General features: G+C 33.3%; 47 protein-coding genes and 1 pseudogene (2 of these 48 cut by a window edge). 25 read left to right on the top strand and 23 right to left on the bottom strand.

The window, feature by feature from the left end; translation table 11 throughout:
• The 4 genes from AAGD26_RS00515 to AAGD26_RS00500 form a co-directional block, all read left to right on the top strand.
• A protein-coding gene (locus tag AAGD26_RS00515; protein ID WP_341751775.1) for an acyl-CoA carboxylase subunit beta crosses the window boundary here: on the top strand, positions 1-604 show its 3' portion. Its footprint begins 941 nt before the window's first position; the window shows 604 of its 1,545 coding nt (coding positions 942-1,545); the start codon falls outside the window, past its left edge; it ends in the stop codon at positions 602-604.
• Positions 605-625: 21 nt separating this feature from the next.
• Positions 626-2,623, top strand: coding sequence for an acetyl/propionyl/methylcrotonyl-CoA carboxylase subunit alpha (locus AAGD26_RS00510; RefSeq protein ID WP_341751774.1), 1,998 nt, complete (start codon positions 626-628; stop codon positions 2,621-2,623).
• 73 nt (positions 2,624-2,696) lie between these two features.
• Positions 2,697-4,544, top strand: coding sequence for a PAS domain-containing sensor histidine kinase (locus AAGD26_RS00505; RefSeq protein WP_341751773.1), 1,848 nt, complete (start codon positions 2,697-2,699; stop codon positions 4,542-4,544).
• A 218-nt stretch (positions 4,545-4,762) separates the two neighbouring features.
• Positions 4,763-8,737 (top strand): autotransporter domain-containing protein, encoded by a 3,975-nt coding sequence (locus AAGD26_RS00500; RefSeq protein ID WP_341751772.1) that lies wholly within the window; start codon positions 4,763-4,765, stop codon positions 8,735-8,737.
• A gap of 37 nt (positions 8,738-8,774) precedes the next feature.
• Here the strand turns inward: AAGD26_RS00500 and AAGD26_RS00495 are convergent, their stop codons facing one another.
• The 3 genes from AAGD26_RS00495 to rpsU form a co-directional block, all read right to left on the bottom strand.
• Positions 8,775-13,775 (bottom strand): hypothetical protein, encoded by a 5,001-nt coding sequence (locus tag AAGD26_RS00495; RefSeq protein ID WP_341751771.1) that lies wholly within the window; start codon positions 13,773-13,775, stop codon positions 8,775-8,777.
• A gap of 372 nt (positions 13,776-14,147) precedes the next feature.
• Positions 14,148-15,395 carry a hypothetical protein gene (locus tag AAGD26_RS00490; RefSeq protein WP_341751770.1) on the bottom strand — a complete coding sequence of 416 codons (1,248 nt, stop codon included), beginning with the start codon at positions 15,393-15,395 and terminating at the stop codon, positions 14,148-14,150.
• A 132-nt stretch (positions 15,396-15,527) separates the two neighbouring features.
• Positions 15,528-15,728, bottom strand: coding sequence for a 30S ribosomal protein S21 (rpsU, locus tag AAGD26_RS00485; RefSeq protein WP_341748434.1), 201 nt, complete (start codon positions 15,726-15,728; stop codon positions 15,528-15,530).
• A 106-nt stretch (positions 15,729-15,834) separates the two neighbouring features.
• Here rpsU and AAGD26_RS00480 point away from each other — a divergent pair, with 106 nt between their 5' ends.
• The 4 genes from AAGD26_RS00480 to AAGD26_RS00465 are packed head-to-tail and all read left to right on the top strand — an operon-like array spanning position 15,835 to position 20,999.
• Positions 15,835-16,464: a COQ9 family protein gene (locus AAGD26_RS00480; protein WP_341751769.1), complete on the top strand. Its 630-nt coding sequence runs from the start codon at positions 15,835-15,837 to the stop codon at positions 16,462-16,464.
• A gap of 17 nt (positions 16,465-16,481) precedes the next feature.
• A complete protein-coding gene (ileS, locus tag AAGD26_RS00475; RefSeq protein ID WP_341751768.1) occupies positions 16,482-19,952 on the top strand; it encodes an isoleucine--tRNA ligase in 3,471 nt (1,156 codons plus the stop codon).
• A gap of 26 nt (positions 19,953-19,978) precedes the next feature.
• Positions 19,979-20,125: a hypothetical protein gene (locus tag AAGD26_RS00470; RefSeq protein WP_341751767.1), complete on the top strand. Its 147-nt coding sequence runs from the start codon at positions 19,979-19,981 to the stop codon at positions 20,123-20,125.
• Entirely contained in the window at positions 20,103-20,999 is an 897-nt protein-coding gene (locus AAGD26_RS00465; RefSeq protein ID WP_341751766.1) for an Rpn family recombination-promoting nuclease/putative transposase, read from the top strand. The genes AAGD26_RS00470 and AAGD26_RS00465 overlap by 23 nt, the downstream gene beginning before the upstream one ends.
• A 214-nt stretch (positions 21,000-21,213) precedes the next feature.
• On the opposite strand, the gene AAGD26_RS00460 is transcribed toward AAGD26_RS00465, so the two are convergent.
• From AAGD26_RS00460 to AAGD26_RS00450, 3 genes are all read right to left on the bottom strand, one after another.
• A complete protein-coding gene (locus tag AAGD26_RS00460) occupies positions 21,214-22,944 on the bottom strand; it encodes a class I poly(R)-hydroxyalkanoic acid synthase (protein WP_341752351.1) in 1,731 nt (576 codons plus the stop codon).
• A 240-nt stretch (positions 22,945-23,184) separates the two neighbouring features.
• Complete coding sequence (locus AAGD26_RS00455) at positions 23,185-24,675, bottom strand: UbiD family decarboxylase (RefSeq protein WP_341751765.1); 1,491 nt, start codon at positions 24,673-24,675, stop codon at positions 23,185-23,187.
• Positions 24,672-25,754 (bottom strand): LptF/LptG family permease, encoded by a 1,083-nt coding sequence (locus AAGD26_RS00450; RefSeq protein ID WP_341751764.1) that lies wholly within the window; start codon positions 25,752-25,754, stop codon positions 24,672-24,674. The genes AAGD26_RS00455 and AAGD26_RS00450 overlap by 4 nt, the downstream gene beginning before the upstream one ends.
• Before the next feature lie 388 nt (positions 25,755-26,142).
• Here AAGD26_RS00450 and AAGD26_RS00445 point away from each other — a divergent pair, with 388 nt between their 5' ends.
• The 3 genes from AAGD26_RS00445 (at position 26,143) to AAGD26_RS00435 (ending at position 27,346) form a co-directional block, all read left to right on the top strand.
• Entirely contained in the window at positions 26,143-26,400 is a 258-nt protein-coding gene (locus AAGD26_RS00445; protein ID WP_341751763.1) for a hypothetical protein, read from the top strand.
• 174 nt (positions 26,401-26,574) lie between these two features.
• Positions 26,575-26,949: a tetratricopeptide repeat protein gene (locus AAGD26_RS00440; RefSeq protein WP_341751762.1), complete on the top strand. Its 375-nt coding sequence runs from the start codon at positions 26,575-26,577 to the stop codon at positions 26,947-26,949.
• A gap of 43 nt (positions 26,950-26,992) precedes the next feature.
• Positions 26,993-27,346 carry a hypothetical protein gene (locus AAGD26_RS00435; RefSeq protein ID WP_341751761.1) on the top strand — a complete coding sequence of 118 codons (354 nt, stop codon included), beginning with the start codon at positions 26,993-26,995 and terminating at the stop codon, positions 27,344-27,346.
• Between the two features lie 317 nt (positions 27,347-27,663).
• Here the strand turns inward: AAGD26_RS00435 and tgt are convergent, their stop codons facing one another.
• The 4 genes from tgt to AAGD26_RS00415 are packed head-to-tail and all read right to left on the bottom strand — an operon-like array spanning position 27,664 to position 31,658.
• Positions 27,664-28,749: a tRNA guanosine(34) transglycosylase Tgt gene (tgt, locus tag AAGD26_RS00430; protein WP_341751760.1), complete on the bottom strand. Its 1,086-nt coding sequence runs from the start codon at positions 28,747-28,749 to the stop codon at positions 27,664-27,666.
• Between the two features lie 2 nt (positions 28,750-28,751).
• Complete coding sequence (locus AAGD26_RS00425) at positions 28,752-29,936, bottom strand: acetyl-CoA C-acetyltransferase (protein WP_341751759.1); 1,185 nt, start codon at positions 29,934-29,936, stop codon at positions 28,752-28,754.
• Entirely contained in the window at positions 29,933-30,922 is a 990-nt protein-coding gene (locus AAGD26_RS00420; RefSeq protein ID WP_341751758.1) for an alpha/beta fold hydrolase, read from the bottom strand. The genes AAGD26_RS00425 and AAGD26_RS00420 overlap by 4 nt, the downstream gene beginning before the upstream one ends.
• A complete protein-coding gene (locus AAGD26_RS00415) occupies positions 30,912-31,658 on the bottom strand; it encodes an outer membrane protein (protein ID WP_341751757.1) in 747 nt (248 codons plus the stop codon). The genes AAGD26_RS00420 and AAGD26_RS00415 overlap by 11 nt, the downstream gene beginning before the upstream one ends.
• A gap of 209 nt (positions 31,659-31,867) precedes the next feature.
• Here AAGD26_RS00415 and AAGD26_RS00410 point away from each other — a divergent pair, with 209 nt between their 5' ends.
• From AAGD26_RS00410 to AAGD26_RS00385, 6 genes are all read left to right on the top strand, one after another.
• On the top strand, positions 31,868-33,367 hold the full coding sequence (locus AAGD26_RS00410; RefSeq protein ID WP_410520619.1) for an Npt1/Npt2 family nucleotide transporter: 1,500 nt from the start codon (positions 31,868-31,870) through the stop codon (positions 33,365-33,367).
• 254 nt (positions 33,368-33,621) lie between these two features.
• A complete protein-coding gene (locus AAGD26_RS00405; RefSeq protein ID WP_341751756.1) occupies positions 33,622-33,873 on the top strand; it encodes a CopG family antitoxin in 252 nt (83 codons plus the stop codon).
• 17 nt (positions 33,874-33,890) lie between these two features.
• The gene (locus AAGD26_RS00400; protein WP_341751755.1) at positions 33,891-34,163 is read left to right on the top strand and encodes a hypothetical protein; all 273 of its coding nucleotides are present in this window, start codon (positions 33,891-33,893) and stop codon (positions 34,161-34,163) included.
• A gap of 360 nt (positions 34,164-34,523) precedes the next feature.
• Positions 34,524-36,035 (top strand): leucyl aminopeptidase, encoded by a 1,512-nt coding sequence (locus tag AAGD26_RS00395; RefSeq protein ID WP_341751754.1) that lies wholly within the window; start codon positions 34,524-34,526, stop codon positions 36,033-36,035.
• A complete protein-coding gene (locus AAGD26_RS00390; RefSeq protein WP_341751753.1) occupies positions 36,025-36,834 on the top strand; it encodes a division plane positioning ATPase MipZ in 810 nt (269 codons plus the stop codon). Before AAGD26_RS00395 ends, AAGD26_RS00390 begins: the two co-directional genes overlap by 11 nt.
• Before the next feature lie 64 nt (positions 36,835-36,898).
• Positions 36,899-39,184: a Sca4 family protein gene (locus AAGD26_RS00385; protein ID WP_341751752.1), complete on the top strand. Its 2,286-nt coding sequence runs from the start codon at positions 36,899-36,901 to the stop codon at positions 39,182-39,184.
• Here AAGD26_RS00385 and AAGD26_RS00380 read toward each other — a convergent pair.
• The gene (locus AAGD26_RS00380) at positions 39,181-40,425 is read right to left on the bottom strand and encodes an AmpG family muropeptide MFS transporter (protein ID WP_341751751.1); all 1,245 of its coding nucleotides are present in this window, start codon (positions 40,423-40,425) and stop codon (positions 39,181-39,183) included. The two genes, AAGD26_RS00385 and AAGD26_RS00380, sit on opposite strands and share 4 nt — an antisense overlap.
• A gap of 333 nt (positions 40,426-40,758) precedes the next feature.
• Here AAGD26_RS00380 and ykgO point away from each other — a divergent pair, with 333 nt between their 5' ends.
• Positions 40,759-40,884 (top strand): type B 50S ribosomal protein L36, encoded by a 126-nt coding sequence (gene ykgO / locus AAGD26_RS00375; protein WP_094648811.1) that lies wholly within the window; start codon positions 40,759-40,761, stop codon positions 40,882-40,884.
• Positions 40,885-40,956: 72 nt separating this feature from the next.
• Here the strand turns inward: ykgO and AAGD26_RS00370 are convergent, their stop codons facing one another.
• The gene (locus tag AAGD26_RS00370; RefSeq protein ID WP_341751750.1) at positions 40,957-41,634 is read right to left on the bottom strand and encodes a hypothetical protein; all 678 of its coding nucleotides are present in this window, start codon (positions 41,632-41,634) and stop codon (positions 40,957-40,959) included.
• Positions 41,635-41,654: 20 nt separating this feature from the next.
• Positions 41,655-42,380, bottom strand: a complete 726-nt coding sequence (rph, locus tag AAGD26_RS00365; protein WP_341751749.1) for a ribonuclease PH — start codon at positions 42,378-42,380, stop codon at positions 41,655-41,657.
• Positions 42,381-42,472: 92 nt separating this feature from the next.
• Between rph and grpE the strand changes: the two genes are divergently transcribed.
• The 7 genes from grpE (at position 42,473) to AAGD26_RS00330 (ending at position 50,092) form a co-directional block, all read left to right on the top strand.
• Entirely contained in the window at positions 42,473-43,054 is a 582-nt protein-coding gene (gene grpE / locus AAGD26_RS00360) for a nucleotide exchange factor GrpE (RefSeq protein WP_341751748.1), read from the top strand.
• Positions 43,055-43,073: 19 nt separating this feature from the next.
• On the top strand, positions 43,074-44,120 hold the full coding sequence (locus tag AAGD26_RS00355; protein WP_375331866.1) for an AI-2E family transporter: 1,047 nt from the start codon (positions 43,074-43,076) through the stop codon (positions 44,118-44,120).
• A 9-nt stretch (positions 44,121-44,129) separates the two neighbouring features.
• Positions 44,130-44,792 carry an HdaA/DnaA family protein gene (locus AAGD26_RS00350; protein ID WP_341751747.1) on the top strand — a complete coding sequence of 221 codons (663 nt, stop codon included), beginning with the start codon at positions 44,130-44,132 and terminating at the stop codon, positions 44,790-44,792.
• Between the two features lie 147 nt (positions 44,793-44,939).
• Positions 44,940-46,355 carry a sigma-54-dependent transcriptional regulator gene (locus tag AAGD26_RS00345; RefSeq protein ID WP_341748227.1) on the top strand — a complete coding sequence of 472 codons (1,416 nt, stop codon included), beginning with the start codon at positions 44,940-44,942 and terminating at the stop codon, positions 46,353-46,355.
• Entirely contained in the window at positions 46,339-46,917 is a 579-nt protein-coding gene (locus AAGD26_RS00340) for a biotin transporter BioY (RefSeq protein ID WP_341748228.1), read from the top strand. Before AAGD26_RS00345 ends, AAGD26_RS00340 begins: the two co-directional genes overlap by 17 nt.
• Positions 46,907-48,769, top strand: a complete 1,863-nt coding sequence (locus tag AAGD26_RS00335) for a pentapeptide repeat-containing protein (RefSeq protein ID WP_341751746.1) — start codon at positions 46,907-46,909, stop codon at positions 48,767-48,769. Before AAGD26_RS00340 ends, AAGD26_RS00335 begins: the two co-directional genes overlap by 11 nt.
• Before the next feature lie 195 nt (positions 48,770-48,964).
• A complete protein-coding gene (locus AAGD26_RS00330) occupies positions 48,965-50,092 on the top strand; it encodes a patatin-like phospholipase family protein (RefSeq protein ID WP_341751745.1) in 1,128 nt (375 codons plus the stop codon).
• Positions 50,093-50,256: 164 nt separating this feature from the next.
• On the opposite strand, the gene AAGD26_RS00325 is transcribed toward AAGD26_RS00330, so the two are convergent.
• The 10 genes and pseudogenes from AAGD26_RS00325 to AAGD26_RS00280 form a co-directional block, all read right to left on the bottom strand.
• Positions 50,257-51,237: a pyruvate dehydrogenase complex E1 component subunit beta gene (locus AAGD26_RS00325; RefSeq protein ID WP_341751744.1), complete on the bottom strand. Its 981-nt coding sequence runs from the start codon at positions 51,235-51,237 to the stop codon at positions 50,257-50,259.
• A gap of 8 nt (positions 51,238-51,245) precedes the next feature.
• On the bottom strand, positions 51,246-52,226 hold the full coding sequence (pdhA, locus tag AAGD26_RS00320) for a pyruvate dehydrogenase (acetyl-transferring) E1 component subunit alpha (protein WP_341751743.1): 981 nt from the start codon (positions 52,224-52,226) through the stop codon (positions 51,246-51,248).
• Between the two features lie 67 nt (positions 52,227-52,293).
• Positions 52,294-52,908 (bottom strand): annotated as a pseudogene (locus AAGD26_RS00315) (septal ring lytic transglycosylase RlpA family protein); the annotation flags it as partial.
• Between the two features lie 72 nt (positions 52,909-52,980).
• Complete coding sequence (locus AAGD26_RS00310; RefSeq protein WP_341748215.1) at positions 52,981-53,583, bottom strand: BON domain-containing protein; 603 nt, start codon at positions 53,581-53,583, stop codon at positions 52,981-52,983.
• A 595-nt stretch (positions 53,584-54,178) separates the two neighbouring features.
• Positions 54,179-54,502, bottom strand: coding sequence for a GNAT family N-acetyltransferase (locus AAGD26_RS00305; RefSeq protein ID WP_341751741.1), 324 nt, complete (start codon positions 54,500-54,502; stop codon positions 54,179-54,181).
• 207 nt (positions 54,503-54,709) lie between these two features.
• Positions 54,710-55,261 carry a GNAT family N-acetyltransferase gene (locus AAGD26_RS00300; protein ID WP_341751740.1) on the bottom strand — a complete coding sequence of 184 codons (552 nt, stop codon included), beginning with the start codon at positions 55,259-55,261 and terminating at the stop codon, positions 54,710-54,712.
• 164 nt (positions 55,262-55,425) lie between these two features.
• Positions 55,426-56,064: a hypothetical protein gene (locus AAGD26_RS00295; protein ID WP_341751739.1), complete on the bottom strand. Its 639-nt coding sequence runs from the start codon at positions 56,062-56,064 to the stop codon at positions 55,426-55,428.
• Positions 56,061-56,513, bottom strand: a complete 453-nt coding sequence (locus AAGD26_RS00290) for a GNAT family N-acetyltransferase (RefSeq protein WP_341751738.1) — start codon at positions 56,511-56,513, stop codon at positions 56,061-56,063. The genes AAGD26_RS00295 and AAGD26_RS00290 overlap by 4 nt, the downstream gene beginning before the upstream one ends.
• A 28-nt stretch (positions 56,514-56,541) precedes the next feature.
• Entirely contained in the window at positions 56,542-57,099 is a 558-nt protein-coding gene (locus AAGD26_RS00285) for a histidine phosphatase family protein (RefSeq protein WP_341751737.1), read from the bottom strand.
• On the bottom strand, positions 57,096-57,671 hold the 3' portion of the coding sequence (locus tag AAGD26_RS00280; protein WP_341751736.1) for a phosphotransferase-like protein. 42 nt of this gene lie beyond the right edge of the window; 576 of the gene's 618 nt are visible here — the last part of the coding sequence; the start codon falls outside the window, past its right edge — the gene reads right to left on this strand; the stop codon is at positions 57,096-57,098. The genes AAGD26_RS00285 and AAGD26_RS00280 overlap by 4 nt, the downstream gene beginning before the upstream one ends.

Genomic DNA, 57,671 nt, shown 5'->3' with positions numbered 1-57,671 from the left:
CTTTGGTTATATGGAAGGAAGACCTATAGGATTTGTTGCGAATCAACCATTACATTTAGCTGGCTGTTTGGATATTAACGCATCAAGAAAGGCAGCAAGGTTTGTTCGTTTTTGTGATGCGTTTAATATCCCAATAGTAACTCTAGTTGATGTACCAGGTTTTTTACCTGGCACTGATCAAGAGCATAACGGAATTATTAAACATGGAGCAAAATTGTTATATGCGTACGCTGAAGCAACTGTACCAAAAATTACCATAATTACTAGGAAAGCTTATGGTGGAGCTTATATAGTTATGAACTCAAAACATCTTCGTGGTGATGTGAATTACGCGTGGTTCAACTCAGAAATTGCAGTACTTGGAGCTGAAGGAGCTGCTGAAATAATATTTAAAGAAGAATGCAAAGATACAGAATCAAAAAAACGAAAAATCCAAGAGTATAAAGATACTGTTACTTCTCCTTTCACTGCAGCATCTAGAGGATACCTAGACGATATTATAAAGCCTCAAAATACTAGATGGCGTATATGTAAAGCACTAAACTTTCTTCAAAACAAAAAAATACAATTACCATGGAAGAAGCATGATAACTTACCACTTTAGTATACTTAAGCACGAGATTTTATGACTAAACCATTATTTGATAAAATTTTAATCGCCAATCGTGGTGAAATAGCTTTGAGAATAATGCAAACCCTAAAGAAGATGAGTATTAAATCAGTTGCCGTATATTCTGAAGCAGATACACATTCAATGCATGTACAATATGCTGATGAAGCTTATTATATCGGCAATTCTCCTGCCACTGAAAGCTATTTGTCAATTAAAAATATTGTAAATGCTATTAGAGCAAGTGGTGCTTCAGCAGTACATCCAGGATATGGATTTTTATCAGAAAATTCAAATTTTGCAAATATCTTAAAAAGGGAAGGAGTTGCCTTAATAGGTCCCAATGCTTCTGCTATTAAGAAAATGGGTGATAAAATTGAAGCAAAAAAAATCGCTATGGAAGCAGGAGTCAGCACTGTCCCTGGCTATATTGGTACTATCAGCAACATAAATCAGGCTATAGAAATTGCAGAAAAAATAGGTTTCCCTGTTATAGTTAAGGCAACAGCTGGCGGTGGTGGTCGTGGAATGAGAGTAGTAAAAAACTCCGAAGAAATGGCTAATGCCTTTGAATCAGCTAAGCTTGAGGCAGTAAATAATTTTAGCGATGGTAGATTATTCATTGAAAAATTGATTCAGTCCCCTAGGCATATTGAAATACAATTATTAGCTGATCAGTATGGTAACAGTGTTTGTCTTGGTGAGCGAGAATGTTCAATTCAACGTTATCATCAAAAAGTGATTGAAGAAGCCCCAAGCTCCTTTATTACCGAGGAAATACGGCAAAAAATGTATAAAGAGACCATAGCTTTATCTAGCAAGGTAGGTTATTACTCAGCCGGGACAGTTGAATTTATAGTTGATTTAGATAAGAATTTTTATTTCCTTGAGATGAATACTAGGCTACAAGTTGAGCATCCAGTAACTGAACTGATCACTGGTATTGACATAGTAGAAGAGATGATAAAAATTGCTGCTGGTGAAAAATTATCATTTTCTCAAGAAGATATAAAATTAAAAGGGCATGCGTTTGAATCTAGAATTTGTGCAGAAAACCCCATGCGTGGATTTCTGTCGTCTAGCGGTAGAATTACTGAATATTCAGAACCACCAAAAAATGCTAACATACGTGTGGATACAGGTCTTGGACTTGGTGGAGAAGTCAGTATGTTTTATGATTCAATGATTGCAAAGCTTTGTACTTACGGAGAGACTAGAGAACAAGCTATTGAGGTTATGCGTTCTGCTTTAAGTGCTTACATAATACAAGGTATTTCTCATAATATTAGTTTCTTAGAAGCAGTAATATCACATCCTCGTTTTATAGCAGGTGATATAAATACCGCGTTTATAGAAGAAGAATATCCAGATGGTTTTTCTGGAGCAAGCTTAACTTCTGAAATCACTAAAATATTCCTAGCTACAGCCATTTTTGTTTATATTGCGGAGCAAAAACGTGCTTCGTTAATTTCTGGTCAAATAGTCGATCAAACTAATAAAATCGGTACTAGATGGGTTGTATCAATTGATGATAAACTATTTCCAGTTTTAATTAAATCAGTAGATTATGGTTATAATATAAGACAAGAAAATGATAGAATTTATATCCGTAGTAACTGGAACTTAGGTAGTAGACTCTTTTCCTGTATTGTAAATGGTAGAAAAGCCAATGTAAAAATTGGTAATATCTTAACAGGTTATATGTTATCACATTCAGGTATTACTGTTAAAGCTTATGTCCGTTCTCCACGGATGTCTGAACTAGAAGCGTTGATGATTACAAAAAATATCCAAGAAGAGCAAACAGAGCTGCATGCCCCGCTTGCAGGACAAATTATTGCAATTAAGGTTCAAGAAGGTTGTAAGGTAGTTATTGGTCAAGAGATTATGGTTTTAACTGCTATGAAAATGGAAAATATACTTGTTGCTGAGCGTAACGGGAAAATTGCTAAAATCTTAGTTAATGAGAAAGATCAGGTGGTTAGTGGGCAGGTGTTACTTGAATTTGCTTAGGTTTAAACTAGATATAATAATAGCTTGAAAATTAATTGTAACTAGCATACTCAAATGATTTTGAATAATAAAAATGTTGAATTACTTTTATCGAGATCTTAAAAAATATTGTAGTAGCGGTAAATTAATATTTGTTCTAATAATTGTAGCCATTATATTGGCTTGCTCGACTTATTATGTGATTTCAATTGAGTCGAAATCTCTTGGTCCAGACCCAAGTAGAGTTATAGGGCTTATATTAGTAGATCTTGCTGTATTCTTACTTTTAGGCATTTTATTAGCTCGTAAATTTTTACGAGATTTTATTGATAAAGGTGAAAGGGAGACGTCTTCGAAATTACAAAATCGTATCATTATTGCCTTTAGCTTAATTGCTACAATCCCAACCATTATTGTTTCAGTCTTTTCAGCATATTTTTTTAATTTTGGCATTCAATCTTGGTTCGATAAAAAGATTTCTGCTGTGCTTGATCAGTCGATAATAGTCGCAGAATCTTATATAGACGAACATAAACTACAGTTACGAGAAACAGCATTATCTGTCGCTGATGATTTAACTGAGATGTATTATAATCTAATACATAATCCCCTTTCATTTAATGAAGCATTAAATACTGAAGTTGAGATGCGTTCTCTTGATGAAGCTATAGTTTTTCATAGACCTACTAATACTGTTATTGCTAATACATTCTTAAGTTTCGCAATTTCATTTGCTACTATTCCAGCTCATTTAATGAAAAGAGCTGAGCTAGGAGAAATTGTTGAGATAAAATCTGATCCTAAAAAGATTCGAATGCTTACAAAACTTAAAGATCATAATGATATATATTTGTTGGTAGGTAGATTGATTGATGCTAAAATTATTGATCATATTGATAAAACTAACGGTGCAGCTGAAGAATATTATCGTCTTAAAAAACATATATCCAGTATGCAGATCAAATTTTCTATAGTATTTATTTTTATTGCTTTATTACTGCTATTAGCTGCAATAAGCTGGGGGATGATTTTTGCTACAAAGATAGTAAAGCCTATTCGGAAATTAGTGATTGCTACTGAAAAGGTTAAAAATGGTGACTTAACTATTCAAGTACCAGAAGACCTTGTTAATAAAGATGAAATAAGCGTTTTATCCTCAGCTTTTAATAGGATGATTAAACAAATTGACCATCAACAAAGAGATCTAGTTATAGCTCAGCGTGCACTTGCTTGGTCTGACGTAGCAAGGAAAGTAGCTCACGAGATTAAGAATCCTTTGACACCTATTCATCTTGCCTCCGAAAGATTACTTAGGAAATTTAGTAATCAAGTTGAAGATAAGACAGAGTTCAACAAATACATACAGATGATTGTACGTCATACTGACGATATTAAGAAAATTGTCTCTGAATTCGTTAATTTTGCAAGACTACCAGCCCCAATATTTATGGATTGCGATCTAGTAATTCTTATAAAGAATATGGTTGAATCACGAAAATTAATTAATGATAAAATATTATATAAATTCATCACAACTGATCAACACATAGATTTTATCTGTGATACAACTCAAATTAATCAGATTATGGTTAATTTATTAAAAAATGCCGAAGAATCTATAGGACTTACTAGATTTCAACAAGGTGTTATTGCTGTTTCTATAACCAAGTCTAACCATCAGATCACTATTACAGTAAATGACAATGGAGTAGGATTCCAAGCAAATTTAATTGATAGGGCTACAGAACCCTATATAACAACTAGATCTAAAGGAACTGGTTTAGGACTAGCCATTATCAAAAAAATAGCACAAGATCATTGTGCAACACTAGAGTTAGCAAACAAGTACGAGGGGGGAGCGATTGTCAACATAACATTCAACCTTGATGAATTAAAATTAAAGATCAATAATTCGAAGTCGATAAATCACATTCTCACTTAATATTCTTTCCTTACTTTACCTCTTTCTTGGCGACTCTCTTATATTTAAAGTCATGCTTTATAACAATATACTTAATCTGTAATCGTGATTTTTATCACATATTAGCAAATCTCTCTTTAAAAATAAAATTATAAATACAGTTTTTACTTTCCCTCTCTATGACAATTGCGTTAACATTAATTAATCTTTAATAAATAAATTAACTGATAGGTAATAAAATGGTTTTATTTAACAAGTTACAAAATAATTCTCTTATTAATAGATCTAATAGATATATATCTAATAGATCTTTAGTAACAAGGTGCATAATTTTTCTTTTTTTGTTTATTCTGTTTTTTTTATTACAAGGATTTGGTACATCTAATGTTTTGGCAGCAGGATTAAGAAATGAGCAAATAAATTTATATCATCCAAACCCAACTATTAATAGAGAATACTTTGAAAATGAAATAGAAACAACTTGGCAACTTATTGATGAAGCTCGTGATGAGTTGAAAAGACTAGAACAAACACGTAATTCACAAATAATAGACAGATTTGGGGATTATGACAATGAGTTGAAAAAAGAATTTGGTTCACAAAACAATTATTATCTAGGAACACTTAAGTTACTAGAAGCAAATTATTTAACATTACTTGATTTACATAGAAACTATAGTTTCAAGAAAGAAATGATCGAAGAAAAAATATTAAATAACGAAACACGGAAAGGTATAAAGGAGAAAGGTTTAACCGCAATAAAGCAACTAATAAAGAGAAATTCTAAAGAATATGATAAAGCTCAATCAGACGCTGAACGAAAGGCTTTGGTAGAAAAGGAAGAATCTTTATCAAAAATAAAAAAAGAATTAGAAGAAGCCTCATATCAAGATGCTGTATATTTGAAGAATGAGAATAACAAACAAGGAGGGAGCGAATATAACGTAGTAAACACAAACCCCGAAAGTATTTACGAAGACAATTTTTCAGATCATTCAAGTATAGTTAAAATTTTAAAAGAAATAGACATATCTCCACAAGACCTAAGGTACGATGATAACACAAAAGAAACTCTTTATATTAATCTTAAGGAAGTAAATCAAAAGTTAGAAGATTTGGCACAGGATATGAGTAACATAGAACAGCAAGAGTCAATACTCAACCAAGAAAAAGATCATTACGACAAACTATCAAGTGCTATCAATATAAAAGAAGATAAAATCCGCAAGTTAGAAGAAACAAAACAATACTTTGAATCTAAGTTAGATTGTAAAGAGGCTAATAATTCATTACCTACTTTACCAAAGAAGAAATTTAAGAATGTGGCAGCATACATTATTTCTATTATCAAAGCACAACCTCAAGCTTCTAATAGTTTGATGTCAGTAAAATCACCTTATATATCTCTTAATGACCCACCTCCAAATCCAAGCTTAAGTATGCAAACAGAGATATTACCATACCAAGTAGAGGATTCTGTTGTTATGCCTCTAATATCAGATACCACTCAGCCTAATAATCAAACGCTAACCGATAAAGCTATACCACTAGTAAACACTAAAAGTTTACACAACGAATTTCAAGAATTTGCAACAGAAGATGACGGTAATAATCAACGTAAGGAGATTATTACTCGCAGACATAGCATCGAAACAGAACAACCTAAACATTATCAAGATAATAAAACTATTACTCGTACGTTTAGCCTCGAACTCCCCCGACCCCAATCACTAGACGAAGGATTTTTCTCTCATCACAGCAGCATACCAGAATCTGAAGAGGAAGAGTGGAGCGACTCTGAAGATGAACCACTCATAGATACTCCCAAAAGGTTTTCACGGTCATCTTCATTAGCACCACTCGATCCACAATATTATTCAAGAAGATCATCAGATACCTCAAATCTTGATTCTAGTGATGAATCCTTAGATAGTAAACTAGATGACGAAGAATCTAAACCGCCAAGATTATATAGAAGATATTCTCCAACTCTTCCTATATTGCAATCTCAAGCTCCAAAAATAGATAGAACTCAAAATGTTGCATCCTTTCAAAATAGTACTGAAGCAGCAGTAGTAACATTTCCCCCACCAATAACTCAAGAACAATCTTCAACAATGCACGCAGTAGTTGAGCAAGTTGTAGTATACAATGCGGACAATAAACAAGGGGTAAACGAAAACAACTTAGAGCTACATGAATATTATAATCCACCGAAACTTTATAAAACTAAAAGGCAGAAAAGGAGTATAGCTGTACATGATATATTCGATGAAAATAATCTTGGATTAGAAGAATTATTTAAAGAAGAGGCTGTGCCAATAGTAGCTTATGAGCAACTTCTTGAGGCTGAACATGATGCAGATGAACATCTTGTAGCTGATCATCAACCTCTCGTAGCTGCACCTCAACCTCCTGCAAATGTAGTCCATGTAGAAAATAATCCTCCTGCAGTTCAACCTCTTGCAGCTGCACCTCAACCTCCTGCAGATGTAGTCCATGTAGAAAATAATCCTCCTGCAGTTCAACCTCTTGCAGCTGCACCTCAACCTCCTGCAAATGTAGTCCATGTAGAAAATAATCCTCCTGCAGTTCAACCTCTTGCAGCTGCACCTCAACCTCCTGCAAATGTAGTCCTCGTAGAAAATAATTCTCCTGCAGTTCAACCTCTTGAGGCTGTACCTCAACCTCCTGCAAATGTAGTCCATGTAGAAAATAATCCTCCTGCAGTTCAACCTCTTGCAGCTGCACCTCAACCTCCTGCAAATGTAGTCCATGTAGAAAATAATCCTCCTGCAGTTCAACCTCTTGAGGCTGTACCTCAACCTCCTGCAAATGTAGTCCATGTAGAAAATAATCCTCCTGCAGTTCAACCTCTTGCAGCTAATGAGCAGCATCTTATAACTAATGATCAACCTCAGAAGGATGAACATGATATATTTGATGAAGATAATCTTGGGTTAGAAGAATTGTTTAAAGAAGAGGATGTACCAATAGTAACTAATGATCAAGCCCAAGAGGCTGAACATGATGCAGATAAACGTCTTGTAGCTAATGATCAACCTCAGAAGGATGAACATCTTGTAGCTAATGAGCAACTTCCTGAGCCTGAACATCCTGCAGATGAACAGCTTATATCTGATGTTCAACCTATTGCAACTGCAACTGAACCCCAAATTTCTGCAGAAACTACAATATTAGCTGAAAAAGAATCTTATATCTCACCTATTAATTTTGATATCGAACAAAATATAGCAAAATATACTACATATATAGAATTTGATTACTTGGATTTAACTTCAAACGCTTTAAGTACTCGAAATAATCTATTAAAACCTAATAGGGTAAATATGGTAGCGGCAGGGGATAATGATTATTATATTAAAAAAGGAGGGTGGATTCAAGTTATGAACTCTACTAGCAAACAAAAAGGAAATACTTTACCCTTTAAAAATAATCAGCAAGGCTTCGTTCTAGGTTTTGATGCACAGCCTCTTGATGAACTTATTATAGGAATCGCATATGCTAATGCAAATTCATATACTAAATTTCAAAGCATCTTTAATGACAAGCAAAATATTATTTTACATGTAGCTGCAGTTTACAGCAAATATACATTATCACAAAATATGTATCTGAGTTCTTATCTTAAATATGGTAAAGCCTTTATTAAAAATCTAGGGAAAAGAGATACTATATCAATTAATAGCAAGACTAACGGTTATGTAGGACGTGCGAAGCTTGAAACTCACTATAAAGTTGATTTAGATAAATTTTTGTTCAAACCAATGGTAGGAATAATATTTGATCATTTTCTAATCAAAAATTTTACAGAATATAGGAAAGATTTTAATATTAATGTACCAACTAGGAAAGGAAAAAGAGTATCATTTGAAACTGGAATTGATTTCAGTAAACGCATTTTAGTAAGAAATATTTCAATTATTCCTAAGGTACACTTTAAACTAGATCAGACTGTTCTACTAAATAATTCAACCGACATCATTAATTTTACTAGCATAGAACACCATACTCAAACAGTAGCTATCACAAAATCTCTAAGACCATCTCCAAAGAATGTTATGTACACTTTAGGAGGTTGTATAAACATGCAATCTGTATCAGCACTTGAATTAGGTGCTGGTTACGATTATAGTTTAAAAAAAAGTTTTACTACCCACTCTTTCTATGTTAATGGATCAGTAAAATTTTAATACAAGTTGCTAATTATTACATAATTAGCAACTTTTGTTAAGGATTTCTACCACTACCTACATTTCGGTTAGGTTTTTTATGAGCAAGTCCTTTCATATCTAGAGAACCATCTAGAGCAGGGGTGGCATTAGCATCATGTAATAGCTGAGACGCATCCTTAAAAAGAGGGTCAGCTGTTACACGATCAGGTTGCAACCCGTGAACAGCAGCTGAATTTACCTTAATATTACCCTGGACATTTCTAACGATTCCTACATATTCCCCTTTGTTTTTAAGGACTTCTTGCTCAAGTTGCTCAAGAGTGCTTTTATCTACTGGTAAAGTATAAGTTTTACCCTTACGTTTCAAATATAAAGGTGACTTATTGTCATCAGAACAAGAAAATATTTCTGTAGGTTTGGTCAGATGCACTAACTTGCCATTCTTATAGTGAGCAGTCAAATATACAGCATCTTCTTTACCAATATTACGTCCATTTGTATCTTGCACTGCAAAAGACATATGGCACGCCCCCTGCATATCTATAGATAACGGTATATTTACCATACGAGCATTTTTAATTTCTTCTCCCTCTCTAGTTTTATATTTAGCATTTTTGTCATCATGACTTACATCATAACTCAATGTTGTTTCATTTATTGTTACAACATCCTTACCGTTTTGCTTCAAGTTAAAGCTTTTACCTGATTCTGGGGATATAATATTTTCTTGCCATGCAATATCTTTATACTCAGCTGCAAATTTTTTATGAATATCTGTATAGCCTCTTTGTTCAATATTTTCTATCTCTCGTAGTACATTTGAGTCCCGAAATGCTTCGGATAATTTACCAACATTTTCTTGGGCAAATTGAGCAAAACTGCTTGTAGATTGCAAAGAACATTTATTAACAATTGGCTGAACTTGCTCTCTTGACAATTCCTTAAAAGCTTGCAATATTTTATCATCGTCATAAACATTACCCTTAGTCTTATCCTGAACTAATACTTTATCTACAGACACGCCACTATCCATCACTGGTCTATACTCTGTACCTACTGATTGATACAACTTTTGCCTATTATCTGTTTGGCTATCAACTGCTCTAAACTCTTTAGTAATAGTCTCTGTTTCCGTACCTATTGACTTACCAGCTATATTATCCGTTTGAATCTCAACTTCGTATGCTTCTGGCTTAATTTGCAACTTTTCCAATTGACTTAGAAGTGCGGCATTTTGCCTTGCAAGAGCAGCTATCCTAATATCCTTATCTCTAAGCTCTGTTACCCTAGCCTGTTCATCTTCTTGGATTCTTTGGGCATGTTCCTTAGCAACCTCCAACCTCCTCCAAAGTTCATCTATATCCCCTTTTTGTTTTGTTACTAAAGCATTATACTTTAATTTTTCTGCTGCACTAAGTGTTTCTGGCTGATTTTTTGTATCTTTTTTTATTTTTTCTAACTGAGATTTTAACCCCTCATTTTCGTTATTTACTTTATTTAGCTGAGTTTTAAAGTTTTTATTTTGCTCATATTGTTCAGCAGAAATAAGTTTCTCCAATGTTAGGTCTTCTTGAATTTTCTTTAGCTCTGCCTGTTGTTTTTCGTATTCTGCCTCTAAATAATTATACTCTAAATCTTTTTTTCCACTAAGTGTTTCTAACTGTTTTCTTGCATTTTCTATTTTTTCTAACTGAGATTTTAAACTATTATTCTCATTGGTTAACCCACCTAGCTGATCTTGTAATTCTTTAGCCTGCTCACTTTCTTGTCCATGCAATCTTTCAGCTTTAACCAATTCTTCATGAGTATTGGTTAATTCTTCTTTCGCCCTTTGTAGCTCTGTCTGTTTTTCTTGCTGCTCTGATTTTAGTTTTGATAATTCCTCGTTTATTGTTTGCAATTCTACTGCAGCTGCCTCTGATTGTTCTTTAAGCATTGCTGCATAATTTTCTTTTGCTACCTGTAATTCCGAATTGGCGGCTTCTTTTCCTTCTGTAAGAGCCTTTATCTGATTTTCCTTCTCCTCTTTTGTTTTTTCTAACTCAGTCGTTAATTGATGCTGAGTCTTGCTTAATTCCTCTACCTGTTCTTGTAATTCCTTAGCCTGCTCACTTTCTTGTCCATGCAATCTTTCAGCTTTAACCAATTCTTCATGAGTATTGGTTAATTCTTCTTTCGCCCTTTGTAGCTCTGCCTGTTTTTCTCGCTGCTCTGATTTTAGCTGTGATAATTCCTCGTTTATTGTTTGCAATTTTGCTACAGCTGCATCTGATTGTTCTTTAAGCATTGCTGCATAATTTTCTTTTGCTACCTGCAATTCCGAATTGGCAGCTTTTTTTGCTTCAGTAAGAGCCTTTATCTGACTTTCCTTCTCCTCTTTTGTTTTTTCTAACTCAGTCGTTAATTGATGCTGAGTCTTGCTTAATTCCTCTACCTGTTCTTGTAATTCTTTAGCCTGCTTACTTTCTTGTCCATACAATTCTTCAGCTTCAAACAATTTCTTACTAGTACCGGTTAATTCTTCTTTTGTTCTATCTAGCTCTGTCTGTTTTTCTTGCTGCTCTAATTTTAGTTTTGATAATTCCTCGTTTATTGTTCGTAATTCTGCCGCAGCTAGCTCTGATTGTCCTTTAAGCATTCCTGCATACTTTTCTTCTGCTACCTGTAAATCCAAATTGGCGGCTTTTTTTGCTTCAGTAAGAGCCTTTATCTGATTTTCCTTCTCCTCTTTTGTTTTTTCTAACTCAGTCGTTAATTGATGCTGAGTCTTGCTTAATTCCTCTACCTGTTCTTGTAATTCTTTAGCCTGCTTACTTTCTTGTCCATACAATTCTTCAGCTTCAAACAATTTCTTACTAGTACCGGTTAATTCTTCTTTTGTTCTATCTAGCTCTGCCTGTTTTTCTTGCTGCTCTGATTTTAGTTTTAATAATTCCTCGTTTATTGTTCGTAATTCTGCCGCAGCTAGCTCTGATTGTCCTTTAAGCATTCCTGCATACTTTTCTTCTGCTACCTGTAAATCCAAATTGGCGGCTTTTTTTGCTTCAGTAAGAGCCTTTATCTGATTTTCCTTCTCCTCTTTTGTTTTTTCTAACTCAGTCGTTAATTGATGCTGAGTCTTGCTTAATTCCTCTACCTGTTCTTGTAATTCTTTAGCCTGCTTACTTTCTTGTCCATACAATTCTTCAGCTTCAAACAATTTCTTACTAGTACCGGTTAATTCTTCTTTTGTTCTATCTAGCTCTGCCTGTTTTTCTTGCTGCTCTGATTTTAGTTTTAATAATTCCTCGTTTATTGTTCGTAATTCTGCCGCAGCTAGCTCTGATTGTCCTTTAAGCATTCCTGCATACTTTTCTTCTGCTACCTGTAAATCCAAATTGGCGGCTTTTTTTGCTTCAGTAAGAGCCTTTATCTGATTTTCCTTCTCCTCTTTTGTTTTTTCTAACTCAGTCGTTAATTGATGCTGAGTCTTGCTTAATTCCTCTACCTGTTCTTGTAATTCTTTAGCCTGCTTACTTTCTTGTCCATACAATTCTTCAGCTTCAAACAATTTCTTACTAGTACCGGTTAATTCTTCTTTTGTTCTATCTAGCTCTACCTGTTTTTCTTGCTGCTCTGATTTTAGTTTTGATACTTCCTTATTTATCTCTTGCAATTCTGCTGCATAATCTTCTTTTGCTTTATTATACTCTAATTCTTTTTCCCCACTAAGTTCTACTAACTGTTTTTTTTCATTCTCTATTTCTTCTAACTGAGTTTTTAAACTATTATTCTCTTGGGTTAACTCATTTATCTCGGCTGTTAACTCTGCAACTCTATCTGTTTTAAGTGCTTTTCCTAGTTCATCGAATAAACTAAGATCATTCGGTGTAATAAATGGCTGCTGCCCTATTTGTTGCCCTTCCTTTTCTCTCTGCAGTTCCCTAATCCGTTCTTGCAGTTCGCTTATCACTGCTAGATTTTCTTTTATTTGCATATTTGCAGATAATCTTTCCTTATCTGTAGATAGCTTTAATTGCTCTAATTGGTAGGTTTGATCAGCTGCTTCTTCCTGTGCAATCTTAAGCTGTTCATTCAACTTATTAATCTCAATTTGACGTTTCAGTGACGCCTCAGCATCATTAGCTCTTTCTTGTAATATAGGATAATGACTGACGGAACCTTCTTGTTGTTGTTTTGCACTGGATAGAGGGGGGTAAGATTTTTGTTCCAATTGCTTTAATTCTTCAAACAACTGCTCTTCTTTTTGCTTGCTTTGTTCAATGATTTGAGTTTTTTGCTCTATTTGACCTTGGATTTTCTTTATTTCTTCTTCTCGTAGTTTTACATTTTTATATTGCTCCACTATTGTAGAATTTTCTGCTAATATAACTTCTATTTCTTTTTCTATCTCCGCTTGCTGTTCCTTAAACAATTTTTGTAGTATTGGCTGAACATCAACTGCCAAATTATTAGCTAAATCTTTCTTTTCTAACTTCTTTTTTTGCTCGATTAAATTTCCATCTCTTTTTTCTAAATTCTGCATACTGGCATTAAGCTCGGTCATAAGCTGCGAATTTTTCTCAAGCAACTCTTTTTTGTCATCTTCTTTAAGCAATTCACTTCCTTCAAGAAATTTAGCAAATGCCTCTTTGTGTTCAATGCTCCTATGAGAAGTATTTTGTCCATCTTCACGTAAAAACTGCTCAAACTCTCGGCATATCTTAAGATTTAATGCAATATTTTCATATTGCTGCTTGATCAGTTCTAACTCTAAATCTATAAATTCATTTTGTTCTTGAACTGCTTGTATTATTGCGTCTGCTGATTGAGCAGCTAGGTGTCCTTTTATTTTTTCCTGCTGTTTCCAAAGTTTTCCCAACAATTCTAATGCATCATTATCTTCTTGCTGCAAATTATCTTTTAGAGTATCTAATGCTTTTTGCTTGTCTTGAATATCTTTTTGTAAACCTTTAAGGTCTTTATCAGCTTCTTCAAATATACCCTGTTCAGTTTTCATCTTTTCTTGAAGTTGTTTTATTGCGGATAAAATTTCTTCTGATTCTGGTAATGACATTTTTTTACCCATAGTTTAAATTATCTAAATTAATATTATAAAATTATTTGAGTATAACTATAACTTCAAAAGTTGTTAAAAACAACTTTTAGAAGTAAAATCTCTAAATTATTGCTCTAGATTATTGGAAATTCTCTATCAGGAGTTTTGCACTTTATATATACTGCTCGTAAATGAAGAGTTGGTAGACGATAGTATAACTTCAAGAAGAGCTAGGCAGTAGCAAAGTCGAGCTGCTAGGCGTACATTAGTACGTGAGCAGCGGAGATCTTTAGACACGACAACGCCAATTCTTGAAGTTCTACCTGAGTATATCACCTAATTCAATAGGTTTCACTATAGTAAGAGTAGGATGATAAGTATGGGACAGGTCTATTTAATAACCTTTGGGATAGTAACTGTACGAGTATGCCACAAAGTATATATCCCCTTAGCTATATTCTCACTAGCAGAATAATACTTAGCTCGCATATTATTAGGTATATTAGGTAAATGAAGATGCATATTCTCATCAATAATTGACACTCTTCCTTCATTAAACTCGTTTTTTATATGTCTTTTATGGGTTTCGTTCATTGTGGAGTTATAATACACCGTAACAGTTTTAGCAGGTAACATATCTACGGTTTCCGAGACCATAGAAGTAGACTCACCTGGTACTATAATCAGACTATGCTTGTTATATAAAACGGCTCCAAGAATAGCCTTATACATACTTGGTTGTCCTTTCTTAAAGTCAAATAATTTAAAGGGTACTCGATTTTCTTGTAAAACCCTTTGGAAACTTGATGTCACCATGTCCATTATACTATCTTTTTCATGTACACTAAGCTCTTTATTGTTTTGGCAATCATATTTTCCTGTACGCGGTCCATTGGATACTAATACGAAATAATTATTTTTTAATGCAAGATTACTAACATATTCGGCTAACTTCTCGGCTTCTTTATTTGTGTAGCAATGATATGTACCATTTTCCGGTACATCCCCTGCTAAAATCACTGCTAAATATTTATCAAAGGAAGAGAACATTGATTTAAATGCACCATATTCTGATTCAATATCAGAGACCTGCATATTATGAGCTACCCCATTAGTATTAAGTAGTATAGTGTTCACGCCAGTAAGCTTAACATTATGCTTATCTAATGCATGGTTAGGCAATGCTATTATGTCTGCACCAAAAAAATCATCACGTTTTTCTTCAACAAGTTGCTTGTGTGATAAAGTGCCATTATCTAATAGTTGGTGAGAAAGATGTACTGCGATAATCTTTTTTGCCAGTTCAGGATCTGACTTTAATTTAGTTATTGATTCTATGCCGTAATAACCAACTGAAACTATAATGGCAAGATTTTTGTTACTGCTAATTTGATCCTTAACGGTTTCTAATTGAGATTTATCGTATTCCTCAACATTCAGCTTAACAGACTTGCTTTTAAAGTACTTCTCGCTTTCTCTTGCTACTCCTAGCAATTGACTACGATCCCCAACAAAAGCTTTATCGCTTATAATATATAAATTAGCACTCTTTGTTTCAGCTGCGTGAGTATGCATCATAAAAGATGATATTATTAAAACTATAAAAAAAATATAGCAAAAATATGTTCTAATAATCATAATATCTCAAATATTAACATTGGACTTGCTTGCAGGAAAGAAACGATGTCACCACGGCAACACGATGTCATTACCACGTAAATTACTAGTACACCCCCTGCACGTAAACAGGGGGGTAAAAAATAAGAACCATCAGCCTTCCATTAGTTGTTTACGAGCAACTTTTCTTTTTCTTCTTTCTGTTTCTTGATCTTTACGAACACGTTTTACTGAAGGGGGTTCATAGAAACGCGACATTTTCATTGAACGAAAAACAAGCTCTCTTTGCATTTTTCTTTTCAAATTTTTAATTGCTTGTTCACCATTCCCAGCATGAACATTTACTAGTATCACTTTTAATTACCCCCTTTTAGCATGAATTTTAGCATATTAGACTATTGAATGATAGTAACATTATCTATATACTAAGCTTATATGTCAAGATTAAAAGATGCATTTAATGACTACTTACGAAAAATATTATAGTTTGAAAGTACAATTTGTACAAGTTCTAGCAAAACTGCTAATCTTTGATAAGTGGAATAATAAATTATTGGCAGATACCGAGGAAGAATGTGGGTTTGTTAAAGGCTATTATCATATAATCTTTCCGGGCGGCATAAGGGAAATAGTTGATTTCTTTGAAAATTGGCAAGACCAGAACATGCTTGATTTACTATCTCAACAAAAAACCCCGATTAAAATAAGGGATAAAATTGATTTAGCTTTAAGAATTAGAATAAAAGATTGTACACCTAAACTTATACATTTGAAGAATCGCAGTTATTTTACCACACCATCAAACAGCATATTCGCAACAAAAATAGCTTTTCGTACATGTGACTTAATTTGGCGTTATGCAGGTGATAAGTCTATAGATTATAATTATTATACTAAGAGAGGTCTGTTGCTCAGTGTTTATATAACTTCAATACTTTATTATATTCAAGATGAGTCGGAAAATAATGTAGATACTGATCAATATATCACTAAATCCTTATCCAATATTATAACTATGACCTCTAAATGTAAGAATATGTTAAAGTTACCAAACCCTTTCGATATACCAATTATTCGACTATTTTCATAATAATCAATATTACAAACATGACTAAAAAATACTACCCAGATATTCAATCTAATGTTGATTTTCCAACAGTGGAAAAAAAGATTCTAGCTTATTGGCAGAAGCACAATATTTTCCAAAAAACTATAGATGCTAGAGCATCATTAGAAAGTAGACCTACTTCGAAACTCGCTTGTGCTGAGGGATTTGAAGGAGACGCGGAACGCAGGACCGCAGCGTACTCTAATGTACGTGAGGATTCGAGTACCGCATCGACATACAAATCACCAGCAGAAGTAGAGTTTCGAAAGAGGTCTAATGGGCAAAATAATGAATTCATCTTTTATGATGGCCCACCCTTTGCTAATGGATTACCACATTATGGACATTTGCTAACTGGCTTTATCAAAGATGTGTATGCACGTTATCAAACCAGTAAAGGCAAAAGAGTTGAGCGACGCTTTGGTTGGGATTGTCATGGACTACCTGCCGAGATGCAAGCAGAGAAGGAGCTGGGTATTTCTGGTAGAACTGCCATCATCAATTTTGGTATTGATAAATTTAACGAGCATTGTAGATCATCGGTCATGAAATATGCTGATCAGTGGCAGGAATATGTCAATAGGCAAGCAAGATGGGTAGATTTCAATAATTCCTATAAAACCATGGATAAAGCCTTTATGGAATCTGTTTTGTGGGCTTTTAAAGAGTTATACAAAAAAGGACTTCTCTATGAATCGATGAGGGTAATGCCTTATTCTTGGGCATGTGAGACACCTTTATCTAATTTTGAGACTAGGCTAGATAATTCATATAGAGAAAGAACTGATAAGGCGGTTACGGTAAGTTTTGTACTTAATGAGAAATTGCCAAGTTCTGTACCCTATAATGAGTACAGAATGCTGGCATGGACTACGACTCCATGGACTTTGCCGGCTAATTTAGCATTAGCCATTGGAGAAAATATTGAATATGCTTTAGTGCCAAATGGTCAGGTTTGTTATATTTTGGCTAAATTTGCTTTGGAAAAATATTCCAAAGAATTAGGGCTTAGTGCTGACACAAATTATGATATAATTGAAGGTAAGTGCCTATTAAACCTGAATCTTACTTACCGACCATTATTCGATTATTTTTCCAACCATCTTGGTAGCTTCAAAGTTCTTTCCGGAGATTTTGTAGTTGAAGGAGACGGCACCGGTATCGTCCATATGGCTCCCGGCTTTGGTGAAGAGGATCAGATTCTTTGTCAATCTCAAGGAATAGAACTCGTTTGTCCTGTAGATAATGCTGGAAAATACACCAAAGAAATTTATGATTTTGTTGGTTTACAAGTATTTGATGCTAATGATCAAATTATTATTAAGCTAAAAAATCAGGGTAATTGGCTTAAAACCGAGCAATATATTCATAATTATCCGCATTGTTGGCGTACTGATACCCCTCTTATATACAAAGCAGTTCCTTCTTGGTATGTAAAAGTTAGCGAATTTAAAGACAGGATGGTTGAATTAAACCAACAAATTAACTGGATACCCTTGCATATCAGGGATAATCTATTTGGCAAATGGTTAGAAAATGCTAGAGATTGGTCAATTAGTCGCAATAGATTTTGGGGGACGCCTCTACCAGTGTGGAAGTCGGATGATCCGATTTATCCAAGAATTGATGTATATGGGTCAATAGAGGAGCTAGAGAAAGATTTTGGAGTGACAATCGTTGATTTACATAGACCTTTTATTGATCAGCTAACTAGAAAAAATCCAGACGATCCAACCGGTAAATCAATGATGGTTAGAGTAGAAGATGTTTTTGATTGTTGGTTTGAAAGCGGCTCTATGCCTTATGGACAAGCACATTACCCATTTGAAAATAAAGAGTGGTTTGAGGGACATTTTCCTGCTGACTTTATAGTGGAATATTCAGCACAAACACGTGGTTGGTTCTATACTTTAATGGTACTGTCAACAGCCCTTTTTGACCAACCACCTTTTTTAAATTGTATTTGCCATGGAGTTATATTAGATAGCACCGGACAAAAATTATCAAAGCGTCTTAATAATTATGCTGATCCACTAGAATTATTTGATAAATATGGTTCTGACGCTCTAAGAGTCACCATGCTCTCTACCAATATAGTTAAAGGTCAGGAATTATTGATCGATAAAGATGGAAAAATGGTTTATGAGAGCCTACGTTTATTTATCAAACCCATTTGGAATGCCTACCACTTCTTTACTTTGTATGCTAATAGCGATCAGATCAAAGCTGAGCTAGACTTTAATTCTCAAAATGTGCTAGATCGTTATATTTTATCAAAACTAAAAATATCAGTACAAAAAATTCAGCATGGGTTAGATAATTTTGACAGTCAAATAGCTTATAGTAGCATTGCCGATTTTTTTGAAGTATTAAATAATTGGTATATTAGAAGAAGTAGGAATCGTTTTTGGAAAAGTGAAAAAGATCAAGATAAGGAAAACGCTTATAATACCTTGTATACTTGTCTTGAAATAATGTCTATTGCTCAATCCAGTTTATTGCCATTAATTTCTGAGGAAATTTATTTGGGACTCACAGGGCTAGAGCAGAAAAGTGATAGTAGACTTTCTGCAAAAGTCGCTTGTACGCAAGGGTGTGAAGGAGACGCTTCACCTCGAACCGCAGCGTGCTCTAATTCCGTTACGGATTCGAGTGCCGCATCATTGTCCAAATCACCAGCAGAAGTAGAGTTTTGTAGGAAGTCTAGTGTTCATTTAGCAGATTTTCCTATACTTGATACGATAGAAATCGATTATGATTTGGTCAGCACTATGGATCAAATATTAGATATTTGTAGTAATGCTTTATTCATTAGAAGCAGTGAAAATATTCGGACTCGACAACCACTGAGTAGTTTAACAATCATTAGCAACAATAATGAATTATTAATAAAATTTGAAGAATTGATTAAAGATGAGATCAATGTTAAAAAAGTAATTTATAGAGATGATGTAGAAAATTATGCCGATCATAAATTATCGATTAACTTTCCTAATTTAGGCAAGCGTCTACCTCATAAAGTCAAAGATATCATAATAGCTTCTAAAAATCATCAATGGCAGCTCACCTCTGAGCATCTAATAATAGCAGGAGAGCAACTGAATAAGGACGAGTTCTCTCTAGTTTTACAACCTAAAAATGTTAAAGGTACAAAATCTTTAGCCAATAATCATGGACTAATATTGCTAGATTTAGACATAACAAAAGAATTATACGAAGAAGGTATAGCAAGAGATTTGGTACGCTTTATTCAACAAGCAAGAAAAGATGCCAATTTTGCTATAAGTGACAGAATCTTTCTAGAAATTATTGGTGAACTAGATTTTATGCTAATAGTCCAGCAGCACAGTCAATTTATTCTCGAACAAACCTTAAGTGAATTTGCTAGCAATTTTACGCCAGAATATATGACTAATATTGAATTAAATTCAGACATAATAAATATAAGGGTAGCAAGAGTTTCTAAGTAACCTCAAATATAGTCAATTCAGGAGAATTGGATAGCAAGAACGATGGAGCGAAGCCTATAGATAATAGGCGAGTGATCGAAGACGACGTCACTAAATTCTCATCAATGAACTATATAGAACTTGTAAAATTTGTTAAAATAGGTAAGGAAAATGGCTGGACGCTTAAAGCATGATCAAATCTTTCGTAAAGCTATGGAAAATCCACTAGTAGCACATGAACTTTTTGATGCCCATTTACCTAAACATATTAAGGATTTAGTAGATTTCACTAGCCTAGAAATGGACAATACAACTTTTGTTGAACCAAATTTAAGAGATACTATCTCAGACGTGTTGTTTTATACTAAATTTGGTAAGCAAGATGGTTATCTGTACCTGCTCGTCGATCATCAAAGCAGCCCTGATCATTTCATGGCTTTCCGTCTCTTCAAATATATGATGAATATTTGTAACAGATATTTAACTGAGAATCCTAAAACCAAAACTTTACCGTTAGTCTATCCGTTAATATTTTTTAACGGCACAAGAAAATATAATGTGTCTCGTAATTTGTGGAGTTTATTTGACAATAGTAAATTAATTAGGGATATTTGGGCAAATGATTATCAACTAGTAAATGTGCATGATATTGCTGATGAGGAACTGAAAAAAAGAGTGTGGTCAGGCATTCTCGAATTTTTTATGAAACATATAAAAAAACGTAATCTATTAAAGAAATGGCAGGAAATAGCCAATATTTTACCTGAATTTACCAAAGTGACTATAGGTTATAACTATATTGAAATGATTCTTTCTTACACTTTGACAAAAATAGATCAATCGGATAAAATAGAGTTGGAGAAATTATTAACCAGTAAGTTAAATCAACAAACAGGTACAAAACTTATGGGTAGTTTAGCACAACATTGGGAACAAATAGGTGAAGCTAGAGGTGAAGCTAGATTAGTAAAAACGATGATAAAAAGTGGTAGTTCTATTGAAGAAATCTCTAGAATGACCAAATTATCTACTACCAAAATTAGAGAGCTATTAAAAATAAATACTTAAAGCAGCTTCCTTAATTGTGACGACCTGATTTTGAAATGACACTGGCTTGCTTTCATCGGCAACAAGCGGCTTAAATTAACTGACTTTAAAAATACAGTCTAGCTTGATTTAATTGACTCTCAAAATTTCTTGGCTCACATTAATTGATTCTATATTTTCATCGGCTCACTTTATTTAGCTCTATCAAGTTGAGATTAGGTAAAAAAGTTAGAGGTTATATTCTTTTATGAGCATATTTGCCGGGGGCAAGTTCGATGGATTTTAACCTATCATAATCTATCGATTTTATTAACTCACCACTATTATCTTCTAACCAAGTAAGCCAGTAAGACCACCATGATCCTTGATGCTCATCAGCATTAATAAACCATGATTCACTAGTCAAGGTTAAGTCTTTATTAGTTTTATAATTATATTTAGACATTGCAGGAGGATTAACCACCCCTGCAACATGTCCAGAACTTGTAAGACAAAAGGTTTTGTTACCTTTTAATAGTTTTAATCCTTCATACACCGATCGCCACGGAGCTATATGATCGTCATTTGCAGCAAGGAAAAAAGAATTACAGTCAATCTTGCTCAAATCAATTGGCGTACCAAATAATGATAAGTTACTCGGTTCTTTTAATAAATTATTTAGATACATATTAGTTGGTAAATTCGTTGGATCAGCATTCCAATATAATAAGTCAAATGGCATTGGAGTTTGACCAAGCAGATAGTTATTAACAAAAAACGACCATACTAAATCATTAGCTCTTAGCAAACTAAAGCTATTCGACAAATAACGACCATCAAAATATCCTTTAGAATTCATTTCTTGTTCGATCATGGCAATCGATGACTCATTGACAAAAATACTTACTTCCCCAGGATTTTTAAAGTCTAAAAGGGTAGTAATAAAGCTGACACTATTAATATAATTTAAATTATTTGCCTTCAGATAAGCAACAGCAGTTGCAAGAAAAGTTCCACCAATACAATAACCAATAGCATTAATATGGTTATATCCAAACCGCATTATATATTCACAAGCTTCTAAAACTCCTTCTTTTACATAGTCCTCAAAACTTTTATCAGCTAGAGTTTCATCGGGATTAACCCAAGAGACCATATATACTTGAAAATTATGTTCGACAAGAAATGCTACCATTGAATTATGTTCAGATAGATCAAGTATATAGTATTTATTAATACAGGGTGGAATTATAAGTAATGGTATCGCCCGTGTTTTTTGCTTAGGTTCATAACATATTAACTGTATTAATTGATTCTGAAAAACAATTTTTCCTTTAGTAGTAGCTATATTTTTGCCAAGTAAAAAAGCATTATTATCGGTAGTTTTTATATTTAATATATCACTAGAATTTCTTATATCTGCAAGAAAGTTTTCTAAGCCTTGAACAAGATTCTGACCACCTGTTTCCAAAATTTTACTAAGAACTATCGGGTTACCAAAAGCAAAATTTGACGGAGAGAAGGCATTAATAAATTGATGCGTCATAAATGCCAAATGTTGTTTAAGGTCAGGTGCTAGTTCATATTGTTCGATATTATCCTGTAACCATTCTGAAGACATTAAATAGAACTGCTTAACAAAATCAAAATACGCATTATCCTGCCAAGCTAAATCCTTAAACCTTCTATCTTTACTATTTGGTGAAAAAAGAGGAGTGGTTGATTTCCCTACAAATTTCTCTACTGAATTTATGACAAGATTCTGAAATTTCTCAACATACTGAATATTTAGTTGCCAAAATTTTTCAGGATTTTTTACAAATTGTTCACTTAAGCTTGATAATATAACTCTATTTTTATCCATATCAATAAGAGATGCAGGGATCATGTTCCCCCTGCCCTGCATAAGACAAAGTATTATCTCTTGGTATTTATCACTAACTTTTTTTATATTTTTGATTATTTCATCACTAGAAATATTATCCACTATATCCAATTCCAATTCTTCAAGTCATTTGAGTATACTCAGGTAGAACTTCAAGAATTGGCGTTCCCGCGACCAAAGATCGAAACGGCCTAGTTACTCATGTACGCTACGCCGCTCAACTTTGCTACTGCCTAGCTCTTCTTGAAGTTATACTATCGTCTACCAACTCTTCATTTACAAGCAGTATATATAATATATACTATAAATTTCTAACACTAAGTGTTTTAAGAAAAAATTATTTCAAGTTTTTGCGGATATACCAAGCATATCCCAAATTTTGTCAATCTTTTTAACAACTTCACTAGTCATTTCTATTTTCTTACCCCAAACTCTATTAGTTTCTGGGACTATTTTATTAGTTGCATCTATTCCCATTTTACTACCAAGGCTAGACACAGGTGAGGCAAAATCAAGATAATCTATTGGTGAATTATCGATAAAAGTAGTATCCCTAGAAGGATCTACCCTAGTAGATATTGCCCAAACCACTTCCTTCCAGTCACGAATATCTATATCATCATCTACCACAATAATAAATTTTGTATACATGAATTGTCTTAAAAATGACCAAATCCCCATCATTATTCTTTTTGCATGACCTGCATAAGCCTTACGAATAGATACCACAGCAACTCTGTAAGAACAACCCTCAGGTGGCAACCAAAAATCAACGATCTCTGGAAATTGCTGTTGAATTATCGGAATAAACATTGCATTTAATGCTTCACCAAGTATAGATGGCTCATCTGGGGGTTTACCAGTATAAGTACTTAAATATATAGGTTGTCTTTTCATGGTAATAGTCTTAACATTAAATACTGGAAAATATTCAACGTCATTATAGTAACCTGTATGATCGCCAAATGGTCCTTCTGGTAGATACTCATCAAAACTTACATGCCCTTCAATAACAATTTCACTATGAGCTGGCACTTTCATATCTATACTGACGCAATTTACCAGTTCAATTGACTTACCTCTTAATAATCCAGCAAAATTATACTCAGACATATTATCGGGTAGCGGCATAACAGCAGCCATAGTCACGGCAGGACTTGCCCCAATAACCACTGCAGCAGGGAAAGGATCAATCTTTGCTGATTGCCAACGCTTATGTTGCTGAGCTCCACCTCGCATTTTAAGCCAGCGCATAATAAGTTTGTTACGCTCTACTACTTGCATTCGGTATATACCAAGGTTAAAATTATCTATTTTTTCTAAGCTAGGTCCTTTTGTAACAACTATTGACCAAGTAAGTAGTGGTGAAATATCAAGAGGCCAGCAGGTTTGTATCGGCAATATATTAACATCAGGATCATTAATTATCACTTCTTGACAAGGAGCTTTTGACAAAATCTTGGGTGACATAGCCAATATTCTTTTGGCGAGTGGCCACATAGCAAAGGTTTCTTTAAAGGAAGAAGGTAGTTCTGGTGCTTTAAGAAAAGCTAGCAATTCACCAAATTTCCTCAACTCTTCTGTATTTTTTAAACCAAGTCCTAAGGCAATCCGCTGCGTGCTGGCATATAAATTAGTTAAAACTGGCATATCAGACTTAGTCCCATCATCTCTAATAACATTTTCAAACAAAAGAGCAGGACCATCTTTTATTAAAACTCTTCTACTGATTTCTGTTATTTCAAGGTTAGATGATACAGGATAAGATATACGATTTAGGAGACCATTTTGCTCTAAAATTTTTAGGAATTGTGGTAAATCTTGAAAACTCATATAATTTTACGAAAATATAAATACAGGCTTAAAATAATAGCGATAATAATGTTAGCATAACAAGCAAAGATAAAATTTGAATCTTTAGAAGCAAGATTTTGTAATACAAAGTGTAAATATGTGATAATTATTGCAGAAAGTGCTGTAATTAGAATCTGCCTCAGACTAGATTTTTTATTATAAGGCTGTCTTAAAAAAACCGACAATGTTAGAAAAACAAGTACAAAATTATACATTGGCCAAATCAATCTTTGGTGTCCCTCAGCAACTAATTTAATCTGTCTCTGCTTTGATAGATTATTGTTGGGTTTTAATAATTCATGAATATAATATTCATTGATTTCTCGACTATACTCTTCCTTTACCAATCTTTTAGCATCATTACTGACTAATTCTACTGTTAGAACATCAAATGATAAATTAGTTAAATTACCATTATAATCATATACCTGCCTAACTCCATCTTTTAGTTGAAAAAACGAAGAGTTATTATATATTTTAAATATCCCCGATCTAGAAAATAAAATTGCATGATTATCATGTTTACGATTATCAAAAAGGATTAAATCTTTCATAGTACCATCAGCCAATTTTTTATCAAAATAAACTGTGATATCTTTAGAAATTGTATTAAATGTCTTCTCATCTAGTAGAGTGGATGCATAATTATTTTTCATGAAATTAAGATCTGATTTAAGCTTTGCATAAGATAATGGCAATAAACTAATCGAAATATAATAAGCAAATAACGTAACTGTCAAAGCTACAATCAATGCTGGACTAGCTAGTTGTATATTACTTAATCCCAAATTTTGCAGAATAATTATCTGACGCCTCTCACTTAAAGCATTATAAGTATAAATAATAGTGATAATAGTTGCAAAAGGTAGCAAAATAAATAGCAAAGATGGAATAACTAAAATAATTAAATTTAAGAAATCCTGAGCTTTTATTCCTTTATCAATTAAGTACAAAAACTTTAATATCTGAGTAATCCATACAAGGCTAGTGATCGAGAAAATAATTATCACCAAGGATGGTACAATATTTCTTATTATATAACGTTTATATATTAACATTCTGTAATCATTTATAGTCTTTCAAATATGTATACTCAAATGAGTTATCACAGTACTATTATCTACCAAATCCATGTAGTATACTATAAAATTTCTATCCACTAAGTTAAAAAATACAATTATACCTTCTGCTTTAAAAAATTATTTATAACCCATTAAGGTTCTATATAACTCATTCGTTGCCACCTAAAATGCCTCCTCGCTAATAGCGGAGTAATGCTAGTCAGGGTAACTATAAAATATCACTATGTTATTTTTTATCAGCTAGCCAGGGTAGCTTTGAAACTAAACCTTGACTCCTATATAAAAAAAGCTATTTTATCAATTTAAATAGTTTATATTAACTATCTTGTTAAACTGAATATTATTAAATAGGAAACAATTTTTTATGTCAAAAAATCATAGACATTCTAAACAAAAAAATTTACAGACAAATCCTTATCGTGACAACAACGGTGACCTTACCCCAAAGTATTTTGATGATACGAAAAATTTTGACCAATTAAATGATACAAATAAAAAGTTTCATCTGAGAGGAACTATAAAGAAATACGGTGAAGACTTACTATCAGAAAACATGAAAGACGCAGCTATAAAGCTTGGAGTCATCACTGCTCCTTCCCCTTCTTCTAATACAGGTAGTTGACTTACTACTGCTGCTGATGTTCTTGCAACTATCCCCAAAGCGGTTGTCTTAACACTAGCCGCTAGTGAAGTATTAAAGGCTGTTGGTGCACTCCCTACTGGATATAACCATAACCACCCATCTGCAGAACCTACAGATAACTCCGATGCAGTTCATCATAGAGGTAAACGTGGTGTGGGGGATATATCAGAAGTACAATCCATTACTTTGTCAAATCAGAACTGTTTGGCAGTTGGAGTGAAAAGACATCCCGCTAACGGGCATATAGACTGGGGCGAGTTATTTAAAAAGTGTTATAATGAACCTTGCCACAAAGGTCAATCATTTGTTTCAAGCGATGAAGGAGACAGCTTTAATTGGGAGTATTTATTAAAAAATCTACATTTAAATGAGTGCAATGGATTGAGTTCTGCTGGTAAATATCAAGAAGCTCTAACAGAATGCAACAAGGCTCTTGAGGTAGATCCAAATTTTACACAAGCCCTTGAACAGAAAGCTGCTCTAGAAGAATTACTAGCAGCACTTACTACCATTGAGCCATCTCCCTAGCTCTGCAGAAAATTCCACTCCTACAGCGAACTCTACCACTATAATGGAAGAAAATACACCTACCACTATAACGGAAGAAAACACACCCAACCTAGAACCTCATAATGCTCCATTTAATAGGGGTTCTGTTCCTACAGCAGCACCACACAAACAAACTACTGAAGGTCAAGGATGGTCGCTGAAAGATATATTGACAGCTGCAGGTTCAGCTGCGATTGTAGTAATTACGGTAGGTGGTATTGCTACTTATATTTACAAAAAAGGTACTGCTATTTGCCAGGAGTATTGTAGTAAAACAGAAGAACCATACACTACATTTGCTTTTTCAGTACCTAAAGACACCGATTTAATGGGTAATGGGTCAGGAGATGCAGATTCATCAGAAGTGCCACTATAAGTTGCAAAAAGAACAGTAGAAATATTGTTAAAAAAGCAAAGCACCAATACTATAGCTAACCCGTTAAGGTTCTAGATAGCTACTCGCTAATAGACATTTAGGAGCTTATAACAATATACTCGATGAAAATCAACAATTGCGTTGTCGTTGTCCAAGACCTGCGGTACTCACGTACTAATGTACACTGTGCTCCTCGGCTTGGACACTTCTAGCACTTGTTGATTTTGATCTTCGTCTACCAACTCTTCATTTACGAGCAGTATATCAAGAACTTATCCGTGTTAGCTATACCGTTTTAACAAAATTATCCCTCTGAACTAATTGATAAAATCAAAGTCTTTCCCTTGTTGAATATATTGTCTTATTCTTGACATTAATTCTTGGAAATACACCAAATTATGCCACGTCATAAGTACCGCCCCTAGAATCTCTTTTACCTTTACCAAATGATGTAAGTAAGCTTTATTATAATTTTTACATGCTGGGCATGGACAATCATATTCTAGAGGTTCATGATCGCTACTATATTTACTATTGCGAATATTTACTATACCATATTTGGTAAAAGCTTGACCATTCCGACCCGAGCGGGTTGGAATAACGCAATCAAACATATCTACTCCCCTTGCAACCGCACCAATAATATCATCTGGTTTACCAACCCCCATAAGATATCTTGGCTTATATTTAGGTAACAAATCCGGAGCATAGTCTAACACATTGAACATTAGTTCTTGCCCCTCACCTACTGCTAGACCTCCGATAGCATACCCTTCAAAATCTAATTCTACCAAATTCTGTGCTGACTGAACACGTAACTCCTGATATATACTCCCCTGTACAATACCAAATTGACCATAACCTTCTCTTTGAACAAAGGCTTTTCTTGACCTCTCTCCCCATCTAGATGTCAACTCCATAGATGATTTTGCTTGCTCAAATGTTGCAGGATATGGGGTACATTCATCAAACGCCATAGTAATAGTGCTATCAAGAAGATATTGTATCTCAGTTGCACGTTCGGGAGTTAACATATGCTTACTACCATCAATATGAGAGTTAAAAATTACACCTTCTTCGGTAATTTTACGTAATTTCGATAGGGACATGACCTGAAAACCACCTGAGTCAGTAAGTACAGGCTTTGACCAGTTCATAAATTTACGCAAGCCCCCAAGCTTAGCAATTCTTTCAGCAGTTGGCTGCAACATTAAGTGATAAGTATTACCAAGTACTATATCAGCTCCGGTAGACTCCACTGCTTCGGGCAACATGGCTTTTACCGTACCTTTCGTACCGACTGGCATAAAAGCTGGGGTACGTATCTGACCGTGCCTAGTAGTAATAACACCAGTTCTTGCTTTTTTATGTTGAAACTTTAAGTCAAATGAAAATTTTTGCATTATTAATTTACCTTTTCAATACACATAGCTATCCCCATCCCTCCACCTATACAAAGTGTTGCTAGCCCTTTTTTCGCGTTAATTTTTTGCATTTGATGAATTAATGTTACCAAGATTCTTGCCCCACTTGCTCCTATTGGATGACCAAGAGCAATAGCCCCTCCGTTCATATTGACTTTATTAATATCCCAATTCATCTGTTGATTTACATAAATAGCTTGAGCGGCAAAAGCTTCATTAGCTTCTATTATGTCCAAATCTTCTACTTTCCAACCAGCTTTGTCCAAAGCCTTCTTCGATGCTGGTACTGGACCTGTTCCCATAATATTTGGTTCTACCCCTACTTCAGCATATGATACAATTCTAACAAGAGGTTTTAGATTATATCTCTTTAATGCTTCTTCAGATACTACCATTAAACAAGCTGCTCCATCATTAATAGAAGAAGCATTACCAGCTGTTACAGTACCTTCTTTGTCAAAAGCTGGACGTAGTTTAGCTAGAACTTCTAATTTAATATCAGCTCTAATTCCCTCATCTTGATCAAATATTAATGTAGCTTTTTGCATCTTAACTTCTACTGGTAAGATCTCGTCTTTAAAACGACCTTCTGCTTGTGCTTCACGTGCTTTTTGGTGTGATTTTAGTGCAAACTCATCTTGCATTTCTCTAGTAATATTAAATCTTTTAGATATATTTTCGGCGGTAATTCCCATTAAATTATTAGAAAATACATCGGTCAAACCGTCATACTGCATCAAATCTACCATTTGTGTGCTACCTAACTTATGACCAGCACGAATATACGATCCATGTAAACCCAAAGACATATTTTCTTGCCCACCAGCTATCACAATATCATTATCACCTGCAATAATACTACTTGCTGCTAAACATACCGTTTTTAACCTAGATCCACATACTTTATTAACTGTGAAGCCTGTAACTTCTTTAGGTAATCCAGCTTGGATTAGAGCTTGCCTAGCAGGATTTTGTCCTACGCCACCAGTGATTACCTGTCCCATTATTACTTCATTAATAATAGCTGGATCTAGTTTACTATCTTTTAAAATTGATTCTATAATGATAGCTGCAAGTTTAGTTGCTGGAATTGATCCTAAGCTTCCTAGCAGAGATCCTACTGCTGTTCTTTTTGCATGAGTTATATAAACTGCCTTTTTACTCATCGAGTATACTCCTTAAATAAGATATCTAAATTGTTATTAATCAAATAGCTAATATGACCACTTGGTACTTCGAAGATCATAGATTCTCTAAATAATTTGTGTAAGGATAACATAGATGATTTTGGTACTATTTTGTCATTACTTGCAATTATTTGATATACTGGTTTATTTATTAATGTCGGATCAATGGTGATATTGTTGACTTTCCATTGAAGTTTTGCAAGCATATTATTGCCTACTACATCATCCATAATTTGTATATATATATTTCTAGACAAAGCAGTTCCAGACATCAACCAATTTTCTACTCTAAAAGATAAATCTCTTATTTTTGGTACAGTTATGGTAAAAAATTTATCAAGTTTTGTACTGAAATAATTTGGCATTAATAGGAAAAAAAGAATCTGAATATGTAGTTTAGGGATCATTGGCAAATTTCGTACATAATAATCTAGACCAAGATATTGGTATATATTCCTTGCTGTAGCAAAATGGGAGAAATCCCAAGGAGTTGAAAGTAATGTTAATGTTCTTATCATGTTTGGTATTATTATAGTGGCTGCCATTCCTATAATACCACCGATACAGTGTCCCACTAAGTCTATTTGATACTTTTTTTGTCTTAAATTGCTAATAATTTCAACTACCCTCTTTACGTAGTCTTCTAACAAATAATCAGCTTCATCAACTTCAAAGCAATCAACTAGAAACACCTCACCACAATGTCTTAAGTTATCAACAAAGCTTTTTGATTTAGCTAAGAAGAGAATTTCCGGGGAGTTAAAGATCGAAGGAATAACTAAGAATATTCTTTTTTTACTAATAATGCAATCTTGCGATGCCAGTGTTTTATAATATAAAATTTGATAATATTTTGTTTTAGTTATTTTTTTACCCAAGGAACAATACTTATTACCCAATAAATATTTGGATGAATAATCATTATATTGATCAAAATATTCTTGATATTTATTATTATATATCAAATCTTATGCCAGCAATCACATTATGAGTTCTGTAAGAATTTTTAGTCATTTCAGCAGTGCTATATTTCTTTTCAGTATCATTATATTTATATTGCTTAGATGGTACTTTTCCATAATCTCTCCAACTATATACAACATCAAAATTTACATGATCAAGCACATTGATAGACGTCCCAATAGTCAACTGATAGGCAAAATTATTAGCCTTCTTAGAAGACACAGAAACTGCTACCATTGGGTTTGTGACTGTATCGCTGTGTTTCACAGTAGCTGTTATTGTTTCTTTTATTTGAGCCATTCCAACACCTGCTCCTATAAAGAACTTGGCAATACCTACACCATACAAATCAATATAACTATTAAGTAACAATGACTCTACTTTGGCTTTATGTGCTACTTCTGCACGTGTGTGAGATATTTTCGGTAGTGTCTTATTGTCATTCCTAACAATATTTAGAATATTCTTATCAATCTTACTGCTTTCCAATTTTGGAACAAAATCGAGTGTTAAATCTACTCTAACATTATTCATTACATAATAGCCTACACCAAAACCAGAAATAGCCTTAATTGGATAGTGCTTCTTTCGTATATTAGAGTTAGCCTCACTTCCTTCACTTAATATTGTTGCACCAACTTCTGCTTTTACATAAAATTGATTTTCATCTGCTATTGATATGGTAGAAGTCAAAATAACAGAAGTTGCAACAGCGATTAATAACAATAGTTTTCTCATATACTCTCGTTAGATTTTCTATATAGACATAAAGAGTTATAGCATCTCCTATCTTGCTATACAAGCTAAATTAAAATATCTTGACATAGGGAGGCTAATAATATATAAGTTCCTAACTTTCTTTGGTTTTCATAATAGCCTTAAGCCATTATAGAGAAACTCTTGAACATAGTCCTCAAGTTTTTTTTTTGTCTTAGGGAATCCTTATTATGACTAGTATACAGTCAAACTTATTTAAAAGCAAATTCAGAACTATATTTTGGCCTATCCATAATCATGAGCTTGGAAAATTCATACCTATGTGCGGTCTGATATTCTGTGTCCTATTCAATCAAAACATATTAAGAATTTTAAAAGATAGTATTTTAATTTCAGAGATTAGTGCTGAAGTAGTAAGTTTTACTAAAGTTTATTGTGTAACACCTGCAGCAGCTTTATTCGTTATAATCTATGCTAAGATGCTTAATCATTTTAGTTTTGAAAAGATTTTTTGCTATTTAATCACTTTTTTTGTTGGATTCTTCATTCTTTTTGCTTTCATTATTTATCCAAATGTCGATATTTTCCATATTAGTCCAAATTCACTAGAACAAATTATGGGAACTTATCCTCATCTTAAATGGTATATAGCTTTAATTGGTAATTGGAGTTATATGGTTTTCTATACATTATCTGAACTTTGGCCAAATATCTTTTATGTTTTACTTTTTTGGCAGTTTGCTAATGAACTTACTACAACAGAAGAAGCAAAAAGGTTTTACACGCTTTTTTCATTATTTGGCAATTCTTCTTTAATATTTGTAGGCTTTTTGATGATGAACTTATCATCTGAGAACAGTATTGCTAAATATTTTTTAACCGTATCGGACAACAAAACTACACTTATAAAAATATCAACAAGTCTCGTGGTAGTTTCTGCTGTTATATCATGTTTACTTGTAAAATTTATTACCAAAAATGTTTTTACAAATCCAACATTTTATGCAAATGCTAAAAGTGGTAGATCTACTAAAGAAGGCATGGGTTTAATTGAAAGTTTTAAATATATAACAAGATCAAAATATTTATGGTTAATGCTAATTTGCTCTGCTGCCTTTGGTTTATCAATGAATTTGGTAGAAGCAGTATGGAAAGCAAAAATTAAGGAATTATACCCCACTGTTAATAGTTATGCAGAATTCAATAGTCTTTACATTCTTTGGACTGGAGTTGCTATTATGGTAATGACTATAATAGGCAATAATATAATGCGTAGCCATGGCTGGTTTGTTGCTGCAGTAATTCCGCCAATTGTCATGATGATTACTGGTATATTGTTTTTTATCTTAATCGTATTTGACCACCAAGTATTATCGATATTTGATAGTAGCATTCTCATGACACCCTTAGCTCTTGCGGTGTCAATTGGTGCTTTACAAAACATTCTAGTGAAAGGTAGTAAATATTCAATTTGGGATACCTCAAGAGAAATGTTATATATTCCTCTTGACCAAGAGCTAAAGACAAAAGGTAAGGCAGCTGTAGACGTCATTAGCTCGAAGGTTGGTAAATCTTCGAGCGGGTTAATACAGTCAATTATTTTCACATTAATACCAACAGCTACTTTTAGCTCTATATCACCATTTTTAATGGTGGTATTTACCATTGTTTGTATTGTATGGATTCACTCGGTAAGAAAAATATACTTTGAGTATAAAAAAATTGCCTAGCCTACTTCACTATGCATACTTAGGTAGGACTTCAAGAATTGGCGTTCCCGCGACCAAAGACCGAAACTGCCTAGTTACTCATGTACGCTACGCCGCTCGACTTTGCTACTGCCTAGCTCTTCTTGAAGTTATACTATCGTCTACCAACTCTTCATTTATGAGCAGTACACTATTGTTCGCTTATCGAATTCGCGTATAATGTATTGACATAGTATGTACTATTTATTATTATATTAAATAAAATATATGAAACTATGAGCTACAAATTAGATAAATATGAGCAGGATATAGAGATTAATTTTGAAGAACAACCTAGTATTAAAAATCAAAATGATATTAAACTATTTCAAAATGCAGCTAAAACACACCTAAAGAGAAAGCATCCTATTACTATAAGAGTAGCTGAGCAGGATATTGAAGCTATAAAAATTAAGGCTTCAAAACTTGGGTTAGCATATCAAACATATATTAATATGTTAATTCATAAAGAAGCCACAAAATTGTAGTTGTTAGGTAGTTTAAGTTGATTAAATTTAGATATAATTATGAAAAGAATTCAAAATTATTGCTTGAAAGAGGAATAGGTTTTGAAGAAATAATTCAATCTATAGCAGATGGGAATCTATTAGATATAACTAAACATCATAATCAAGAACAATATCCTGATCAGCAAATTCTATATGTAAGGATACTAACTGAAATATATGCTGTACCTTATATAAAAGAAGATGATAACACTATTTTCCTGAAAACACTATTTCCAAGTAGAAAAGCAAGAAAGAAATTTTTAGGTTAAGGTTTATAGGTAAAATTATATTCAGACAAAATTAAATCTAATTTAAAAGAAACTAATTAACCTCAAGTATCGATGTAATAAATTGATAATAAGCCCAGTACCATCCCCCCTTAAAACATCGAGGACTATTACACCTACTTAAACGCACACTTGGCAATATTTATTTTTATATACTCTACCACAAAAAAATAATTGAAATTAATCACTTTTCTACTTAGTGGAAGATAATTTTAGAATATAATATTTAAAGACTTAAAGAATTACTTTATTAATTAGTGGGTTTTTTATATACTTCCATTACTCAGATTATTACGCTTACAAAAAGAATATATAAAATTAGCCTCTCAAAAATAGGAATTTATGCTCAATAACATTAACTTTATAAGTAAAGAATTATCAAATAATCAAGCAACTGTAGTTTTTATTAACGAACAACTAAAATTAGACAATGAGTTATTGCTACTTGACCAACAACATCATGGTTTAATTTCTAAAACTATTCAGAATAAATTAGTATTTGCTGGGAAATTTGGACAAATTAAAATTGTTAACTCTGTTGCTAAGGATGGGGAAATAAAATATTTAATCATAGTTGGCATTGGTGATGAAACAAAACTAAAGACCTCTTGTATTGAAGAGATCGGGGGAAGAATTTTATCCAGTAGTACTTGCTGTAAAATTAGAACTATTGGTATAAAAATCTCTCATAATATTGGACGATATGAGCCAGCTGTTGTAGCGATGCTTATAGCTAGCGGCTGTTTGCTTGCTTCATATAGATTTGATAAATACAGAACTACCCAAAGTGAAGGAGAAAAATTTGTTGTAGATTCTCTGGAGATTTCTATAGATGACAAGTCTAAAGCAGAAGAATTATTTAATGATAAAAAATCATTGGCTAAGGCAGTATTCTTTGCTAGAGATATGATAAATGAACCATCCAACATCAAAACCCCTCAATCTTACTCCGAAAAAATATTAGAACATCTTGAACCATTGGGAGTTGAGACTATTATTATCGGTGAAAGAGAAATGAAGAATCTTGGCATGGGGGCTTTACTTGGTGTTGGACAAGGTTCGCAAAATGAATCTAAACTTGTAGTAATGCAATATAATGGTTTGGATGATGATACCCCGCCTGTAGCTTTCGTTGGTAAAGGAGTTACTTTTGATAGTGGTGGGATTTCTCTTAAACCAGCAGCCAATATGGGAGATATGAAATATGATATGGCTGGCTCAGCCGCAGTAGTTGGAGCTATCATGGCTTTGGCTAGTCGTAACGCCCAAGTTAACGTGGTCGGGGTAGTAGGGCTTGTAGAGAATATGCCATCAGGTAACGCTCAACGACCGGGAGATGTGGTAACCACTATGTCCAAAAAAACAGTGGTGGTGGATAACACTGATGCAGAAGGTAGGTTAGTCCTGGCTGATGCAATTTGGTATACTCAAGAAAAATTTAAACCTCAATGTGTCATTGATCTTGCTACCCTTACTGGAGCTATCGTTGTTGCTCTTGGCAAAACTTATGCTGGATGCTTCACTAATAATGATGAATTAGCTAATAAGCTAATAGAGGTTGGTAATAAAGTTAATGAAAAATTATGGCGTATGCCTCTGCATAAAGATTTTGATGAAATGATTAAATCTGACATTGCTGATCTTGCCAATATTGGTAATGTCCCTGGAGCGGCTGGTAGTTGTACGGCAGCTCAATTTATAGGAAATTTTATTAAGGAAGGTATGGTTTGGGCTCATCTTGATATTGCTGGTGTTGCCTATAATAAAACAGGTAATCCTCTTGGTCCTAAAGGAGCAGTAGGTTATGGTGTAAGGCTTCTTAACCAATTTATCCAAGATCACTATGAAAAATAATCAAACAAATCGTATTTTTGTAGTTGGTAATGAAAAAGGTGGAGCGGGTAAAACTACCTGCTCCATGCATCTAATTACTGGCTTATTGTATAATGGTCATACGGTAGCTAGTATTGATACTGATTCACGTCAGGGTTCTTTAACAAATTATTTAAAGAACAGAGGTGATTACAATGTAAAGAATCCGGGTAATCCGGTTAAAACCCCTCAGCATTTTCATTTGACCGAAAGTCAAGAACAAGTTGTTGGAGCTAAGGAAGAGGACGAGAAAACTAGGTTTGAACAAATAATTGAACAGACAAAAAATGCTGATTATGTAGTAATCGATACGCCAGGAAGTTACTCTTTCTTATCGAGATTAGCTCACTCTTATGCTGATACGGTGATTACCCCAATTAATGATAGTTTCCTTGATTTTGACGTACTAGCCAAAGTTAATGCTGACAATTTGTCAATTATCTCCCCATCAATCTATAGCCAAATGATTTGGGAGCAGAAAATGCAGAAAGCTAATCGTAATGGTGAGACAATTAACTGGATTGTTATGCGTAATCGATTAAGCAACTTGGATGCAGTCAATAAAAGGAAAGTTGGTGCTGCTCTTGAACAATTAGCCAAAAGAATTAGCTTTAAGATTGCTCCTGGCTTTAGTGAAAGAGTAATTTTCCGAGAATTATTTTTACAAGGACTAACATTACTTGACTTAACAACAGCCAATCATGGTAAAACGCTTAGTATATCTCACGTAGCTGCTCGACAAGAATTACGAGATTTTTTACACTTTCTTGAAATTATTTGAGTGTATAATCAATATAACCATTAGTTCGATATCGAACTGAAGCAAAAAAGTCCAAGAGGATAATATGACAACACCATTGATATCAAAATTTATCGGTTGGAATTATTTGGCAAAGAAATCACTTGGAGCTAATGATGGTGGAGAATTAGGAGGAATATACAAAAGTTCTGATGACCTTCTATCCATGATTAAAAGCGAAGGGGATTCTCGAAAAAATATATCAGAGTTTCTAGGCTCACAAATTTTTCAAGCAACAAACCCAAATCATGGAGCTAAAGTTTCTCTCACTGTACCTGATCATCTTACCGAAAAAGTACATCAGGAAGGAGGACTTCAAAGTGATGGCTCTGAGGTATATGTACGGTCTGAATTTTTTAAGAATTATAGTGGTGATATGTATGTAGATATGGATAAACACATGTCTACAAAAACTAAACCAAGTGGTTGGCTTCGAAAAGATGGGGGAAGACCGATTTTCATGGGAACAAGAGAATTATTATCTAATACTTTAAGCAAAGCTTTTGAAGAACTTCATTATAGTTCTTTTGATAAAATAGCTCCAACTAGCTTATTAATAGGTGACTTTGATATTCATACAGGTAACATAGGAGTTATAAGAGACCCCGAAGATTCTACCATTCTTCCCAAACTAGTTCGTATAGATTTTGCTGGAAGTCTTGACCAATTAGAGGATAACATCCATCCAAATTCTTGGTCTAGACATATGCCCTTACTAGGTCCAACTAATCATTTTAGAGAATTCCCAAGTAGCCTAAAGTATAATGAGTTATTTGTAAAAGGTTTACTTGATACTGCCCAAGTTGATTTAAATGATACTATTGATAATAGCTTTGCTGAATTATCAAAATATTATAGTGATAAAGCACTAGCAAATTGGGCGAAAATGGCAATGCACCAGAAATTTAAGGACATAGCCCCAGAAAACATAAAGATTGCTGATGTTAAAGATGCTCTTAAAGAGACTATGCAAAAGAGACAACAATCATTAAAAGAATATGGGTTGCAAATTAAATTGGGTCTTTTAGTAACAAAAGGAAAAATTAACACACCAAAATTACGAGAATTAGTCCAAGAACATCCCGATTATTTTAACAATATAATCAACCAAACCAAAAAATTAAAATTAAGAAAAGAAAAGAAAATAGAGTATATTTTAGACTATAAAGCTCGAGAAGTATTATTAATTAAAGAAATAACCCACACAATAAGAGAGGCAGTAAAGCAAGGAAAACAAGCACTATCAATACAAGCTAATAATCTTGCAAATAATCTAGAATCATCTGTGCAAATATCTAGAAAAGCACTAGACGTTATGCATATTAGTGATGCAACAACTGCAACTACTGAAATTCGAGCTAATGAAATTCAGCCCGTACCCTGCAAAGTAACCCCAATCAAAGTAGATTTGGTAACATTAGCTTTTAGACAAGAAATTATTGCTAAACAACAAACAACCTTAAAAAACGTCCTAGCTGAAGCAAATATTAAGAGTGAGACAGGAGTTGCTGTTAGCAATCTTGCTATTAATTCTCAGCAATTTAAAGAGTTTATAGAAAATAACAACGAATTAATACAAAAAACCTGGGCTAGCTCCGTTACAAAGAGCGCTGTTACTCAAGCCATGAATGACGAAGTGCAAAGCTATGCAAAAATCCATCAGGCTAATAATTTTAAGCCGTTAACTTGGAGCAAGCAGGCATCAATAGACAATATAACTGATACCAGATCAAGGATTATTAAAGTCAAAGATCAAGAATTATTTGAACTAACAGAAACTACGGTCAAGACTTCTACTAAAGTAATTTTAGAGGATTGCGTAACAGAAAAAGAGATTACCAATTATCGTAATATTAATCTACCATTAGCCATCAAACCACCTGGTACAGCTGTACATTTTTCGTTCCCAGTGCAAAACGAGAAAGGTGAAAATATTGCAAGCTCGAAGGCACTTTATTTTACTACTCACTATAATGAGCAAGGAAAACTAGTAGAAATAACCAACCCATTATCATTAAAGTTTACTGACGATGATAAAGATGCTATAGGCTATATACAAAGGGGGGATAATATTTACACTATCCCTGTGACCAAGGGTCAGTACGAGGCAATGCTACAAGAAGTAGCAAAAAATCAAGGATGTGCTATCAATATGTCACAAACCATTATCCCCCCTGAGGCAAGCGACTCTATAGGTGAATTAACACAGATTCAGAGTAGCTTAAAACATCATGTGAACAACACTCCACCTGAAACAAACACAGTAGTATCAACAAAACAAAAGACATTATCCCGACACCAACAACGTAATAGAACTCATGGTTACATTTAATATTTCATTTTTGCTTTTAATAGTGAGCTGATTTTTAGTAGCAGAAGTAGAGAAGGAATTGTGATTATAATAATAAATGTAAAAAAGCTTTTCCATCCAAATTGTACGACAATATATCCTGAAAGAGCTGGAAAAATCGATCTTGAAAATCCCATCATAGAAGAAAAAAATGAATACTGAGTGGCACGAAATTTGCCTGTGCATATTGAAGCTATAAAAGCAATGTAAGCTGTCATAGCCATCCCGCAAGTTATACCTTCACAGACTGTGGTAATAAAGAATAATGGTAGATTTTTGCCATAAATCTCATGCACAATAAGTGAGGTATGTGCGATTGCATGAATTACGCCAAATATCAGCAAGCTATCTAAGATATTCTTTTTTTTCATCACTAAGCTGGCTATTAGTCCACCAATTATTGTAGATATTATGCCAAAGAATTTCCCTGCACTGGCTATTTCAAATTCGTTATAACCAAGATGTATTAAGAAGGGGTTCATCATCATAGTAATAAAATCATCTGGTAATCTATATAAAATAAGGAAAACTATTATTAAAAAGACTAAGGAAAAAGACCCTACAGGTCTTAAGATATTTTGTACAAAGTTTGAAATATTTATTTTATGATCTGGATAAGTTTTTGAGGCTAAGTCGTGTTCTAACCGCAAGATACTTGTAACCAAAATAGCAGAACAAACAAGTACAGAAATGGCAAAAATTTTATATATATTATTCCATCCTAAATAGCTTGACAGATAGATAGCTCCAGAACTTGAAATTAGCATACCAATGCGGTAGCCAAAAATATAAATTCCAGAAGCTGCTCCTTGAGATTCTTTTGCAATAATTTCGGTTCTGAAAGCCCCTAGGATACTATCTTTAGCTGAACTTAAAAATGATATTATCAAGCCTACTAGTGCAAACAATATTAGACTGTGGTGAGGATTCATGGTACTTAAAAGAAAAATAGTAAATGCCAACAAAATCTGGATTAGACAAATCCAAGATAATCTATGACCAAGCAGTTTTCTTAATTGACCTAAATATATAGTGTCAAAAATAGGAGCCCATAAAAAGTTAATAGAATAGGGCATTATGATAAAAGCAAACATACCAATAGATTGTAAGTCAATATTTTCCTTGGCCAACCAGTAGTTTAAAGTATTACCTGTAATCATTAAGGTAAACCCGCTAGTTAGTCCAAATAACCAAATAACGAATAATTTTAAAGGAGTTAACATAAAATTAATATTGGAAAAAAGTTAGAATACCGTAATAATTTTTTTATACAAGCTAGATTTCTCTACATCGCAGTACATCCCGACTTTTAAATTACTCTAAAGAAGTTTTTAGGTTGACTGAATTGATAAAAAATATTATTATTACTTTTTAAACTTAAGCTAGTGAAAGTTTGAAGGTTGATTTATAGTCAATTCAGGAGGATTTGGTGCTAGGAGCGATGGAGCGACGCCTATATGTAATAGGCGAGCGACGAGTGACGACGTCACCAACTTCTCATCAATTGACTATATCACTTTCTAGGTTTTTGCAAGTAATACCAAGGATAGTTTTATATGAAAGTTGTAAGTTCGTTAAAATCTTTAAAGAAAAGAGATAAAGATTGTCAGGTTGTAAAAAGAAAAGGTAAAATCCTTGTAATAAACAAGAAAATCAAAAGATTTAAAGCTAAGCAAGGCTAAAATGTATATTTACAGGGAAATTTGCACAGCCAATAGTTAATATGTAGTAAGTATTAACTACGAACGATGATATTAACGTTCAATATGTTGTGTTTTTCTCTTTTCATCTCCTATTCTTTGTACAAATTTGGCAGTTGTAGTAGGAGTTTTCTTTTGTGTTCTTTCCTTAACTTCTTTAGTCTTAAGTGTAATAGGTTTGCTGTCCACGTGTTCTGAAAGGCCATATTGCCCAACATTCTTGCCGGTTAATACATAAGTCACATAATCTATCATATGTTTTATAAAATTGCTAAGCCCTCCTATAGAATGAGCTTCTAGCTGAAACCATGTTTTCCCGTCTTTCGTTTTTCCAACTAAAAATTCCCTAAATATTTCTCCAGCTTGCACTGATGCATCTGGCTCAGCTTTATTACCTCTATGATGTGAAGAGATTCGTTCTTTAACTAATCCTAAATCTTTTAAGGTATCATACATATCTCCATTGTCCTCAACCATTACATGAGCTCCTTTTAGAAAATCACCCGCATGCTGCAATACAACTTTTTCCATTATATCTATTATTACACCAGCTTTTTCAAGGCTACCCTTTGGATCTATAGATTTTTCAGGTGTTTTGATTATATTATGTATAAGTTTTTCTTTACTGTCTGCTGGATTTATGTTAAGACCCTTAACACGATCAACTAAAAGATTTTTTAAATCTTCAACATTTAATTCCGAATATTTAGTAAAAAATTCTTTTATAGTCATAAATATTCCATGTAAAAATATTAAATTGTGCTATTTAATAATATTTGGTTTTGTAGCTTGAATAGATCAGAGGAAGCAAACCTCGCCAATTTTAGCATATCATAAAATTGCTCTTCGGAAAAGGGGGTTTTTTCTGCTGTGCTTTGAATTTCTATTATATTTCCATTGCCTGAGAAAACAAAATTGGCATCTACTTCCGCGTTGCTATCCTCTAAATAATCAAGATCAACTATGGGTTGTCCTTTATATATACCGCATGAAATAGCGGCTACTTGGCTAATTAAAGGATTAGTTTTAAGTATTTTTCTAGCAATTAATGATCTAATCGCTAAATGAAGTGCAATATAGCTACCAGTAATTGCTGCTGTCCTAGTTCCACCATCGGCATTAATTACATCACAATCAATGATAATTTGCTTTTCTCCCAAGGCTTTTAGATCAATTGCCGTACGCATCGATCTGCCAATTAGTCTTTGAATCTCTTGTGTCCTACTAGACTGTTTTCCTTGCGTTGATTCACGCTTCATACGTTGGTGGGTTGAGCGAGGTAACATACCATACTCAGCAGTTATCCAACCTTGATTTTGCCCTCGTAGGAATGGCGGAACATTTGTTTCATATGTTGCACTACATATTACATGGGTATTGCCGAACTTAACAAGACACGAACCATCAGCGTTAAGCAGAACTGAAGGTTCAATTGAAATATTGCGTAATTGATTATTCTTTCTATTAAAAGCTCTCATGGATTATTACTTAATTAAAATTGACTTGAAAATACAAAGATTTACACTATATGTTAAGAAAATAGATTTTTGCAAGAAAAAAGGCTGTAAATATGGAAAAACAACATGAGAAGAATAATGGTAACCAAGAAATTAAAGTTGACAATGATGCTCAGCTAGTAAATGAAATAGAGGAAAATCCTACAGATACCCTGATTTTGCAAGATAGTTTGCAAGAGATTGCTAGCTTGAAAAGTCAAATTGAAATTTTACAGGATAAACTGTTAAGGACAATAGCTGAATCTGACAATACTAGGAAACGTTTAGAAAAATTAATTGAAGATGCAAAAGACTATGCCATTTTCTCTTTTGCTAAAGATCTGCTAAGTGTTAATGATAATCTCTCTAGAGCCTTGGAGCATAAGCCACAAAATACGGAAGGTGATCTAGCTAGTATTATTACCGGGGTAGAAATGACTAAAAGTGAATTGACTAGCATACTAAAAAAGCACGGTTTAGAATCAATAGAGCCATTATTAGGGGAAAAGTTTGATTACAATATACATCACGCAATTTCACAAGTAGTATCAGATGAATATGATCAAGATAGTATTATAGGTATTATGCAATCAGGCTACAAGATAAAAGATAGGTTAGTTAGACCTGCTATAGTGCAAGTATCGAAAAAAACATGAATAAAGAAAAGGCATAATCTTGGATAAAGTTATTTTTTGGGTTATTGTTATTGGGACTGTTATAGTAACTTTGACTTTGATCTCTGATATATTGATGCCATTTCTTATAGCTGGGATAATATCATATATATTACATCCTATAATTGATAATCTCTCATTACGATATAAACTATCTAGAACTATAATAGTTTCGGTAATTTCTTTGCTGTTTTTCAGTATTTTTACTATAGTGGTTGTGGTAGTGTTGCCTATCATATATCAACAAACAACTCTACTTATTAGTAAGATTCCTGCTTATAAAGATTACTTACAAACTGAATTAATACCGGTTATTACGGCAAAAGTTTATTCAATAGATCCAAATATTGCCGATAAGATAAAAGATTCTATTAGTAATTTTGTTAATGGCATATTTTTGCTTATCACAGGTCTTGCTAATAATATTTGGCATGTGACAAAGATAACAATCAATTTATTTATGTTAATTTTATTAATACCGCTTATATTGTTTTATTTTTTACGGGATTGGCTAACAATGGCAAAGAATATAGACCTCTTGCTACCTTTAAAAGGTAAAAAGAAAATTCAAGAAATATTATCAGCAATTAATTGTTCCTTATCTGCTTATATAAGAGGACAACTAAATGTTTGTTTGTTATTATCAGTTTACTATGGAATCTCTTTATCGATTCTTGGCGTAGATCTAGGTGTATTATTAGGGATATTATCTGGTTTCTCAATAATTATACCATTCGTTGGAGTTTTTATATCCTTTTCTCTTACCATGATTGTTAGTTATTTTACTTTTGGTATGGTCAATAAATTATTTTATATAATAATTATCTATTTGATTGGTCTAATAGTTGAGGGGTATATTTTATCACCAAAAATCATAGGTGATAAGATAGGATTACATCCTCTTTGGATAATATTTGCGGTTCTAGCACTGGGTAACCTATTTGGCTTTATTGGTATATTTTTTGCTGTGCCAATTGCTAGTATAATAAAAGTTTTGTTTTTAGCCGCTATCGACTTTTATAAATCCAGTAAGTTTTATAAGACTTAAACATTAATTATGCCAAACTCCCAGCAATATATATTACCATTATTTAGTAATAATCTATATGCTCTAGATAATTTTATTAATTCACTTTCTAATCAAGTTGCATACAATTCAATCAAAAACTGGTCTGTATCTTGGGGAAGTAAACCGTATGAGTTTACAGTTTTGATTTACGGACCACCATCCTCTGGTAAGACCTATCTTAGTAAAATATGGCAAAATTTGTCGAATGCATTTTTTATAAAAAAAGATTTAGATATACTTAGTGCAGAAGATATAATGCAGTATAATGCTTTTATTATGGAAGATATAGAATTTTGGGATGAAAGAAAAGTTCTCCATTGTTTTAATTTAATAAGTGAGTGTCGTAAATATTTGTTGATGACTACAGGAAGTTTAGCTAGTAATTTTGCGTTACAGGATTTATCCTCAAGAATTAATGCTGTTGTAAGATTAGAAATAAACCAGCCTGATGATGAGTTAATGACCAAGTTAATCTTTAAGTATTTTTCCGATCAATCGCTTAAAGTATCTGACTGTGTAATTGAATATTTATTAATTAATTTGCCGAGGCAATTTGATCAAATGATAAAATTATTAGGGATAATAACGCATTTTGCATTAGTTCATAAACGAGCTATTACTGTTCCTCTTATAAAACAAGTTCTTAAATAGTATAGTCTTATCACGAATTCGCATGCCTTGGTGTGGGCTTAATATGTATAATTTTGATTATGTGGTAAAAATGTTATAAAAATTAGTTGATTTCTTTTATGTAAGCTATTAACGTATAATTTCAATAATTAGTTTTAGGAAAAATCAATGTCTATAGATGTTCTTGTTGTTGATGATGAAGCAGATATTAGAGATTTAGTCTCAGATATTTTAAAAGAGGAAGGATTTACTACCAAGACCGCTGCTAATAGTATTCAAACTTTTAAAATACTCCAGGAAAGAACCCCCTCGGCAATTATTCTAGATATTTGGCTCCAGGGTAGTGAACTTGATGGACTTGGGATTTTGGAAATAGTAAAAAAACGCTATCCACTAATGCCTGTGATAGTTATTAGTGGACATGGTACTATTGAAACTGCAGTAAATGCTATCAAAATGGGGGCATATGACTATCTAGAAAAGCCATTTAGTCATGATAAGTTAGTGATTTTATTAAAAAGAGCCTGTGAAGCAGCTAAGTTAAAGCGTGAAAATCTTGATCTGAAATCAAAGGTTATTGATAAAACTGAGCTTATAGGTAACTCTCACATTACAGCTAAGCTTAAGTCTGATATTGAAAAAGCTGCTTTAGCTACTAGTAGAGTATTGATTCAAGGTAAAATTGGTAGTGGTAAAGAACTAGCTGCTCGGTTAATTCATAAAAAATCAAAAAGGGCCAATGCTCCTTTCGTAATCTTTAGTCCAGTATGCATGAATCCTGACCGAGTCCATCAAGAATTATTTGAAGGAATAGAGAACCAAGGCGTTATACGTCCTTCGATATTAGAAATAGTAAATAATGGTACTTTATACATAGATGAAATTAGTGGTTTGCCAGTTTCGGTACAAGTAAAATTGCTTAAATTTGTGCAAGATCAAATGTTTCATAAGGGGGGAAGCAAAGCAATAAAATTAGATATAAGGATTATTGCTGCAACTTCTAAGGTTATACAAGAAGAAATAAGTAAAGGTGAACTATTGGAAGATTTATATCATCGCCTAAATGTTATTTCCTTAAAAGTACCATCTTTATATGATAGAAAAGATGACATGTCTGTATTAGTCAAATATTTTGTTAAGCAACTTGCTAAGTTTTCTGGTTTAAAAGCACGTGAATTTTCTGATGAAACTATTGCAGCTCTGCAAGTTTATAATTGGCCAAGTAATATAAGGCAATTACGCAATGTGATAGAATGGACTTTAATTATGAATCCACTATCTTCAAATAATAATGAAGTAATAAAACCATCTATGATACCACCAGAAATTCTAGTTAATAGTGCTAGTTCTGCAAAGCAGGAAGATAATGTTGATATGATGACCATGCCACTTCGAGAGGCAAGAGAGATTTTTGAAAGGCAATATTTAGCTGCTCAAATGTATAGGTTTAATAATAATATTTCTAAGACCTCATCCTTTGTAGGTATGGAACGTTCGGCTTTACATCGTAAATTGAAATTACTCAATTTACATATTCCTAATAATAAATTTAACGAAGAGGAAATTTATGACAGTTACGAATAAGAAAACTCTAGCAAATTTTATAGCTAATAAGCATGCTGTAGTTGTTATTAAAGTGATGATGGGGGTAATAGCTCTTTTTGCTGGAGCTCAGATTATTATTCCTACCCAGCCAGTACCAGTATCTATGCAAACTGTGGTGGTTAGTATTATTGCTTTTACTTATAGCCCTCGACTTAGTTTTGCTACGATTTTAACTTATCTTACAGCCGGAATAGTAGGGCTGCCAATGTTTACAAAATTATCCAGTGGTTTATATTTTCTTCTTGGTACAACAGGTGGTTATCTTATAGGAATGTTATTGGCAGCTCCTGTTATGGGTATAATTAATAGTAGGTTGTCTGAAAAATTTACTAAGAGATTTTTAGCAGGGTTTTTTAGCTGTCTTATTGGTCACGTTATAATTTACTTTTTGGGAGTTAGCTGGTTGACAACAATTATAGGAATTAAACAAGCTATTTATAGTGGGTTTATAGTATTTATACCAACTGGTTTAGTGAAGATATTAATATTTTCTTCTTTATATCATTATATAACAGGTGTAAACAGAAAGAATGCTCTGTAATATCTTTAAGCAGCCTCGGTGTCATTCGAGCTACGGCGGAAATGACGTTAAAGGAAGCAAGAGTAACATCTCTTTTGTTGGCGAGTATTTTAAACTAAAATTCTTTATTCTAGCTTTACTTTTATTCCTTACCGGATGTTCGGATTCTCCGAGAGATGCAGATGGTTTATTATCTAATAGTCAAAGTCTTGTTATTAGGAATTATATAATAGAGCAGAATAAAAATAAGGTACGAGTAAATATTAAAAGTAAATTTGGTTCAAATTTAAGGGGATTAAAATTATTAGGTGTTAAACTGACAGATGAAGACCTTTCTAGTGTTGATTTAAGTTTCTGTGAAATATCACGTGTGGATTTCTCAGGAGCAAATTTTGAGAATGCAGTTCTAACAAAATCTGTAATTCAAGAAAGTGATCTCTCTAATACTAGATTAAAAAATATATCAGCTTATGGCTCAGATTTTCAAGCATCTATATTTGAAAATGCCAATTTGGAAAATAGTAATTTTATTCAATCAAATTTTGAGGACACTGATTTTATCAAAGCTAATTTAGAAAATGTTAATTTTGAAAATGCCAATCTTATTAAAGTTGTATTTGATGATAGTATTATAAGTAAATCTAATTTTCAGAAAAGCAATTTAGGAAAAAGTAGTTTTAAAAAGGCGGTTATATCAAACTCTATTTTTTATGGTACAGATTTACGGCAAATATTAGCTAATTACGCTAGTATCACTAATTGTTATTGTGAATCTGTAGATCTAACAGGGGTAGATTTTACTGGAGCGATTATTAATAATTCAGATTTTACTCATGGTATTATTAATCAGGCTCAATTAAAAAATATAAAGCTTACTAACTCGTTATTCTCTTTTTCTTCTTTTCAGTCTGTGAATTTTACCAATGCAATTATTGAAAGTTGTAATTTTGAAAATACCAATTTTAATAATGCACAACTGCAGCAAGTGCAAATTCAAAAGAGTATTATGGATAATACTCACTTTAATAACACTAGCATAAAGGATCTATCAATAAAGAATTGCAGTAGCATTTTGCTTAAGTTAAATAAAATTAACATTGTTAATAGCGATATTGAGAATAGTAATCTTACTGGTATATTACTGAATAATAGCTATGTCAAACAAGCAACTATTATTAATTCTGATTTGACTAATAGTGAGTTAATAAACTCTAATTTCTCTAGTACTCAATTTAATAAGGTGAATTTTACTAAAGTGCTTATGCAGAATACTGTTTTAAATAGTACCAAATTTGTTGATAGTAATTTTTATCAAATGGCTATCATAAATTCAGAGTTGTCAGAAGTAACCTTTGATAATTCATCAATTATAAATTCTCAACTAAATAATGTGAGCTATAAAGATGGTAATTTTGTTAATTCAGATTTTAACAGAAATATTGTATTAAATAGTCAAGACTTTGATAAGCTTAAATCAACAAATATTATATATTCTGTAAAAGATTTAGAGCAGGTAAAAGACTTATCAAATATGAATTTACAAGATTTAAATTTACTAGATCTTGTATTTAATCAAACTATTTTTTCAGGCTCTATTCTTAAAAGGGTAGATTTATCTAATTCTAAGCTTCAGAGTTGTATATTACAAAATACTGACTTAACTATGGCAAATCTAAATAACACAGATTTTAGTAAATCATCGCTTATCGGTAGCAAATTAGAATCTGCCAAACTTTATAATACAAATTTTAATGATACTGATTTAACAAATGTTAATTTCATTAAAGCCTTTGTTAGTAAAATATCTTTAGTTAATGCAAAGCTGGATGGAACTAAAGGCCTTGATGGTCAGGGCAGTAAAAATATAGAATAATATAACCTGAATTCTCTTGATAACGAAATATACTTTTCTGCTCCTACGAATTGTTTTTTAAAAATATCATGGATTCGCATGCTCACCATTCATTTTCAAATCTAATTCCTCAAATCACTTGAGTATATGTATTTTATAGTGTCTATAAAATTAAGTCTTAACTTTTATAAATTAATTAAATATTCTTAGGTTATTATGAAAAATGTCATGATATTCTTACTTATATTAGTAGTATTTACTGCTTGTACTCCTAGAAAACAGGTGCAATATAGCAAAAAAGACTCTCCTGTAATTTCTGCCAACTTATGTCCTTTAGTAACAAAAAATATATCTATTCTTAAAAATAAAAAGAAAGCTGTTAGAATACTATCAATAGATGGCGGTGGGGTTAAGGGTATTATACCAGCACGTATTGTTGCAGAGTTTGAGAATCGAAGTGGTAAACCTGCCTGTGAATTATTCGACCTTATGGTAGGTACTTCTACAGGTGGACTTGTGGTGTTAGCTCTCACGACACCTAATGAATCAGGACAGCCCAAATATAAAGCTTCTGACATTTTAGATCTATATATGCAAAAGTCTAAAGATATTTTTTACGCTTCCATGTTTAGAAAAATATATACTGGTTTTGGTCTTTGGGGACCAAAATACGATCGGAGTCAATATGACAAGATATTAATAGGGCTTTTTGGTAATACTAGGATGAGCCAACTAATAAGCCCTACGGCTGTTACTTCCTATAATTTGGATACTAATTTACCACAGGTGTGGACTAGAAAGCAGGCACTTAAAGACCCTAATAATGATTTTTTGATAAGTAATATTGCAGCAGCTAGCAGTGCTGCCCCTATATTCTTTGCACCAAAGCTTCTAACTAATGCGTATAATAACAGCAGTTATCAAGTAGATGGGGGTATGTTTGCCAGTAATCCTGAGTTGACAGCTGCTAATTTAGCTTATGAACTAGATGATACACTAACTCAAAAAGATATCGTACTCATATCACTTGGTACAGGATTGACAAAACTAGGCATAGAGTCAAAAGATTTATGTAAATCAGGGGTTATTGGTTGGGTACTAAAAGCTAATTTGATTAGCAGAATGATGCAAGCTCAAGGTTTGTATAATGCTGAATTAGGGGAAATTTATGGTAATTCCTGCCGCCTACAATTTGAGCTTGATAAAAAGACAAGTGCTATGGATAATGCTTCTCAAGCCAATCTGCTTGAGTTATTAAAGTTAACTGAAGATTATATTAGTACTAACTCTGATCTTATCGACCAAATTATTAGTATATTACTAAATACATCCCCAAACTATTAAATGGCAAAAAGATGTCATTCCAGCGCAAAGCGGAAATCTAAAAAATAACCTGCAAAGGTTGTTAGATATTATGGATTTCCGCCTACGAGGGAATAACATACTAGTGATCCCCACGCGGGAATGATATCGGTAATGGTTAAACTGACGACCTTAATTCTTGAAGTCTAGCTAGTATAACACACTTCCTTCACAGCACTAATAACATCTTCTATAGTTGGCAGTGCTAATTTCTCTAGATTAATAGCATATGGTAGAGGAACATCCTTACCCGAGATAATCTCTATAGGAGCATCTAGATAATCAAATGCTTGGTTCATTACCATACTAGCTATAGTTGCACCAACACCTGCAAAAAACCAGCCTTCCTCTATAACAACCAACCGATTAGTTTTTTTAACCGACTCTAATATAGTTTCTATATCTAAGGGCTTGATAGTTCTTAGGTCGATTACCTCACAGTTAATACCACTATCATACAAGCTATTTGCTGCATCTAAAGCCAACTTAACTTGTAAGGAAAATGCTACTATGGTAACATCATCACCTTCAATAAGTTTCTTAGCCTGACCAAATGGAATTGGTTCTATTATTTCTGGGACTTCAAAACTATGACCATAGAGAATTTCATTTTCTAGAAAAACAACCGGGTTATCGTCACGAATAGCAGTCATTAGAAGCCCTTTGTGATCTTCTGCACTATAGGGAGCTACTACCTTAAGCCCCGGAATATGACTATAACAAGCTGTATAATTGTGACTATGTTGGGCAGCAACTCGACTTGCTGCCCCGTTTGGTCCACGAAATACTATTGGACATTTAATAGTTCCACCAGACATATAATGAGTTTTAGCTGCAGAGTTAACTATTTGATCCATTGCTTGCATAGCAAAATTAAATGTCATGAATTCAACAATGGGACGAAGCCCAGCAAATGCCGCTCCGATAGCCATACCAGTAAAACCATGTTCTGTTATTGGCGTATCAATTACCCTTTTTGAACCAAACTGCTCTAATAACCCTTGGGTTATCTTATACGCTCCTTGGTACTGAGCAACTTCTTCTCCCATAATAAAGATACTATTATCTCTTAACATTTCTTCTTGCATTGCTGCACGTAAGGCTTCCCGTACTGTCGTTTGTAACATGTTTCTACTCATTCAACGTAAATATTCGTATATAGCTCTTCTTCATCCGGTAATGCCGATCTTTCTGAGAACTCAACTGCTTCTGCAATGACCTCTTTAACCTCTTTCTCAATTTCTTTTAACTGCTCTTCACTAGCATATTTATTAGCCAGAATTATATTTTTCACTTGTGATAATGGGTCCTGTTCTTTATAGTTTTCCACTTCTTCCTTACTACGGTATTTACCTGGATCAGACATTGAATGTCCTCTGTAACGATAAGCATCCATTTCTAATATTATTGGTCCACCATCATTTCTAACAAACTCCGCAGCCTGCCGAACATAATCATAAACTGACTCTAACGACATACCATTTAGTTTAAATCCCGTAATACCACATGACTCCCCTTTTCTGTAAAGGTCAGTAATAAAGGTAGAACGAGCTACTGAAGTACCCATTGAATATTGATTATTTTCAATAATATAAACTACAGGTAAGTGCCATAACGCCGCTAAATTAAAAGCTTCATATACTTGACCTTGATTAACTGCCCCATCTCCCAAGAAAGTAAAACATATATTATTAGTATTTCGATATTTCTCAGCAAAAGCTAGACCTGTACCTATAGGTACTTGAGCCCCTACAATACCATGTCCACCGTAAAATTTGTTTTCTACGTCAAACAGATGCATTGAACCACCCTTACCTTTCGAGCAACCAGTCTCTTTACCCATCAGTTCTGCTAATACGTATTTTGCTTCAGTCCCTGCTGAAATAATATGAGCATGATCCCTGTAACTGGTAATAGTACTATCACCAAGCTGTTTTACTAAATCCACACCAGTAATTATCGCTTCTTGTCCAATATATAAGTGACAAAACCCACCTATTAGACCCATACCATAAAACTGCCCACATTTTTCTTCGAATCTTCTAAGCAACAACATCTTCCTATAAGATTCAAGATACTGAGGACTATTTAATTTATATTTCCCAAAAACAATCATGTATACTCCTATAAAAGCTTGAAGAATTGGTTTTCCAATTTGGGAATACACTATAATACAAAAATCATCAAGGGTTAACTGCCAATTTATGTTTTAGATTTACTAATTTAATATGACAATTAACGCTACATTTAGGATTGGCTACTTTCTTTTTTGCAATACAATTTTCCTTAGGCTTTAAAGCAATATTATTCAAAAATTCTTTAGTCTCCTTATGCATATATTGTACTCTAACCTTTGCTGTACCTTGTTTTTTAAATCCTAAAATTTCAGCAGATTTTTCCGAAACATCTATAATACGGTTCTTTTTAAAAGGACCGCGATCATTAACCATAAGAATAAGAGATTTATTATTACTTAAGTTAGTCACTTTAACCAAACTAGGTAATGGCAAACTAGGATGGGCTGCACTTAGCATATGTTTATTATATGTATCACCATTTGCTGTTTTTTTTCCATGAAATTTATGCTTAGAACCATACCAAGATGCTATACCTACTTGGTTGCAATTAATATCTTCCTTAGGTTTATAAGTCTTACCTTTGATAGTATATTTTTTACCTATCTTATAATGCCCCTTATAATGAACATTTTTAGGATCTTCCTGCGATAATTTACGATATAGACTAGGCTTAGTAGAACAAGAGCTAAGCCCTATACAATAAACTAGCAACAAAAGAATATATCTAAATTTCACTTTCATTTATATCATATTTAACCTGAATTTAATATAACAAGTTATATCGAATTGAGATTATTTATTATCATTTTCTTCAGTTTCTTTTATTTTAACATGACAGACAACCCTTGCCACACCATTAATCTGGGAAGCAATAGAAGTAACTTTTTCTAATTCTTCCTCAGACCTTGCTATACCAAATATATATACTATATCATTCACTGTAACAATGGTATAATTTACCCATTTTATATCTCGGTTAACAAAAGTTCTAGCCTTGATCTGACTAGTAATCATAGCATCTTTAGTATATTGCACTAAGTCAAAATGATCACTTTTTTTATCTATTATTAGTTCATTAATAACTTCACAAACTCCTTTTTCACCCCACACAATTTCCACAGCTTTTAATGCATCTTCTTTTTTGTCTATGATTCCAGTCAGTAGTACCCTACCCTGATTTACCTCAACCTTAATCTTAGTATATAATTCCCTGAAATTATTTTTTATAAAAGAAGCTTTGATTTTTGTAGCTATTTTTACGTCATCAATTGTCTCCGCAATTGATTGATCTTTTGCAACTGCAAGAGTAGAGGTAGTTGCTGCAGTAAAAACAGCTGGCAGACAACCTGTAAGCATGAAAGATAAGATTATAATAATAAAGTTAATTCTATACATAACCATCCTTAAATCTACTAATTTAACCTCAAATATCGATGTAAGACATCGGTTTAATGACCTAGGATGTCATTCCCACGTAGTCACACGAATTCGGGATAAGAATTAGACTTACTGCATAAGTCAATCTAGTTGGTGATTTTGTCGTCGAAACTCGCCTCCGCTCCTCACGTACGTCTTTGTACGCTGCGGTACTCGGCTTCTTTTCTCCTAAAAATCCCTCAACTATCTTTAATTTATGCAGCAAGTCTATTAGTTAATTCTTATCCCGAATTGGAGTAGGTTAATTTAAAGTCAGTAATATTCGTGCCTTAAGATAACCCCAGGTTAAAATAAAGCCTCTAAATAGTTTATTATAATACAATTCATAATAAACACAACTGATTTCCATTGTTTTAAGTTAGATTTGGGGAGTATACCCATAATGATTTGAAGAATGGAAACAACAAACAAGAGGCGGGCGAACGCAAGTATTACCATTTAATACGTGAATCCATGATATTAAAAAAATAATTATTTAAAACAGCAGAGTATTACGAAAAAACTCACAAGACTGATCAAACTACAGCTAAAGTAACATGATTCATTCCTGTAATCACATAATTCTTCCCACATACCATTCAGAAGCTACAGTTAAGCCCATGCTTTTAAGGAAATTACGTTTGGGTTCGTCATATGCACCACAAACGACAAGAAACTGAGTAGCATTTTTAGTTTTTGCGAGTTTCTTGATTTCCTTAATCAATTTCTGACCAATAGAATTCCAATCGTGTTTACTTTCCACACAAAAATCATCGATCATAAGCGTTAGTCCACCCGGGTTATAGACTTTTGGTGCTGACATTAATCTACCGATGATGAAACCTAATATTTTTTCTTTGTAAACTGCAGCTAGCATAATGTGATCGTCTAACCTCAATAACTCTTCGAACCATTGCTTTTGAGATTTCTCAGCTTCAGGACCGGCATATTTCCAAAACTGTGGCTGAACTTTTTCATAAGCACGACGCTTTTTATATGACAGAGCGACAAATGATTAGATGTCAGTAGTTTCAGCAAGCCGGATTAAAATATTTTCCTGAAACTTTACTGTATTCTTTATTTTGGTATTAATTCGTACCATTGATTACAATCGCTTTACTAAAAAATGTGTTTTGCGTCCAGCAAATACACCATCTCCTTCCATAATAAAATCATCGATATATTTAAATCCTGCCTTTTCATAAACATGTCTAGCCCTTGGATTTGTGACATCTGGATCGATAAAAAAAGTATCAACTTGGCTATCATAACTACTTCTAATAAAATCAATAAATACTTCTAAAGTCTTTGCCCCTAATCCTTTGCCAAAATAGGCTATATTACCAATGGTATAATCCATGCTATAGGTGTGACCATGCTTTGAAAGATAAGCTTTTTTGAGTAGTGGTATAGAATATTCCTGCTTTTCTTGTAGTGTCATGACCAAGCAATAAGGTTCGTTATAGATACACCCAATCCAATACGTGTATAGACCATCTGCGTAACTTGAAGGTTTTATACGACCGTTGATGAAATTTAAAATATCATCTTTATGTTCTTGGCTATTATCCCAAAATTCCTGAACATGGGGTTCTTTTAACCAGTTAAAAATAGTGTCTTTATGACTTAAGTTAGCTTTTTCAAAATGAATATTCATAACATATCCTGTAACAAGGTTTATCTTATACCATTTCCCAAGACTAAATTGCTACTCGGAGTACGAGTGTCGAGTACTGGATCGTCACACTACTGGACAACTAGTACATGAGGAGCAGAGATCATGAAGTACGACGATATGATGATTAGTTTTCGGAAATGGTATTATTTTTTCTTGGCTATAACTTCATAATAATGATCAATTTTCCCATCCTCTTTTGGTGTAGTCTTCACTTCTTTAAAACTAATAATGTTAAACTCTTTAAAAAGATCAATTGTTTGCTCTTTTGTATGAAAAGTCATATTTTTCTTATCCTCCTCCCAAAAAGCTACAATCTCGGGATCAAAAGTGTTTCCAACAAAATAACCACCTGAATCAATCTTATTTACAATATTACTCCAAAATTTTTCAAAATATTCAGGTTTACAAAACGGTACAGAAAAGCTAGCAACTATGATGTCTGCATTTGGTAATTCTTGAGAATCTAACTCTTCAAAAGAAGATATTAAAGTTTTAAAATGATCTTTATATTTAACAATTTCTGGATACTTAATAAACATAAAATCAAAAGCCATTTTTTGGTTGTCTACTGCAATAACATTGAAACCTTTTTCTAATAACAAAAATGTTTCATGTCCCACTCCTGCCCCTAAATCAATAGCTGTACCTCGTATTTTTTGATTATCTAGTAATTCAACTTTTTTAAAGAATTCAACAACAAACTCTCTTGCTGGTTTATAAAATTTTTCTTTGTAAAAAGCCTCCCATGCATTTGGCTTTAAAAGAGATTTTGATTCACTCATTCAATTTCTTTCCTTAAATATAGTTTTGCCATCAGACCCTTATTCTGATAACCAAGGCTTTTATAAAACTCATGACTTCCATCCTTGGCACGCCTAAGACCAGAGGTTAAATCAACGATGCTTGGGCTAGACTGTTGTGCAACATCCTCTACAAAATCCATCAGTCTTTTTCCAATAGCTTGACCTCGGTAACATTCATCAACCACAACTCCTTCAATATGAAATCTTGTTTTATCTGATATAAAAAGTTGAGATTTAGACCATGCAACCCACCCAACAATTTGGGATTCTAAACATGCTACAGCAACGCCATAACCATCGTTTTTTGTGAATCTTTGGAATCTTGCTTTTAATTCATCCTCTGAAGACCTATACCCAAGTTGTTCCATGAGAGGCAACATGCAAGAGAGGTCCTCCATTGCACAGTAACGAATTTTGATATTACTCATAAATCTCCTCCTCACAACTAACCTGAGGTTAACTTAGTTCACATATAGACCATAATTGACTTTGTCCGATTGGTGGACTGTGAAAAATAGCAGAACAATTTTTAAGATGTATAATTGGCCATCCTAAAAGTCTTTGGATAGCATAATAAACTCCACTATGTGCAACAATTAAAACGGGTTCTTGAAAGCTGAGCGTACTATTTAAAGCACACAAAACTCTCTTGTCAAAATCATTTACATATTCTGCTCCTTGGTGAGTATTGCCATCTCGCCATCTTTTCCCAATATTATCATCAACGGACTTGCCTTCATATTCACCCCAACAACATTCTGCTAACTCCGGGACAATTATAATATCAACCTTTAGCTTTTCATTGACGATCTCAGCAGTCCTGTATGCTCTCATAAGCGGGCTTGTAACAATATGCTTTATACCCTTTTTTCCAAGAATATCAGAGGCTTCCCGTGCTTGGTTTTCTCCAGTTTGATTAAGAGGAATATCCTGCGAACCCATGTAAATATGGTGTCGATTCCAATCTGTTTCACCATGACGTAAAAAATAAAAAGGTTTTAAGGGAAGCGTCATAACTGTAATCTCTCATGCATAGTTATAAAACCTTGTGGTGCAGGATTCTCCTCTACAAAAATCAGAATTTGCTTGGCAATCTCAAAAGGTGACTTGCTCGTAGTATCAACTGTTAAATCATATTCTCGCAGGCTACCTACGTGGACTCTATCTATTTGGTCATTTGATAAACCTATAGCACGATCACAGCGTAAAATTTCTCGCTCCTGCATCACTGAAAGATCACAAAAAACTCCAACAAAATAGACAATATAGCCATTCAAGCTTTTTATATAAGATTTGAGGCAAGCATCTTCAAATAAGACTTCATCAATGATAAGGTTATTGTTACGACTTGCAAGTAGATTGGCAAAATCTGGCATGATACCAAAGAGCTGTTCACCTTTTGGATTAGTTTCAACACGCATGGTTGGTCCACGATCATTTATCCCCGGAACGAAGGAAAAGTATCTAACATCCGGTTTATCATCAGATGAGCATGGTAATGGTGTCATACTAATAAAAGTATCTATACCAAAAGTAAGCCAAGAATCCTTACTTAAATACTGTATTGCTCTTGCGATAGATGTTTT

This window comes from Candidatus Tisiphia endosymbiont of Piscicola geometra, assembly GCF_964026415.1.
Taxonomy (GTDB): Bacteria; Pseudomonadota; Alphaproteobacteria; order Rickettsiales; family Rickettsiaceae; genus Tisiphia.
This window is presented reverse-complemented; position numbering and strand designations above follow the sequence as displayed.

What these genes read in the sequence shown, in the direction of transcription:
- AAGD26_RS00435 (WP_341751761.1), top strand. Translation starts at nt 26,993, where the DNA reads ATGGAAGAAAATACACCTACCACTATAACGGAAGAAAACACACCCAAC.
- pdhA (WP_341751743.1), bottom strand. Translation starts at nt 52,226, where the DNA reads ATGATTGTTTTTGGGAAATATAAATTAAATAGTCCTCAGTATCTTGAA.
- AAGD26_RS00390 (WP_341751753.1), top strand. Translation starts at nt 36,025, where the DNA reads ATGAAAAATAATCAAACAAATCGTATTTTTGTAGTTGGTAATGAAAAA.
- AAGD26_RS00410 (WP_410520619.1), top strand. Translation starts at nt 31,868, where the DNA reads ATGACTAGTATACAGTCAAACTTATTTAAAAGCAAATTCAGAACTATA.
- AAGD26_RS00370 (WP_341751750.1), bottom strand. Translation starts at nt 41,634, where the DNA reads ATGACTATAAAAGAATTTTTTACTAAATATTCGGAATTAAATGTTGAA.
- AAGD26_RS00385 (WP_341751752.1), top strand. Translation starts at nt 36,899, where the DNA reads ATGACAACACCATTGATATCAAAATTTATCGGTTGGAATTATTTGGCA.
- AAGD26_RS00425 (WP_341751759.1), bottom strand. Translation starts at nt 29,936, where the DNA reads ATGAGTAAAAAGGCAGTTTATATAACTCATGCAAAAAGAACAGCAGTA.
- AAGD26_RS00505 (WP_341751773.1), top strand. Translation starts at nt 2,697, where the DNA reads ATGTTGAATTACTTTTATCGAGATCTTAAAAAATATTGTAGTAGCGGT.
- AAGD26_RS00300 (WP_341751740.1), bottom strand. Translation starts at nt 55,261, where the DNA reads ATGAATATTCATTTTGAAAAAGCTAACTTAAGTCATAAAGACACTATT.
- AAGD26_RS00330 (WP_341751745.1), top strand. Translation starts at nt 48,965, where the DNA reads ATGAAAAATGTCATGATATTCTTACTTATATTAGTAGTATTTACTGCT.
- AAGD26_RS00335 (WP_341751746.1), top strand. Translation starts at nt 46,907, where the DNA reads ATGCTCTGTAATATCTTTAAGCAGCCTCGGTGTCATTCGAGCTACGGC.
- AAGD26_RS00380 (WP_341751751.1), bottom strand. Translation starts at nt 40,425, where the DNA reads ATGTTAACTCCTTTAAAATTATTCGTTATTTGGTTATTTGGACTAACT.
- AAGD26_RS00325 (WP_341751744.1), bottom strand. Translation starts at nt 51,237, where the DNA reads ATGTTACAAACGACAGTACGGGAAGCCTTACGTGCAGCAATGCAAGAA.
- ileS (WP_341751768.1), top strand. Translation starts at nt 16,482, where the DNA reads ATGACTAAAAAATACTACCCAGATATTCAATCTAATGTTGATTTTCCA.
- AAGD26_RS00495 (WP_341751771.1), bottom strand. Translation starts at nt 13,775, where the DNA reads ATGTCATTACCAGAATCAGAAGAAATTTTATCCGCAATAAAACAACTT.
- AAGD26_RS00295 (WP_341751739.1), bottom strand. Translation starts at nt 56,064, where the DNA reads ATGAGTGAATCAAAATCTCTTTTAAAGCCAAATGCATGGGAGGCTTTT.
- AAGD26_RS00285 (WP_341751737.1), bottom strand. Translation starts at nt 57,099, where the DNA reads ATGACGCTTCCCTTAAAACCTTTTTATTTTTTACGTCATGGTGAAACA.
- AAGD26_RS00310 (WP_341748215.1), bottom strand. Translation starts at nt 53,583, where the DNA reads ATGTATAGAATTAACTTTATTATTATAATCTTATCTTTCATGCTTACA.
- AAGD26_RS00350 (WP_341751747.1), top strand. Translation starts at nt 44,130, where the DNA reads ATGCCAAACTCCCAGCAATATATATTACCATTATTTAGTAATAATCTA.
- AAGD26_RS00405 (WP_341751756.1), top strand. Translation starts at nt 33,622, where the DNA reads ATGAGCTACAAATTAGATAAATATGAGCAGGATATAGAGATTAATTTT.
- rph (WP_341751749.1), bottom strand. Translation starts at nt 42,380, where the DNA reads ATGAGAGCTTTTAATAGAAAGAATAATCAATTACGCAATATTTCAATT.
- grpE (WP_341751748.1), top strand. Translation starts at nt 42,473, where the DNA reads ATGGAAAAACAACATGAGAAGAATAATGGTAACCAAGAAATTAAAGTT.
- AAGD26_RS00340 (WP_341748228.1), top strand. Translation starts at nt 46,339, where the DNA reads ATGACAGTTACGAATAAGAAAACTCTAGCAAATTTTATAGCTAATAAG.
- AAGD26_RS00510 (WP_341751774.1), top strand. Translation starts at nt 626, where the DNA reads ATGACTAAACCATTATTTGATAAAATTTTAATCGCCAATCGTGGTGAA.
- AAGD26_RS00480 (WP_341751769.1), top strand. Translation starts at nt 15,835, where the DNA reads ATGACTACTTACGAAAAATATTATAGTTTGAAAGTACAATTTGTACAA.
- AAGD26_RS00345 (WP_341748227.1), top strand. Translation starts at nt 44,940, where the DNA reads ATGTCTATAGATGTTCTTGTTGTTGATGATGAAGCAGATATTAGAGAT.
- tgt (WP_341751760.1), bottom strand. Translation starts at nt 28,749, where the DNA reads ATGCAAAAATTTTCATTTGACTTAAAGTTTCAACATAAAAAAGCAAGA.
- AAGD26_RS00450 (WP_341751764.1), bottom strand. Translation starts at nt 25,754, where the DNA reads ATGTTAATATATAAACGTTATATAATAAGAAATATTGTACCATCCTTG.
- ykgO (WP_094648811.1), top strand. Translation starts at nt 40,759, where the DNA reads ATGAAAGTTGTAAGTTCGTTAAAATCTTTAAAGAAAAGAGATAAAGAT.
- AAGD26_RS00415 (WP_341751757.1), bottom strand. Translation starts at nt 31,658, where the DNA reads ATGAGAAAACTATTGTTATTAATCGCTGTTGCAACTTCTGTTATTTTG.
- AAGD26_RS00455 (WP_341751765.1), bottom strand. Translation starts at nt 24,675, where the DNA reads ATGAGTTTTCAAGATTTACCACAATTCCTAAAAATTTTAGAGCAAAAT.
- AAGD26_RS00490 (WP_341751770.1), bottom strand. Translation starts at nt 15,395, where the DNA reads ATGATTATTAGAACATATTTTTGCTATATTTTTTTTATAGTTTTAATA.
- AAGD26_RS00500 (WP_341751772.1), top strand. Translation starts at nt 4,763, where the DNA reads ATGGTTTTATTTAACAAGTTACAAAATAATTCTCTTATTAATAGATCT.
- AAGD26_RS00290 (WP_341751738.1), bottom strand. Translation starts at nt 56,513, where the DNA reads ATGAGTAATATCAAAATTCGTTACTGTGCAATGGAGGACCTCTCTTGC.
- AAGD26_RS00465 (WP_341751766.1), top strand. Translation starts at nt 20,103, where the DNA reads ATGGCTGGACGCTTAAAGCATGATCAAATCTTTCGTAAAGCTATGGAA.
- AAGD26_RS00445 (WP_341751763.1), top strand. Translation starts at nt 26,143, where the DNA reads ATGTCAAAAAATCATAGACATTCTAAACAAAAAAATTTACAGACAAAT.
- AAGD26_RS00395 (WP_341751754.1), top strand. Translation starts at nt 34,524, where the DNA reads ATGCTCAATAACATTAACTTTATAAGTAAAGAATTATCAAATAATCAA.